Genomic DNA, 57,671 nt, shown 5'->3' with positions numbered 1-57,671 from the left:
AGAATTAAAAAGAACAGGCGAGTACGATAAGATCATCAAAGAATATGTAGCAGATGGTTCAGAATCTTCTAGTGATTCTTCCGCAGCTGATGAATCGACATTTCTTGGACTTATCCAAAACAACTATCAAGCATTGTTAAAAGGACTTTGGCGAACGATTCTCTTGACTTTGATCTCCTTTGCTTTAGCTATAGTGATCGGTGTGATTTTTGGATTATTCAGTGTAGCACCAATACGCGCGCTTCGCACGGTTGCTAGCATTTATGTCGATATCATCCGTGGGATTCCGATGATGGTTCTTGCATTCTTTATTTTCTTTGGATTGCCTGGTATCGTTGGATTTACGATCCCCGACTTCATCGCTGGTGTTATCACCTTGACTCTTAACGCAAGTGCTTATATCGCAGAGATTGTTCGAGGCGGAATCAATGCCGTTCCTGTCGGACAAATGGAAGCTTCTAGAAGTCTGGGTCTTTCTTATAATCGGACGATGCAAAAAATCATTTTACCACAAGCGATACGCATCATGATTCCATCATTCGTGAATCAGTTCGTTATCTCATTGAAAGATACAACGATCATTTCCGCAATCGGTGTAGTCGAATTGCTACAAACTGGTAAGATCATCGTTGCACGTACGACACAAAGTACGTATGTTTATTTGATCATCGCGATCATGTACTTGATCTTGATCACAGCATTGACAAAATTAGCGAAAGTTTTAGAAAAGAAGGTGAAGTAAGATGGCAGAAAAAATCTTAGTTGAGCATCTAGTCAAAAAATACGGCGATAACACAGTATTAAACGACATCAACGTATCCATCAACGAAGGAGATGTCGTCTGTATCATCGGCCCTTCAGGTTCAGGAAAAAGTACATTCTTGCGTTGCTTGAATCGTTTAGAAGAACCTTCTGACGGTGAAATCATTATTGACGGCGCCCACTTGATGGATAAAAGCACAGATATCAACTTGGTGAGACAACATATCGGAATGGTATTCCAGCACTTTAACCTATTCCCTCATCTTTCTATTTTGGAAAACATCATTTTAGCACCGATGGATCTGAAGAAAGAATCCAGAGAAGAAGCAGAGAAAAAAGCAATCAAATTGCTACAGACAGTTGGTCTAGAAGATAAAAAAGATATGTATCCTGAAATGCTTTCCGGTGGACAAAAACAACGTGTAGCTATCGCTCGTGCTCTAGCGATGAATCCTGACATCATGCTTTTTGATGAGCCTACTTCTGCACTCGACCCTGAAATGGTCGGTGATGTCTTGAACGTCATGAAAAAATTGGCAGAACAAGGTATGACGATGGTTATCGTTACGCACGAAATGGGGTTCGCTAAAGAAGTAGCCAATCGCGTCATGTTCATTGACGACGGAAACTTTTTAGAAGATGGAACGCCTCAACAGATTTTTGAAAATCCGCAAAATGAACGGACAAAAGATTTCTTGAACAAAGTATTAAATATTTAAATTTACTTCTATAGACTGAGACAAAGTCACTGAAAACAGGTATCTCCAAAAGATTGATGTATGAAGTTACAAAGAAATACACCTATCTCTTGGAGACCTATTTACTTGACTTATGTTTCAGCCTTTTTATTTTTCCGTGATAACACTATATTTTTGTTGCACGAATTCCATCAAGTATACATATAGAACAATCATTCCACACAGAATGCACACATGGAACATACCAAACTCAACCCTCGTCCCCGAATTGATCCTAAAAGTTGAAGCATTTGTATTAAAAATTTTAGGATATAGATATAACAAAATATTCTTGAGATCATATTTTCCTAGTGGTGGCAAAAAAAGAAAATAGCTTCCTAAGAGACATAGGCTGAGGAAAGAATTCTTTACGACTGTTGTAAAATAATAACAAACTAAAAAGGAAAGAAATGCGAACCCCAATAGGACACTCAATTGAAGCGGCGCTTTCTCAAGATAAGATATTTGCCTAATTAACGCTTCATCGATTTGTGTCGATTTGTCAGCCTGAACAAAAAATCTTGAAAAAGACTGCAACATCAAAAATAAACTGAGAGAAGCAAGTATAAAAATAGTTAAACTAAGAAACCCTGCTCCTATCTTATGACGATTGATTTGCCATTGAGAATCCAAACAGCGCCTGATTTTCATTGTATGGTATTTGATATCTGCATTTGCTATTACTATCCCGTATACCCCCGAAAAAAAAGGAAAGAGAACAAAAAACGAAGAAGACAATAATTGATTGATCCCGTTTTGGACATTTAAAGCTGCAAAACTGGAATGATAAGCAACGTAATGATATTTCAACGGATTGTCAACTATTTCAGTATTTTCGTTCATACTGATAGAAAAAGGTTGTTCAAGTATTTCTTGGATCGTTTCACCCCTTGCCAAGGCTTCCTCTACATAATATTGGAAATGACGAAGGTGACTTTGAATGAGCATTATTTGAGAAACGAACATTAAAGTAGAAAGCAACAATATTACTGAAAGAAAAAGGTAAAATATTTTCGAACGTCTTTGATAATAAAATTCAAAAAGCATTTTTACCTCCTTTTTGTTGAAATAAAAAAGCTGCGTAGATCCTCGGACGTGATAGGTTCTATTTTTCCGTTTTTTACATTTAATAACTCATCAGCCATTTCCAAGTAATATTCTTCATGACCACTTAAGATGACTGTAGCTTCTTTTTTCAGCTGAACTAAGCAATAAAGTAGCACTTTTCGATTCTTTTGATCTAATCCATTCAACACTTCATCTAATAAAACAACTCGGGGCGCAAGCAACAATAGCAATAGCAGCGAAAGTATCTTTTTTTCTCCCAGAGAATAGTTCTTAACTTTCACATACGATAAAAATGAAAGGGGTAAAAAATCGATTTTTTGTTTAGAGATTAGTTCTTTTATTTGCCGATTTCTTGTCAGTAAAATCAGATTATCTAATCCAGTTAGATTCAAGTAAAACGGGGTGGAGTCAAAAACACAAAAACAACTACCTGTTTTTTCAATCGTTCCAGAGTAGCTATCAATACCGACAATGCAGCGAAATAAAGTGGTTTTGCCAATGCCATTATCCCCATAAAGATAATAGATTTTATTTTGATCAAATGTGAATGACAGATGATCAAATAAGATTTTTTGCCCAAATCGTTTAGAAAAATCAATAAGTTTCATAGACAAACTCCTGAATAGATTAGTACCATGTAGAACCACCATTACCATGTACTCCATAATAATCAGTATAATCATGGTTATATATAACTATATCCCCCCATGGAGTAACACTTCCTGCTCCAATTGTTTTTGTTCCTCGCCAAAGATGTGTTGTTGCTGCTGTACTCGTACGAACAATACCTCGTGTTCTAACAATGTTAGGAAAAATCCAACCTGCTTCTTGAAATCCAGAACTACTTGTCACCCTTCCTCCACTTATATTAAAATTTATATTATCACGCGACCACATCATAAAAGTCCCACGATAGAATGATGCACGTCTACCTGAGCGAAGTACATCAGTTTGTTCCATTACTTTGTTATTTGTGAAATTATCAATAAGCTGTTCAGGTTTGATTTGGGAGTTAGTAAACACTTCTTGAACAGTTTCGTCTACTTCAATATTATTTAACGTTGTCGTCGCGTGCACCGAGCTAGAAAACAATAACAATGCTTTAGTCGTTAATAGAATTATCAATACTCTTTTTGCAACTTCCATAATGATTCCCTCCATATTTTTTACTTTTTTAAATTAAAATTTCTAATAGATTCTCCTTTCACAATATTTTTCAAACAAATATATTTTTATACATATTTGAAATTCAAACAAATTTATTCAATCAATCGACTTTTTTATTTATTCATATTTTACCAAAGTATAGTAATGGCTCATTAACAACTTTTTATCAATATAGAAAGTAATAGCCATCCCCTTGTTTCATTTCCTATATTCCTTTCCCCCCCTAATAAACGCTATTGAAAACTAGGATTACTAAGTGTTAATACATAAAAAAATAAAAGACTTACCAATTTTTTCTAGAAATAGAAAATTTTGGTAAGTCTTTTTGACACTTGTGTTTTTTACTAGAAAAGCTACTTCCGCTTTTTCCCGCCAAAAGCATCTTTGAATTTATCGAAGAAACCATCTTCTTGTTGTTCTTCTACTTTGATGCCGCCAGCTTCAGCGAATGCACGTAACGCTTCTCTTTGTTGTTCATTTAGATTTTTCGGCGTGATCAGTTTTACTTTGACATGTTGGTCGCCTGTTGCACCACCACGTAACTTCGGAGCGCCTTTTCCACGTAAACGGAAGTTCGTACCTGTCTGTGTACCAGCAGGAATTTTCAGTTTCACATCTCCATGGACAGTTGGTACTTGGACTTCATCGCCCAAAGCTGCTTGTACAAAACTTAAAGGCAATTCATAGTAAATTTCAGAGCCTTCACGGTCAAAGATATCACTTTCTTCTACACGGAAGACCACATACAAATCACCAAATGGTCCGCCGTTTTCTCCGGCTTCTCCTTGACCAGCTAAACGCATTTGTTGTCCTTCTTCTACCCCAGCTGGTACATTCACTTTGACTGAGTGAGCTTTCTTCTCATGACCTGAGCCATGACAGGTTGGACAAGGTTCTTTGATTTCTTTTCCTGTACCATGACAAACATCACAAGTTTGACGGCTCATCACTCGTCCAAGAGGTGTTTGGCGTTCTACATTGATCGTACCTGCACCATGGCATTTATGACAAGTAGTTGGTTGCGTACCTGGTTTTGCCCCATTTCCGCCACAAGTATGACAGATCTCTTCCCGATTGTACTTGATTTCTTTCTCTACGCCAAAAATTGCTTCTTCAAAAGATAAGTCGATCGTATATTGCAAATCAGCACCTTGACGAGGCGCATTGGGATCGACTGAACGACCTCCCCCTCCAAAGAACGAGTCGAAGATATCTTCAAAACCACCGAAGCCGCCGCCAGAGAAGCCGCCGAATCCACCAAATCCGCCACCAGCTCCACCAGCACCGTAATTTGGATCTGTACCTGCATGCCCGTATTGGTCATATGCAGCGCGTTTTTGCGGATCACTTAAAATTTCATAAGCTTCTGATACTTCTTTGAATTTTTCTTCCGCATCAGGTTCTTTATTGATATCAGGATGGTATTTTTTTGAAAGCTTACGATAAGCTTTCTTTATTTCATCTTCTGATGCTCCTTTTGAGAGCCCTAAGACTTCATAATAATCACGTTTTGTTGCCATAGGCTTTCCTCCTATTGGTTCTCATCATTTTCACGTCGCTTGTTATCATATCATATTTTGTTTGAAACAAAAACCGATACTTCAAACTATTTTTCAAAAGAAAAAGCCAAAGTAGCAACTTTGGCCTTCTCTCGAAATTCAGTGAACTGATTATTTATCGTCGCCATCGACTTCTTCAAAATCAGCATCAACGACATCATCTGCTCCGCCTTGAGCTGCTTCTGGGTTTTCTTGAGCTTGTTGTTGTGCCGCTTGTTCGTATAGTTTAACAGTCAAGTTTTGAACGATTTCGTTCAATGCATCGCGTTTAGTTTTCATTTCTTCGATGTTGTTTGCTTCAACAGCGGCTTTCAATTCATCGCGAGCTGTTTCTGCTTTTTTCACTTCTTCTTCGTCCACTTTGCCTTCTAATTCTTTCAATGTTTTGTCCACAGAGAATAGCAATGCGTCTACATCATTACGTAGGTCAACTTCCTCTTTACGAGCTTTATCTGCTTCAGCGTTTGCTTCTGCATCTTTTACCATACGTTCGATTTCTTCGTCTGTTAGACCTGAAGAAGATTTAATCGTGATTTTTTGTTCTTTTTGTGTACCTAGATCTTTCGCAGATACATTTACAATCCCGTTTTTATCAATATCGAATGTTACTTCGATTTGTGGGATACCACGAGGAGCTGCTGGAATATCTGTCAATTGGAATCTTCCTAGTGTTTTGTTGTCAGCAGCCATTGGGCGTTCACCTTGTAATACATGGATGTCTACTGCTGGTTGATTATCTGCCGCAGTTGAGAACACTTGTGATTTACTTGTTGGGATCGTTGTATTGCGGTCAATCAATTTAGTGAATACACCACCCATTGTTTCGATACCTAATGACAATGGCGTAACATCAAGTAAAACAACATCTTTTACATCACCAGTGATTACGCCACCTTGGATAGCGGCACCCATCGCAACTACTTCATCAGGGTTAACTGATTTGTTTGGTTCTTTTCCTGTTTCTTTACGTACTGCTTCTACAACTGCAGGGATACGAGTAGATCCACCGACCAAAATAACTTCGTCGATTTCTGATTGTGATAGACCTGCATCTTTTAGTGCTTGACGTACTGGTACTTTCGTACGTTCTACTAAGTCAGCTGTTAATTCATCAAATTTTGCACGTGTCAATGTCATTTCCAAGTGCAATGGTCCAGATTCACCAGCTGTGATAAATGGTAAGCTGATTTGTGTGCTTGATACGCCAGATAAATCTTTTTTCGCTTTTTCAGCGGCATCTTTCAAGCGTTGTAACGCCATTTTATCTTGAGACAAGTCAATGCTGTTTTCTTTTTTGAATTCTGCTACCATGTAGTCGATGATTTTGTTATCAAAGTCATCCCCACCTAGATGGTTGTCACCAGCTGTTGACAATACATCAAAGACACCGTCTCCTAATTCAAGGATTGATACGTCAAAAGTACCACCACCAAGGTCGAATACTAAGATTTTTTCGTCACGATCTGTTTTATCCAAACCATAAGCAAGAGCAGCTGCAGTTGGTTCATTGACGATACGTTCTACTTCTAAACCAGCGATTTTACCAGCATCTTTTGTTGCTTGACGTTGTGCATCGTTAAAGTAAGCTGGTACAGTAATAACTGCTTTTTCGACTTTTTCACCTAAGTAATCTTCTGCAAATCCTTTGATATATTGAAGAATCATTGCTGAGATTTCTTGAGGTGTGTATGATTTGCCTTCTACATCTACTTTGTAACCAGCTTCACCGATATGGCGTTTGATTGATGAAATCGTATTTGGGTTTGTCACAGCTTGACGTTTTGCCACTTCCCCTACTTGGATTTCTCCATTTTTGAATGATACAACAGAAGGTGTTGTACGGTTTCCTTCTGGGTTAGCGATGATTTTTGCTTCGTTTCCTTCTAGTACTGCTACTGCAGAGTTAGTCGTACCTAAGTCAATACCGATAATTTTACTCATAATTAACGTCTCCTTCTTTAATTGAAAGTGTAAGTTTTATATCCGCACAATTATTGTGCAACAATGACCATAGTTGGTCTTAACACGCGATCATGTAATTTATAGCCTTCTTGTAGTACTTCTACAATCGTATCGGCTGGTGTATCTTCAGTCGCTGGAACAGTTTGTACTGCTTGATGAAGATTAGGATCAAAGGATTCTCCTTTAGCAGGGATTTTCTCGATTCCTTCTTCTTCCAGTGCGTTACGTAAACTTTCCAAGACCATTTCCACGCCTTTTTTCAAGCTTGCTCCTTGATCATCTGACACTTCTGTGGCTAATGCACGTTCCAGATTGTCAATTGATGGAAGCAATTTTTTGGCTAAATCTTGTGAACGGTATTTTTGTAATTGCTCACGTTCATTTTTTCCTCGATTTGCCATATTTGCGATTTCCGCACGAGCTCGCAAATATTTATCTTCCATTTCTTCTAATTCAGCTTTTAATTTTGCTGATTCGAATTCTTCCGCTTCAACTTCTGAAATGCCTGAATCTTCTGCAGCTTCGACATCGATTTCCGGTTCTGGTTGAGCATCTGTCATTTCTTTATCTAGTTCTTCTTGATTTTCTTTCACGATACAGTCTTCCTTTCATTATTCAGTCAGCTGTTTGATTGCTCTTATTAAGAAAGAGAGAACGATCAGCTGCAAATAGCTTCGTTATTCACATTACGAGTTTGACAAGTCAAGTGATCGATAGTAATCAGCAAGCTTAGCTGCTAGTTCTCTTCGATAAACATCCACTAGACCAAACATCCGAGAATAAGGCATACTAGTCGGCCCCAACAAGGCTATTGTACCTCTTCCATGACCATCTATCTCGTAACTTGCTTGAATCATGCTCATATTCTGCAATAAATCATTACCTAATTCAGCACCGATCTTGATATGAATATTACTATCCATCGGAGTGATCATTTGTGTAAGTCCATCGGAGTCTTTCATAAAAGAAAACATCGATTTAAACTGATCAAGATCTTGACGGGGCTCATAATCCAAGAGATTCATTTGTCCACTGACATAAACTTTTTCTTCAAATACATGACCAAGAACGGTGTCAAACAACTGGGACATCCCTTCTGTCGTCTGGAAATATTTATGAAGAATCATCGGAATCTCTGTACGTAGTTTATGGTACACCGTCATCAGAGGATCCCCGACTAGACGGTCGTTTACAATTTGCACCATTTTTTCTAGTTCCTGACTTCCCATGTATTCGGGAAGAGTGAACACTTGGCTTTCTACATTTCCCATATCTGTCACGACAATCGCAATGATCTGTCGATTATTCAAGGGTACGATACGAAAGCCTGTTAATCGGCGGTCTTTTATTTCAGGTCCCAACGAAAAAGTCGTATAACTTGTCAGCTCAGATAAGATCTCAGCAGATTGCTTAATGATCTCATTGATCTCGTGAAATTCTCTACCTAAAGACTGACGTATCAGCAGCAGATCATCTTCTGCTACGCTAGCAGGTTTTAACAAATGATCCACATAATAACGATAGCCTAAAGCAGATGGAATCCGCCCAGAAGAAGAGTGAGTCTTCAACAGCAACCCTTCATCTTCTAATGCCTTCATATCATTGCGAATCGTTGCTGAACTGGCCTTGACTCCCTCAGACATCAATGTTTTGGAACCAACGGGCACGCCACTACTCGTATAGTGTTGGATGATCAGACGTAAAATGTCGTTTTGTCGCTTTGTTAACATCTTCCTCACCTCTCATTAGCACTCATAGATTCTAAGTGCTAATCCACTTATAAATATAGCAAGAAGCCCTTCTCCTGTCAAGAGAAAGACTTCATTTTTTAGCACTCTATCGTTCAGAGTGCTAACTCTGAGCAATCGCTATAAATCCAGTTATATCAACGTTTCAATAGTTCTTTATTGTATTTTTGAACTTTTTTATTTAAATTCCGATAAAAAACAAATATTCTTTAAACTATTTTTCAAACAAAAAACGCTCAAACACATTGTTTCCCAAAAAAGTTCCTCTAGGTGTCAAATAAATACGGTCTTCTTCATTAACAAGTAACCCTTCTTCCTCTAACTTCATCAACACATCTCCGTATACCGATTCAATCGTTTGTTGATAGCGATCATAGAAGTGTTTTTTAGCAATCCCAGTTTTTTTTCTTAGACCCAAGAACATTTCTTCTTCTATTTGATTTTTTCGTGTCAATTTTTCTTCTTCCAATACCGGGCGTTCATTGACTCGTAATGGACGTAAATAGTGTTGGATTGGTCCTTTGTTGCGGTAACGAATATTTCCAAGATAACCGCTAGCTCCTGCTCCAAACCCAAAATAATGGTCATTGTTCCAATACATCAAGTTATGCTGCGACTCGTGTCCGGAAAGCCCAAAGTTACTTATTTCATATTGGTGACGTCCATGTTTTTCCATTGCTTCAATGGTCTCTTCAAACATTTTAGTTTCCGTTTCCTGATCAGGCAGTTCGAGTCTTCCTTGTCGTACCCAGTTCATGAACATTGTTTTGTTTTCTAGGATCAATGAGTACAAAGAATAGTGAGGCAGATCCAAAGCCAAAGCTTTTTCCAAAGTATCCCGATACCCTTCTAGTGTTTGTCCCGGTAATGCATAAATCAAATCGATGCTTACATTGGTAAAATTTTCTGCTTCTAAAAATTGCATCGTTTGATACACATCTTCTGCGGTGTGTTTACGTCCAATTTTTTTCAATAAGCGATTGTCAAATGTCTGAACTCCCATGGATAAACGATTGACGCCATAGTTTTTCATCACTTGAAGCTTTTCACGGGTTAAATCGCCAGGATTCGCTTCTACAGTAAACTCTTTACCATCCTGAAAAGGCAAGATCTCTCTAGCTCCTGATAACAATCGATCAAGCTGTTTAGCAGATAAAGAGGTTGGTGTTCCGCCCCCTACATAAAGTGTTTCCAAATTCGCTGTCGGATGACTTTCCAGCATTAATCTCATTTCATTCAGCAGCATTTCCACATACTCATCTACCGGTTGCCCTTCTAAAAAAACTTTATTAAAGTCACAGTAATAGCAGATATGCTCGCAAAATGGGATATGAATGTACGCAGAAACCTTGTTTTCTGCGGGATTTATTGTTTCTATCATTGAACTTCTTTCTCCTTACGTCGAAAAGTCGTACCGATTTTCGACCACTCTTATATACGCATACTAAACGTATTTGGCAAACAAATCCACTAAAAAATCCAAGAATCGACTTCTTGGATGATTTTTTCTTTCATTGAACTGGTTACCTGGTTATATACCTCTAGGGTTGTTTTCATGTCTGAGTGACCAACACGATCCATGATGGCTTTTATAGGTAATCCAGCTTCTGCTAATAAAGAGATATGGGTGTAGCGGAATGTATGTGTGCTGACCTTCTTTTGGAATTCCGGGTATTTTTCTTTCAGGATATCTTGCACACTACGAACGGTTTTTTTATTGTTGCCACGACCATTCAGAAATTCATTTAGCGAATGGTAAACAACTGGCGTACCATTTTGCGTTTGGAAGATCGTTTCAGAAAAAATGAATTTTTTCGAAGTAGCTATCCTTCTATTATAAGATGCTTTTTCTGTTCGTTTGTATGTTTGATAAAAATTGCCTTCTTCTCGTTGTTTCATTTCTACTTGGCGTGCTTGATTGATCCTGATCCTATTTTGAATAATTTCGACAGAGCGTGTATCTAAAGCAATTTCTCTAATGGAAGCAATTGTTTTTGGTGGACTGCGTACATACTCTTTTACGGATCGTCCTGCCGCCACTACTCCTTCGTTAATTAAAAGCTTTTTCGCAGAAAAATCGACTTTCTCAATCGTCAAAGCACTTACTTCTCCAATACGCAGACCATTTCGAATCATAAATTCAACTAAATCAAGATAAAGCTTCCCCATTTTGTTGATTTCTTTATTAGTTTCATATTTTTCATGGATCGCTGCTAATAAAATGCGTACTTCCTTTTTTTCTAGAAATTTCTTTTTCCTACGCTGAATCGCTCGAATTTTTCGATCATTGGGAATTTTTAATACAATCTTATTCAAATCGAATATGATTAAATCATGACGATAACCATAGGAAAGGATTTGTTTGAGTAAAGAACGGATCTTTTCTAACGTTGCTTTTTCTAAAAGGGTTTTGGTTTGTTTCGAGCGAACCATCAGAATATCCGCACAAGCCCCTTCAACAAATAAAGGAGTCAGCTGTTTCAGTCGCAGATTATCTACGAAATGCGGTTGGAGGTATCGGTGAAGAATTTCTTTCTGATAATGTACAGTTGTTTGACGAACCGTTGGCGACCACGCCTTCAGCCAAAGAGCCGTCAATTCACCAAACGTCTCACATTGATTTACATCAGAAAACATTGTATATTTGTTGAACTCTTTTTCAATCTGTTCTTTCAGATAGCGTAGTGCTTGTTTTTCACTCTTGAAACCTTTTGCTTTCCAATTGACACTTTTCTTTCTCGTCTTTCCTTTGACCGGATCATAATAAGCCTGGAACGTACGCAAATAATTCTTTTTATCGATTGTTGTATACGAACTTCGCAAATACTGTTTCCATTCTGACGACCGCAGCAACTCCTCCTCCTTTCGTAAAAATAAGGAGCACAAAAGTGAAATATTTTCTTCACTATTGTACTCCTTATACGGTTACATTCACTTTTTATAACTGGATATAATTGCGCTCAAATTATTCAACATAGGTTGAAAGTTTTCAAAGTTGATTATTTTATAGTTTTTCATTATATAATTTGAAAAAATTTCTTTTCCGTAATGCTCATCAGATTTAAAACTCTTATTTCTACAAAAAGTTTTATTATTGATTTTATGTTCTAGTGTTTCTGGGAGAAAAAGATCTTCAATCTCGCATTCTTTTTTATTGTCTACGAGTGGATTAACTAACAGATATGCACTTTCATTCAAATTAACATATTCTTCTTTTTCTAACTCTGTACATTTATTCTCAGCTAATGAAATATGATTAACAAATTTTCTAACAGGCTTATTTCCTTCTGCCAACTCATTATCAAATATAAATATAGTTGGATTACTTGGCAATTTTTTACTGAGACCTTTAAAATATTTCATATAATTAGTAATGTTACTATTTTTATAATCATAAAAATAATGATATAAATTTTGCATAGCATCTGCGCCATCTTTATTAAGACCAAAAAAATAATTTAATCTTTTAGTACGCTTCAAAAACATAATTTTATACTCAAACTTATGATCATCATTTCTAACAATAAGTTCAGGGTAATTTAAATAATATTTTTTTAATGCTGCTTGTATATATTTAATATCAGTTTTTCCTTCAGTTATTACGATTGGCTTATCATTTATAAAGAAGTACTTATAAAATAGAAAAGCTTGATATTGTTTTTCTCTTGCACTTAAATTTCTAAAGTCATGTTTATTCGAGTCTCTATGGTTATTATGTCGATCAATTTGGTTGATAAAGGATAGTCTACCTTCAATTTGCTTTATAGTTCCCGTGTTACCTTCGATTTCAAAAGTATCAGTTTTATACAAACTATTTTTGCCAATCATAATCGCTGCCGATCGATTGAGCATACATAAATCCTGAACCCATCATCTGTGGTCCACCTAGTTTTCGAACATAATAAGCCGTGAGCCCATAACATTGACCACCATTGATCGTTTGCCCCATGACAGATTCTAAAATATCGATTTTGCCTCCACCAATATTAGCGGAGCCTCCTCCTAAAGAACCTTCGAATAATCGTTTATACCAATTTACGGCACTTGTCTTTCGCTTATTTTGTTCGACTGGATCATCTTTTGTTCCGGCACGTTCCCAATATTTCAATATATCGACTGCCAACTTTTCAATTTCTGTTCCATTAGACATATTCTTCAATAAGTCACTATCCGATCCGTCATGATACCAGGCAAAATCCATTTGAAAAGCCACAGTCTTCCAATCTTCATTTTGCTCTCTGGCAAGGTTCAACATGTTCACACGGCGACTACTATCCCACTGCGCTAATCCCATCGCATAGCCACCAATTTCAGGATTATATGCCCATACTGGATTAAAGGCCAAATCACTTTGGATGCGGGAAGGGATCAATCCACTCTCATGTTCCATGTTACCGATCCATGCTGCTGCAAATTCCTTTGTTCCTCCTTTTTGTTGCACATATTGAGCCACTTCTAAAGCAACTTGTTCTTGAGGTGTACCTGGTTCAAATTCTGACGTACTTCCATTTTGATTGGCGGAAAATATACCTATAAATAAAAGAAACGGTAACAAAAAGGCAAAACAAGTTCCTAAAATGATATACGCAATTTTTTTCATTTTTCACCTCACTTTATAAAAAACTTTGTTTATCTACAAAAAAGAAGACTGATCAATTACCAGTCTTCCATTGGTTCCTGTTGTTCTTCTTCCCATGCATCAAAAAATGTTTCTTCGGACTCCAAACTTTTGAAATTCTCCTCTATTTGATGAATCGGTTCTACTTCCGACGAATAGTTGGCAATCAACTCTGGATCATATGCATGATCAAAATAGGCTTGTTCCTCTTGTGCTAATTGTAGTTCGTCAAAATTATCGACTGTCACATTCATTTTTTCAGATAAAACCGTTGGATCAATTGGTTTTTCATTCTCACTCATTGCTACCTCATCCTGTTCAAACAACGCTTCTGGGTCATTCGTCAAATCAGAATCAGATAAATCAGACATAAGAACATCATCCGAAACCAACGCATCTGATTCACTTAAGGATTGATCAAAAGTCGGATCTGCTTCATTGATTTCTGCTAATACATCTTCTAATGCTTTGTCATCTACTTCTTCATCAACTAGCACTTCATCTTCTACTTGCTGATCTACTTGATCCATTTCCATTTTATCTTCTTCAGGGATAGACAATTCTGTATCATCATAATCAGACGGACGGAATAGGGATCCCAATCCTTGCTTGACACCAGTAAATTGATTTTCTTCATCCAAAAAGTGTTCTTTCCCAAGAGTCATTGCTTTATCCGGTAGTATTTTTGATAACCCATTTAAGGCTATGTTCGGATTTCCTGTGTACGCACCAGCAGCTAATTGTGCTGCCCCTATGCTCGCACCACTAATTTGTTCTGCTCCTTCCTTAGTCTTTTCGTTTACTTTCTTTTCGAATATCGGCTGTTGTATCTGACCATCAGCAAAGAATCCTAGTATTCGGTAACGATTTTTCCACACTGTACTTATAAAAACAATTTTTACAAGAACCATGATCAATCTAGTTCCTAATAGAAGAATACTGCCTGATAAGACATTCAATAGATTTTCATTGATTCCTTGAGCAGCATGTAAAAATACTTGATCGATTAGTTGATTGACCCAAAAAAGAACTGAAATAAAAACACCATAGATCACTGGCATAAATAAAATGCCAATCAGTGTTTTGAAAAATTTAAACATGAGCATTTGACATCTAGGAAAAAAAGAGGCTAATGCAAGGATTGGAAATGCAAGAATCAATAGGTTCACTAAAATCTGAATGATAGTTAACATCATATTAATGTATAAAACTGGTAAGGCTAGGATAAACAAATTCGCAACGCCTACCCAAATCGCAAAGCTTTTTTCCATTGTCTTTGACCCATCTTGAGCAAAATAAGGATTTTCATTTTCAAGTGAATCGATATATTGTTCTCTATCTTTTTTGAAAGTCTCTTTTTCTTCTTTGGACAAATTCGGTACTTGTAATAGTTTTGCCTCGTCCAATTTCTCTCCATTCTCCATCGTTCCATCCAATGAACCACTATTCACCAAATAAAATGTCTGTTTGACTGTTGCATCAAACATCGGGCTTTGATCTGAATCTGAACCATAATTCGTGCCAGAAATAAACTGATTTTGAACTGTCTTTACTATACTGTTGACAGATTGGATAAAGAAACTAGACATATTGTATGTTCCTTGCCTAGTGGTTATTTGTCCAAACCAACCAAAAAACAACAAAAGGACCACGACATAGTGCAATAAAGATTGAGAAAAATTATGTCGATTGGAAAAGAAATGATACAGCAAGTAGTAAGCACTTAACATAATTGCTAACCCCATCAACGTGCCTCTACCAAATCCTGTGCCACCAAAATTCCTTAAAATTTGTACAGACATATCAAACATCTCTGCTTGTTTAGCGATAAAATAATCTGACTGATTCAATACACTTTCACAGAACAAAAAGAAGGACACACATAGTTTCAGAAAAAAGAAAGGCAAGCCTACAAAGAACCAATTAACAACTTGCCACCCTTTATCTAATAATCCACCACCGACCATATAAGCATCATAGCTATCGATCAAAAACTTCATTGCAGTCCTCCTTTCTAAACAGCAAAGTGATTTTCCATTACTGAGGCATCTGAATCGTCTACAGTCTTGAAGAGCTCCAGCCATTCTTCAAAAAGGACATGGACAACTACACGATTGACCTGGTTAAACATGTCTTTCAATAAGCATTGACCTTGCACCATATTCGAGACCCACTTCATATTTTGTTCGTTTATCGGCAAATTCAAATACTGCAGGATTCCCTCTCGATTCTGCACTTCATCAAAGCAAATAACCGTACCAAATCCTGTGCCATCTTCTTTATCATCCAGATCATTGACCGATTGCGTGATTAACACTAAGAAGTTATTGAAGGAACGACCGATCCGTTTCATAGATTTCAAAATTGCTTTTCCTTCTGGCGATGATTGAAAGATCCAACTTTCATCAAAGAAAGTCACTGTTTCTTGTTTTGGATTGCGTGAACCGAATTTCGAACAAAAGGTGCCCAGTGCAAACATCAAGGTTACAGACAAGCGCTTGTTTTCGTCCATATGTTCATTTTTATCTGTTGGCAGATCCAAATCTTCAATTTCTAAAATCGTCACTTTCTTTTCAAAGGATAGACCTGGAACTTCTCCATGAGAAAATGCCAACTCTAAAATCGATCCTTTAATTGTCGAAATCAAAAATCTGCCCATGTCTTGTACATCTGGAATACTACTAGAAGCTAACCTTTCAACAACCTGCCAAAAGCCTATTTTTTTGCCGGATTTACGTTCTTTTACAACTGTTGCAATGGTTTCATTGATCTCCGTTTTCTGCTTTAAGTTCCAAATTCCTTCGTAGATATTGGTCAGCATGGCTTTGGCTGTCGCAATGGCTTCTGTTTCATCAAATAGAACGATTGGGTCAAGTACGCCTAGGTTCTTTTTATCTCGTATATCTAAAGTCACAAAATTAAAGGAACGGACAAAAGCTGTATCTAAAGGATATTTTTTCTGATACATTGGATCGTTGATCGTTCGCATGAATTGTCGTCGCATTTCTTTTTTCGGATCGATATATAGTACTCGATCTTTCAATGTAGCACATTCCATGAACAATTTTTTAGCAGTCACTGATTTTCCATTTCCAGTATCCCCCGTTAATGCCCAATGCGGATTATTGGTTTTCTTACCAACAATATCTTGTTTATTCGCTAAAAAGAGATTCATATAGATCAGATTCTTAGAATTCAATAAAATACTTTTTCGGTCTTCTTTTTCTTCCAACGTCGTATCGACACGACCAAAATAATAGCCTAAGTTTGTTCCAGCTTTAAGCGAAGTGAAGAAATTCAACTCTGCAAAAGATTCAATGGTACTCGTATGTTGCCATTTTTTGTCTTTCATTCGCAGGAAGTTCCCAAATAAAGTGGATTGGAAAAGATACGGATCATCGAATGTTGCTTTTAATAATGGGATACCTAATCCATCAAATCGATTGATCAAATATTTCTTCCGTGCTTGCAGTTGTTTTTTAGTGTTACCACTAACAACTAAGACAACTTTCCAATCAAGAATATCCACACCATCATCGATTTTCTGATCTAGATCGTCTAAAGAAAGCTGTCCTTCTACGATTTTTCGTTTCTGCTTTGATCCGGCTAAATGCGCTTCTTGCATGATATTTTTCGTTCGAGTACGTGCACGAGCGGAACGACCAGATAATGCTAATTGCCCTTTACTTTCCGCAAAAGAAGCTTGGATTTTCACTTCTACTGGAAAAGGCATTTTTTGCACGATTTCCAGCAAATGATTTCCATCTAAAAACACGCCGATATCTCCGACTGGCAAATAGGAAACATAGCTTTCGCCATAATCGCACTGAAAGTGTAAGCCACCAGAAAAAATAGGTTGGATCTTTGTTTCCATCAAATTTTCAAATGTTTGGCTCGCTAAGACATCTTGACGTTCATGAGGAATATTCTTCAGAAATTGGTAGGCTTGATAATAATACAGTTCGTCTTCTGTCAAACGTTCGATCAATAGTTCGGATAAATTCTGATAGATTTCTTGCTCCTGTTCCTGGTAATCTTTCGCCCACTCTTTTTCCAATGCCACATCAAATCCTAGCCCTTTCACAATTGTTTCTGTTACATGGTTGACTGCTTTGGAAATATTTTCTTTTAGATCGATAGCAATCTCTTTTTTCACCAATGGCACCCCAATGATCCAGGCATATTCATAGACCATGCCCATTTCATTTTCTAAAATCTGTGCTGTTTTCATCAATTTATCAACACCTACTGCGTGATTTTCAGGATCGATCAATGAACGCATGGCACCCATCTTCCTTCGAATATCTGCATTTACAGGTAATAGATTGATTTCAAAGCCGCCGCTGCCTTTTAACCGTTTCAGCGCACGGGCAACTTTTTTCTTCGTTTTTTGTTTCTTTTCAAAATCCGTCAACATCACCGTTTCAGAACGAATCCTGTAATAAGCAATCGCAGTTTTCTCTTGCGTCAGAAGCATATTTTCATGCATATATTCTGACAAAGGGTATTCTAATTGCATCTCATTCTCCTTTTCTTTTTTATCGTTTGAATGAAAATTCTTCTAGTTGATCCACTCGTTCAAAAGCTATGATTGGACGTCGATCTAAAGCAAAGTTCTTTAGATAAATGATAAAATCTTTTAAAAATAAATTGGTCGATTTCCCGTCTAATTCTGCCTCGGAGTACCATCTCGCTACTTTATGGGGAACAGAAAGCATCAGCAATAAATTCAGGTTGATTCCAGCTATATTAGGAATCCTTACTTTATACCAAAAGACCCCTGTGACAAAAAGCAAAAAGAATAACATCAATAGATAAGACATATTCAATGGCTGAGCGAAGACCCACAGCGCCTTCCCTTTTGGTGACGAGATCACCTGGATCGAGTATGGGGCTTTCAGTCCTCTGGAGTAATCGTAATGTTTCATTGTCCCACCTCACATAGTAATTCCAAATAGACCAAGGAACCATTTCACTAAATTGAAAATGTTCCTTCCTTGATTTGTAGCAAAATCATTTAAAATCAATGCAATCAAAATGACCGAACCAATCTTAAGCCATTCTGCTCCTCGCCAATGTTTAAAGATCAGCAAAATGACTGCAAAACTTAAAAGCGTGATAAAACCTGTTCGCATAAAATTGTCTAAATTACTCACATTCATAAATTAATTTCCTTCCTTTTCCGTAAAGTAATGTTTGAGGGTACGCACAAAATAAGAATTTTCTGTTTGAGTAAGCCACAACGAAAAATCTTCTGTGTGGGTCATTCCTGTTTGTTTATCGACAAAAGTGACTGAAACTTGTATCCCATTGACTTCTTTTTGCTTAGTTTCAAAGTATTTGATTTCATTCTCATTTAACGAAATAAACTCTGTGACGCCAGAAGTTTGAACGGGTTCTTTCATCAATAACATCAACTCTTGCTTCTCACCGTTTGCATATTTCTCAAAAAATAGGGTCAAGAATTTTTCGACAGCCTCTTTTTCTTGCTGAGGTACGTCTAAACTCGCTTCTGCTTGTTTTAGTTCTGTTGTTTTACCTTGTGGCAAGGTGGTAGCTAAGAAATAAGGGCGCCCCACGATAGAGAACAACTGATTTTTTGTTTGGATTGGCAACACCATTTCTTGTGTCAGTGTCTTTTTCTCCTCTTCCTTTTCCGTTTCATAAACGACGTTCAAATAAACCAATAAGCACTCTGCTTCCTCTTTGACTCGAACGAGTGAAGCACTCTTCAATCTTCGAACAAAATCCTCTTGGTTCTTACTCGTCTCATCCACTACGTCGACATCGACTGATAAATACTTCTCTAAGCGATCGAGTCGCTCTTTTTTCTCTTCTTCATTCGCTGAAGCATCGTAATTTAGATATTCTTCTGCAAAACTAGTCGCATAAAAAGAGAGCGCTGAATAATCAAATACTTCTTTTTGTATCGACTTTTCATTTTTAGATTTAGCTAACTGATCTACTTTATCTGTTAGATTATCAAAATTTGTAGCTACGACATTGGCTCGAATGACACCTACTGCAGAAGCGATCATTAGTAGACTCATACCTGTAAACACAATTTTATTTGCTCGTTTTTGTGATAATTTTTTGACTTTTGGTTTCTTTTCTTTTTTCTCTTTCTTTTTGATGGTTTTTAGTTTCATGAGTCCTCCTATTTCTTTTTTTTAGGCAAAAAAATAGACCTAGTTAAACTTGATTTTTCAAGGAAATAACTAGATCTATATGCTATAAATGACAAAAAATAGCCGTTAATTTAGCTAAGACTACTTTTTGGCTCTGCTTAGCCACACGAATATAACTAATGTAACCAGCAAGCCCCCTAGTACTACCCCAAGAATCGTGTGGACACTTCCCGTTTTCGGCAAGGTCGTTTGTTTTTTGGTCGTCTCTGACTTGTTTTCTTTTGGCTGTTCAGGTGTTTTGAAGTTGACAGTTTGTTCTTTGTTGGTGAGATCATCTTCTCGAGCAACTTCATTGAGTTGATCTTCTTCGTAATAGAGAACGTGTGTAGCGGTCAGCTGATCCCCGTCTTTCACTGTGTTGCCTTTGAGATCTAAAAAGACGTCGAACTCATCTTCTTTGCTTTTTGCCGTATACGTCGAGGTAGCTTCACTGACCACTTCTCCTGTTGTAGTGTTCTTATATTGCGTGAAGACAGTGTAGGTATGCCCGATCTCGATGGCTGCTCCTTTGACCCATACCGTGTCCTTCAAACGATGATCAACCGTTGGATCAAGTTCTTTCTTCCCATCCATATCCGTAAATAAAGACATCAATTCCAACTGTTCTCGTTCATTAAACGCTTCTAGTACGATCAATTCCCCATCCTTTTCAACCGTAACTGAAAAATCGATTGATTCTTCTAATGGTAAGTAACCTTCCAGCGGTTCGCCTTCCACAAACTTATATTCTCCATAAGGCAATCCTTCGATATTGATTTCGCCTGCCTCGTCTGTCAAATATTCATCGAGCAACACTTCTGTCGATTCCCCTGCTTCGTCTGTTTCCAGTTTGAACAAGTTGAATGGCACGTTGGCTAATGGTTGTTCATTCAAACGATCTCGTTTGATTAATTGGATATTTTGTCGGGCTAAGCGATTTGGTACTTCCAGACGGATCAATGCGCCGGCATCTTCTTCCGTCACACTGAAAACAAGTGGTTCTTCTAATGGCACATATCCTTCTGGTGCTTTGATCTCATGGAGTTCATATCGATCGATTCCCCAAGCCAGACTTTCAGTGGTGACGATTTCGCCTTTTTCATTAGTTTCAAAAATATCGGTGCTTTCGGTATCATTCGGACGTTGCATGGAGACAAAATCGCCTTCACCCTCATTTGCCCAGGTGTCGAAGATTTTGAATTGAGCGCCGGCGTACGGAATGTTTTCGCCTGTCTCCTCATCCACTTTGACGATATGCAAACGAGATTCAATGATTTTGTCTTCCAACAAGAAGAAATGCGTATACCCTTCTTCGGTAATCGTTACGACAAAAGGTTCAATCAACAAGTAACCATCGACGCCTTTCGTTTCTTCAATCGTATAGGTGTCGTACGGTAAATTTTCAAATTTGAAGTACCCATTTTTGCCAGTCACTTGTACATATTCTTGTCCTGTGGTATGAGAGGTGGCAGTTAACTCAACGCCTTCTAATGGCGGTTTGATATCTTGATTTTTATTGCCAATTTGGTTCAAGATTTCGGTGATCGTTTGTGGTATCAATGGACGAGAGCCAAATTTATAACCTTCAACATGGCCTTTGATGACACGATCAGTCACCGTGCGACTATGAATAGCAACAGTCTCATTCTGTCCAGCATACGTTAACTGAACGGTATATTTGGTTGGATCTAGATTGTATCCTTCAGGTGGTTCGATCTCCTGTAAATAGTAAGTTCCTAATTTTAAGCCTTTCAATTCTGCTTGCGCTACGCCATTTACATCTTCCATCGTCAATTGACCAACAGTGGCCCCATTCCCATCTGTCAGTTCATAAACAGCCCCGATTAGTTGTGCCGCTCCTTGTGGTGTATTGCCTGTTTCTTCATCTTCTTTGATTACCGTTAGATTCGCCAATTGTTCTTTATTATCCATCGTTACGGTCGTAGTCTCATTGGCACGAATCGTGATAGTTTGTGGCGTTGAATTCAAGATATAGCCATTTGGTGCTTTGATTTCTTGAATGGTAACACGTGTATCCACGAGCAAATCATTCCAGGTCGCATAGCCATCTGATCCAGTGGTGATTTCTCTAGATTGACCATCAGACGTAGTAAACCGAAAAACGGCTCCTGCCAACGGTTGTTTGGTCGTTTCGTCAATCTTACGAATACGGGCATTGCCGTTTTTTAAGACGTTGATATTAACAGTTGTTCTCGTAGGGTCACTCGCTCGTCCCAAGACTACATTTTGTGTAAAAGGATTAGTATAAACAACAGGAACTCCTTGATAATTCGCTGGTATAGCATACGCAAAACCAACGCTTCCTTTTTCATTAGAATTTCTATTAGCGGTTATCGTAAGAGAGTTATTCTCTTTTCTCACACTTACTCCCGCTGAATTACCGAATGGCATACTTTCATAATTACTAAATGCACCAGTTGTATCCGTTAAAGTAATACTTTCCCCAACTTTTAAAGTAATTGTTCGTCCATCAAATGAAGGTTTTGTATAAAATTTATTGACATTCGTCATTACATTTGTCTTGAAAACTTGATAGTCTGCCATAGAAAAGATACCAGAAATACTAGTAGGATAGATTCCTTGTTGTTCATAAGCTAGTATCTGAGTCATGATTTCTCTTTGTAGCGTATGCCCCGGTAAGATTATACCGTAATACTTGATCAATGAAATTCTTTTCATCAGTTCTGTATCCTGTAAAACCGCTGTATATCCTCCATTTGAGCCTACATTAAGCGCTACACCTTGTTCGATACAAAGGGCAATTTGACCGTTTACACGTTTTCCATACCACCCATATTCCCGGCTTCCATTCGATAAGTGAATATCAATATTTGCCACATTCGTAGATGGATCTACGTAAACTACTTGATTCGCTGCTTTCGTCAATCGATCTCCCGATAAGATATCATGGATCGATTCATTGACATAGGTTGAAGGAGTCGTGGTATACAGCTTTCCGTTCTCTCCTCGAATCAAATTGTCTTTTTGAAGAAACTGTTCAACTATGTTTGGTACGTTTTCTTGTTCATTTTGGACACTTTCAGTTTTTTCCGATTGTCCTTGATTATTAGTAATGGCTAAAGCTGTCATGGGCTGACTCAAAAATGAGCCAAATAGAATGCCGAGCATCAACCAGATTCTCAGCTTGATTTGATATTTTTTCATATATTCCTCCAGTTTTTAGTTGATTGCACGAGAAAAAGCCCTTCAACAAGAAGGACTTCGACAATAGTTACTCAATTTAATAGTTCACCTCACAAAAAAAGAAGACGAAAACTCATCTTCTCATTAATAAAACTCTAAATAATATTTTTCTGTGCCATCTGACCAATATTGCGTAATGATATTATATCCTCTAATATTTGAATTTATGTCTCGTAATTTCTCTTCTCCTGCATAAGAAGCTGCTGCAAAGGTTGAATATTGTGTACCGTTACCGGTATAAGGTACTAGTGGGTACGGTGCTTCTGGCATAGGTATCGGTGTCGTGCTTCCTCCTATTGAACCACTGGAGTTTCCACCTGCAGATCCACCACTCGTGTTGCCTCCTGGAGTGCTTGTGGCTCCTCCTGTATTTGAACCACTTCCTGGATTCGCTGGCGGTGCCACGGGTGTTGTGGGTTGTACTGTAATATTTTCAGTTACATTTTGAACTGGTGTATTCGGTGTTGCAGGAGAAGCTACAGAATCAATTGCTTCAGATTGGGTTTCAGGTACTTCCGTTTGTTTCATTGCTTGATTCGCAACTGCTTGTTCTTCTTGACGTTTGGCTTCTTCAGCAGCCACTCGCTCAGCCTCGGCTTTTTCGTCTGTTGTTATTTTTTCTTCAATAGCTTTTAACGGTTCATTAAACGACTTTCTCGCTTTTTCATTTTTGATCAGTTCCACTTCTTTTTTCGCAGATTCCAATGTTTCTCTGGTTACTTTATCTGTTGGCTTGCCATCTTTGTAAAGTTCTTCGACTACTTTTCGAGCTCTTTCAATTTGGGACAGTTGATTTCCAGCAGCTTCCATTGCTTGGGTAACAATTGAAGTAAACTCATTTTCTTCTAGATTTTCAAGTACAATTTTTTCTTTCTGTTCTTCAATCATTTCACTGTTTAAGTCATCGATAATGATTGCTTCTTCATTGATCTCAGCATTTTCGATATAAGGTGTTGAAAATAAACTGTTTACTGCTTGTGTTTGATCAAAAATTACTTGAACTTCGTTGATTTTCTCGTCTAGCTTCGTAATATCTGCTAGTTCTTTTTGACAAGTTTCTTGGTCTTGTTTTCTTAACGTCTCTACTTTCTTAGCATGGGATTCAGCTTCTGATTTGTATTTTTCAGTCGTCTTCTTCAATGAATCAATCTTCGCTTGAGTTACATCACTGGATAGAAACTGTTTATGCTCATCGGCATATAGACCAGCCATTTCCGTCTCGATTCTTAGCAATTGTTTTTTGTGTGTACTCAATTCACTAGTCACAGCTTCTACTTGTCTACTATAATTTTGCTCATTGATCGTAAAAACAGCCATTCCTCCAGCCACAATAAGTGTGGCACCAACAACACCCCAATGTAATTTTTTCTTCATCTCTTCTCCTTTTTCAGTATATATTTACCTCATTTTCAGTGAGATTTGGTATCATTCAAATTAACATAGCTCTAAAACTTCAAATTCTTTTTACTCACATGGAACTCCTCTCGTTCTTAAAAACAGCATCAGACAACATTCTTTTAGAAATCGTTTTCTATATAGTAGCATGTTCAAGCTTATTCTTTCTTTACAGTTATTTTAAAATACATTCATTTTTTAAAAAGTTAAAACGTTGGAGCGCTCGTAGGACATGTTTTCTATTGGATTGCTCGCAATACATGTTTATTTTTTGTGCCCGATCCCCATAAAAATAAGTTGCTTTATAAAAGCAATACTCCTGTCGAAGGACAACGCCATGTTTATTTCTTACACAAAGTCCTTCAATAATTAAATACGTATATTTCGATATTCTTCTTTCATAGCAAACGTCTAATACGGGGCGAAAAGGCAGATCAGGTCGCTTCAGACGTTCCCGAACTTCCTCATATACTTCATAATCTTTTTGAATCGGACTGGCCGTCAACATCGTAAATCCATAATCACGTCTTAAAATCACCGACAATGGTTCCGAAAACGACACTGCTTCTCTCACCTCTTTTCTGTTTTTCTTAATGATTGGATCAATGAGTCTTCTAAAAATTCTTTTTTCAACTTTTTGTACGCTAGCTGCTGAATGTGTTTGTTGACTGAAATGCGATCCTGTTCGTAACCTGGAAGATATTCATCTTGCATCTCAAAGTATTTCTCTGCCCGATTACGTTCATATTTTTCGACAAAAAAAAGATCCTGTTCTTCAAAAACAAGACCTGACAGCAGCTTTTCAATTTTCAGTAATTCAATATATTTATGAATGAAATTATCAACGGAAAGAATTTCTTCTGGCTGAAACAATTCTAACCGATGTACTCCAAATTCGGTAATTTTCCTCTGCAAAAAAGCATAATCAGGCTCTCTACGATTTTGGTCATAAAAGATATAAAAAGAAGTTTCTGCTTTACGCATTTCTGCTCTTAATAAAGCTTTTATTTTTTCTGCATCAAAATCTACAAAAGACAATTCACTTAACACATGCCGAATCATTTCTTCGTAACGATCCATATATTCGCCAAATCTGATTGGTTCTCCAAGTTGTTCAAAGTTCATCATTATCGTTACTCATCAATAGTTAAACGCCACGCATATTCTTCCCACACTTCTCGCAAAAGCTCTTCATATCGAAGTTCTCTGATTTGATGAAATCTTTTCACCATAATCTGACGGCTATCTCGCAAAGTCATTAAACCATGTATTATTGCTGCATCATCTTCATGGAAACTAGTTTTCCTCGCTTCCCAAAAGTCTTTTAATTGTGAATAAAACAAACAATAATGCTCTTCGTAAACCATTTGATGATCAAATATTTCACCTGTCAGACCTTTTTTCTCTAAGTCAGTCCAAAAATTTTTTTCAAAATCTTCCATTTCCAACTCAAAAATCTCATCAGCCATCAAACTAATTCTTTCTCGTACGTCTCGCATTTTCTCACTCCTGTTCTATTTTATATTTTCATTTATCCTGAAAAAACTTTTTTAACTTATTAATAGCTATTCAAATAAACACCGAAAAAAGCAAGAACTAACATTCTCACTCTGATAAAGATTATTCTCATTGTTCGTTCTCTCTTTTGTTTTTTGAATTAAAAAGAGAATTAGTTCTTTCAATAAAAACTACTAAAAAAGAGATACCCAAAACTGTTTGAAAAATATCTAATAAATAATAGGGTAAGGCTAAAAATATGATTAAACAAGAAAATCCTAGACTATAGACAGTAACTTTAAAATTTGAAAATCTAAACTCAATTTCCTGATCAGTAACCTTATTTTTCCGTATCTGCTAAATATAATAACAGCCATGAAAAAAAGTTAAAGAGAATAAATTTAACATGATCAACATGGCACCTAATAACATAGTCATACTACCAATTATTTGATATATTTTTGCATGTTCAAAATTTAAATCACTTTGCTGAGGAAAATGGAAATTTAAAATAATCAAAACTGTATTTCCCAGTAATACTAAAAAAGCAATTGAAGTCACTGGGGATAAAAATCTCCAGATCCAAACATCATCCGGCTTTAACTTTATCTTAACTTTCATGATTACTGCTACTAAATTAATTAAACTGATACAAAAGCAAAAAATCAACCAAGACCAAACCTCACTACTCATCCCATCATCTCCAATAAAATTTATTATTACTGTCATTTTATCAGAGAATATTAACCATTTTTCACTATGTTTTTATTTAATTATAAATATATGATTCGTTATTTTTCAGACTATTTCATTGTCTTTTATTTCCCATTCAAACCATTCTGCAAAATCTTGTTTGAATCCATCTACTCTATGCTTATTCTGTAAATATGCTTCTTTCTCATTTGTCGGATCTAGATATGTCGGTTTATCTTCTGGACGAGCGTATACCCCAATCCAAGTGACATAATCTCCTTCAAAGTAACCATCCACGATATAGCCCATTTTATTCAAAATAGTGATTACTTTCTGTTTCAACCCTTCACTGTTTGGCGGTGTATAATATTTATACTGCTCTACAAAATTTTTAAAATCTTCAACGACCAGATGAAATTTCTTTCTTAGTTTCATATAGTCAGACCAGACAATTGTATCCCGCCAATTATCTTCTTGTTTCCCTAGAAAAGTTAAAGAGTTGATTCGTTTTATTTCATTGTTGCATGCATCTATTTCAGAAGCTCTTTTCTCAATTATTTTTTTCAAGTATGGCAGGGTCAATTCTTGCGATTCATCTAACGCCTTCACTTTGTTCATCGTGTTTAATAAACGAGTAATGACCTTTTCCAATGTTTCTTTCATCCTAAAACTTTCCCATGTGATTCTTTCAATAAATTTGTGTTCTACCACCTATTTTACCTCCTTTTTTAGAGCTGATATTCTTCTTCCAAGTCAAATTCTTGTTTCATGTAGTTACGAACTTTGCTTTGTGTTTCATTGGTAAATAATAAGTCTTTTGCACTCACACATACCTGTTCAATCATTTCTTCGTGTTTTTCTTTCAATTCAGCAAAATCGATCCGTTCCATCAATTCATTGGTTCCTAAACGAAGATCAATCAGTTTGAGCATTTTTAGCGAAGGCGCAAGATAATTGGAGACCCAGCGCAACGTTTTATCGACGGATGGTTTTTCTCCCTGGACGGACAATTTCAGACCTTTCATTTTGTCTATTACGTCATACCAGGATTTACAGTAAACTTGCATCCCATCTTCTATTTCAAAAACTGTTAATGATTGATTGACTATTTCCTTGACCAACCAATCTAATGTTTCACCACTGGATAAAAAATATTCGACAAATAAAAAAGCTTTCTCGTCAGAAAGCCGAATTTCATATCGATTCTTGATTTCATATTTTTTCCGTGCTTCTTCTACGGAAAGACTTTCTTTTCGTGCTAGTTCAAAATCTTTTTGATAGAAGTTGAAGTATAGCGGAGATTGTCGACTGCCAAAATATAGAGACAAGCCTTTATTGACCATTTGTCCTTTTTCATACGAAAAGCCACCACTAAAATCAAAATTTTTGAATGTGGTATGGACTAATCCTTGCTCCATTTTTTCTTTCAGACTGTAAAGATCAAAATTTTCTTTTCCTTCAACAATCAATTCATCCAGAGCAATATCGATCCGAGTGATTTTTGTATCCACGATAAGATTTTTTCCAAAGATATCATCCTCATACAGCGAACGAAAAAATTCTGTCCAACTTCGGTCATTATCCTCTTCAAAAATTTCTTCCAACTGACGACAGCCTTCACCAGACAGATCCAGCATGATTCCCATATTTATATCTTCTGGATTTCGAAACAATCGAATGGCTCCATAAGAAAAGGTTTCTGTATAATGATAAAATCCACGAGACTCATGTGTGAACCAAGCTTGATCCATATGCAGCAGCTTTTCGATAATCGTTTGAACATCTAAGGTTTTGAATCGAATTCTTAAAAAATCGATCTTGGCTTCTACTGTAGCTTTTCCACCATCTAAATGGAGAACATCAATGATTTTTGCCTCTAACTCTTTGGAAATTAGACGTTTGCCAGATTCGATTTTAGAGATCAAACTACGTTCGATTTCTAGTTTAACTGCTAATTCTTTTTGTTTTAAACCTAATTCTTTTCTAAATCTCTTTAAATCAACACCTCTCACTGTTTTAAACCCTACTTCCAAAAATGTGACAAGATTCCTTAAAAAATGTGACAAAAACCAAAACGCGCAATCCCTTGTGGGACAAGGCTTAAACGTGACTCTTTATAGCGGTAATTAAAATTCTACCCCCATGTTATAAAAAGGGGGGTAGATTGTGTGTGGTGGGACAAGCCCACCACACACAAACCTTGCAGTACTTGGGATATTTGTTACTACTTACGGCTACAAAGAATAGAGGGCGAGCGCTCAGGCGCTGCCCTCTATTCTTTGACCGAAGGACGCAACAATCCCTGGCGACTGCTCGTTTAGCTAAACTTTTTGACATTTGTTAATGACCTATTCATATCCATCCACCTGATACATAGCCAATTTGCCGTTCTATTAATAACCAAATAAAATAGCTCCAAACAACCAGACAATTGTAAAAACAATCCAACTGATACTTCCCACATAAAAGATTTTGTTTTCATCTTCAAACGATTTTGGTATAATTCTATCCAAGATCGTTTTTTGTATTTGAAATAATTTTTTTATAAAAAAGACATGCAAAAAAACCCATATAAAGAATGCAATGATCGGCACTAATCTTATTATTTCTTCAATCATTTAAGAGTTTATCCTCCAATTTTAGTAGCCTTTCTCGGAACTTTGTATTTTCATGTAAGAGATTTTTGGTCAATGTGATTAATTCTTTCATATCTCTTTTATTCTCTTCGTATTCCAATTTTGAAAGTAAAATCTCTTCCCGTTTCTTCTTCTCACGTTCAGACATAAATACTTTTTTCATAGCTTCTTCTAAAGGGATGTTTTCTTCTCTCAATAAAATGAGCTGCTGAAAATCTTCTAGATCAGTTTCTGTAAATACTTTGTAGCTATACACATTTCCAGCAGTATTTTTGGCAGAATCTCGTTTAAACTTTCGATCAGTTACCTTTTCAATTTTGTTTGCCCAATTTTTCATGGAAAATTATTGATGCAGACAGATATTTCACTTGTTTCTTAAACGATTAAAAGTGCTAGAATTTCCAATGGTGTTGGAAATTCTAGCACTTTTTATAAGTATTCTTTTGCTCTCTTTATCCTCAAATAAAGACCGTGACCATACTTCCTACTACGATCAGCAACAAGCCGATAATCGTTAATTTTTTTTCTTTTGGTGTCTTATTTTCATGCAGGATGTACATACCGCCTAATGTAGAGATAACTACGTTTAGCTGTGTAATGATATATGCAGTAGCAACCCCATTTTCATTCGCTGAAAAAATATAAGCCAACGCTGACACACTGAAGATGGCTCCAACTATTGTTGCTTTCCAACTCTTATCTTCAGAAAATGCAGTTGGTTTTCGGAAAATCACATAAATAACTGCCCCTAAAAAGACACCGATCATTTGCGGAAAGAAAATGGAAAGTCCGCTTGCATCAACTAGTTTGGGCAATGCACTGTAAACCCAATAACCAATACTTGTTGATGCTAATAGACTGATTCCTTTTGTGATACCGCCTTTTTTTCCAGGATCATCACTGATTGCCGTTAAAGCAGAACCAAATACAAGAAGAATGATCGCTGCTGCACCAATGATTTTCCCCATACTTCCAGACCATTCTCCAAAAGCGAAGACACCAATCAACGAGGTTCCGACTAACTGTAATGCAGTCGAGATAGGCATCGTTTTAGAAACACCAATCAAGTTGAAAGATGTATACTGTCCTGTTTGTCCAATAACCCAAAATGCACCAGAAAGTAAACTAATCAAAAATGTAGTCACTGAAATACCAGCTGGAGAAGCGAATAATTGAACGAGTAAGCCAACGAGCACCGCTCCAATACCAGTTCCTAATATCTCATTTGTTGGTCTGCCGCCAATCTTTTTCAAAATCAGTGGCTGGATCCCCCACCCAACTGCCGGGATCAATGCAATCAATAAACCCATTTTTATTCACCCTTATCCTTTTCCACCTTGGAAAGAAGGATATAAAGTCATCCCACCATCTGCAAATAGTGTAATACCTGTAACATAACTGGATTCGTCTGAAGCCAACCATGCAGCTGCCGCTGCTATTTCTTTTGGTTCACCTACGCGTCCTAGTGGGATCATACTTTCCAAGAGTTCTTTTTGTTCAGGATCATCAAATTTTGCCGCATTAATAGGTGTACGGATAGCGCCAGGTCCTATACTATTGATTCTGATTCCCTTAGGTGCGTACTCCATTGCTACCGTTTCGGTAAATAATTTTACTCCGCCTTTTGAAGCAGCGTAATGAGCAAATGTTGGCCATGGGATTTGTTCATGAACAGAAGACATATTGATGATATTTCCTTTTTTATCATTCTCTGTAAAATAATTCAAAGCTGCTTTCGTTCCGATAAAAACGCCAGTCAAATTGACTTTTAATACTCTTTCCCAATCTTCAAGGCTAAGTTCATGGGTCGGATGCTGATTTTCCATCCCAGCATTATTAACCCAAATGTTCAGTGTCCCAAAATTTTCTAAAGCCGTATCAAGTAAACGCTGTATTCCTTCTTCAGAACTGACATCTGCTTGTACAGAGACTGCTTTTCCGCCTGCTTCTTCGATTGCTTTGACTGCTTTTTCTGCCCCTTCTTTATCCGAATTATAGTTGACGACTACATTCATTTTTTCTTTCCCGAATCGTTGAGCAATCGCTGTTCCAATCCCTTTTGAGCCGCCAGTTACTACTGCGACTTTGTTTTCTAATTCCTTATACATAGTACCCACTCCTTTTTTATACCTAAACCTGTTATTACGGATAACTTTTATTTCCGCCTTAAAGTGAGTGTACACCAATATATATAGTCTAAAGCAAATGATACGCTCTAGTAATCGTTTTCATCAATTGGCAGCATCCTTCTATTTTTATAAAGAAAGAGGTTGTGACAGAAGTGGTCAGCTTCAAGAAATAAGAAGGAATTTACGAAAATTGCTTCTCAAATTTTTGTGAAATTTCGGCTTATTTCCGAAGAAGCTACTTCTGGAACATCGTTTATTCGGAAAAAGGGCTATGACAAGACTTTTGCCACAGCCCTTTCATGCACTTATTTATCAACCATTTCGTTGTAATTGCTAGTTATGCATAAAGATTAGCTCTCACGGACATTATTTTATTGCTGAGAAAAATATTCAGCTGTTGCTTGTTCATCCTCCTTGAGTTGTTCGATCAATTCCTCTGCACTTGAAAATTTCACTTGATCTCTTAAAAATTGATTCCAACGGACTTTGACGTGCTCGCCATAGATATCTTGATTAAAGTCCAAAATATACAGCTCTACAGTCAGCTCCCGTCCTTCACCGAATGTATCGTTATGTCCAATTGAACCCATGGCTGGATACCAAGTTTCCCCAATTTTTATTTCCGATACATAAACACCTTCTTTAGGTAAATGGACTGTGCTCTTTACTTTGACATTTGCTGTAGGGAATCCTAATAATCTGCCTCGTGCATCGCCATGAACAACTACCCCTTCCACCTCGTATATGCAACCTAATAGTTTTGCCGCTTCTTTTACTTGACCGCTGTCTAGCAATCCTCGAATACGTGTAGAGCTGATTTTTTCGCCTTGTTCTTCTTCTTTAGAGACTGTGACGATTTTGAATCTTCCCTTAGCATATTCAGGAAAATGAGCGACATCTGCAATGTCTTTTGGTCCATAGGTGTAATCAAAACCGGAAACAGCATATTTCGCATGTAATCCTACGATATATTGATCAACAAACTCTTGTGGCGCTAAATGAGCAAAAGAAGAAGTAAAATCGACTTCATATAAATAATCGATACCCAAAGCTGCCATTTTTTCTTCTTTTTGCTTCAGGCTAGTCAAATACTTCACACTGCTAGGATCGATCTTCTTAAAAACAATCGATGGATGTTGATTGAAAGTCATCAATGCTAATTTCAATCCTTCTTTTTGTGCAATTTCCATACCTGTCTTTATGACTTTCTGGTGTCCGATATGCACGCCGTCGAAAAATCCCAGTACTAAAACGACATCGTCTTCTGGAATTTGTTCTGGTTGGTAAGGATGTCTGATCTTGATGATATTCATTCGTTATTCCTCATTTCTCAATACTTTACTAGGTTTTAGTTTATTTTTTTCTTTCGGGTTTGGCTGGTAGATACTTACGACTTTTTCTTTATAAAACAAGGCAATTTCCTCTGAAGGCATTTCTGGGAGCGCAAATACAGTATAATAAAGTCTCATACCGTTTTTTACTTTCTGCCATACCTCATCAGTAATATCTACTCGTTTGAATCGTTCCACTCCTTTTTCAATTGGCAGCAAATACTCATCGATTGTACCGTTTTCTACAGCTTGAGCTACTTCTTCTAATGTTAACGCTTCTTTTTGGGTCATACCGGCACTTGCTGTTCGAGTGAGATCAGACATGTGTGCAGGGTAACCAAGTTTCTTTCCTGTATCCACAGCTAATGTACGGACATAGGTTCCTTTCCCGCATTCTACTTCGAAACGCCAAGAAATGGTTCCTGCCACTTCGTCTCTTGTCAGTTCACTTGTTCGGATAAAACGGTAAATTTGAGCCTTTCTAACAGGCCGCTCCACTGGTTCATTATTCCGTGCATATTCATATAACCGTTTACCGTTTACTTTTACCGCTGAGTACATTGGCGGTATCTGGGTGATCTCACCAATAAATGAAGCCATCACTTCATCTATTTTTTCTTCAGATAAAGACATATCCACTGGTTTTGTTTCTACTCGTTCTCCGGATCGATCTTCCGTCGTTGTACTGAAACCTAGAGTCATCTCGCCCACATAGATTTTCCCAGAATCAGTCAAATATTCGATAACTTTTGTGGCTTTTCCGATACAAATAGGCAATACACCGTCTACATCCGGGTCAAGCGTACCCCCATGTCCGATTTTTTTCGTATGTAAGATTTTTCTTAATTTGAATACGCAATCATGACTTGTCATTCCGCGTTCTTTCCATAAAGGTAATAACCCGTCCATGTCTTTTCTCCATTTCATTTTTGATTTAACTGAATTATTATAACACATTGCATCTATTACTGACGAATTTGACATCATAATGAACGGTTTTTATTTTTCGGCAATAAAAACGTAACAAAATTCATGCTCATGTAAATAGAAACCATGTTATGCTTTTTTTAAAGGAGGGAATAGAATGGAAGATTTTTTCTTTGCACCATTTGATTGGATTTATGGGTGGCTTACAGGTAAATAGATTGGTTCTCACTTCCCAAAAACGAAAAAAAGACTGGTCATTCTTCCAGTCTTTTTTCCGTTTTTTTTATTTATTTTTTCAGTTTCTTGATCAATGTAAAAAAATCTGTTTTTCGGGGTTGATTTTATCACTTTATTGGTCAAGATTTTTCCATTTCCAATCCAATACTTCTGGCAGATCAATACCATTTTCACGAATATAGTTTTGATGTTCTTGTAATTTCTGATCCATTTTTTTTGCAAAATCTTCTGCTTGACTTCCTTTGATTTTTAAAGCTGCATCTTTTGCCAAATGATAACGGTCAAGTTCATTTACCACACGCATGTCAAATGGTGTCGTGATATCTCCGTTTTCTTTGTAGCCATGAATCATTAAATGATGGTTATGACGATCAAAGAAAATCGTGCGGACCAATGTTTCATAACCGTGGAAAGCAAATAAGATCGGTTTGTCTTTTGTAAAATATTGGTCAAATTCTTCATCGCTCAACCCACGCGGATCTTGACTTGGATGACGTAATTTCAATAAATCTACAACATTGATGAACCGGATTTTTAGTTTTGGGAATTCTTCCAGCAGCAAAGTCACAGCTGCTAATGCTTCTAAGTTAGATTCCGTTCCTGCAGCAGCAATGACCAATTCAGGTTCCTCCTCTTTTGCTGTCGAAGCCCAATCAATGATTTTCAAGCCTTCATTCACTAAGACGGCTGCTTCTTCTGCTGAGTAAAATTGAGCACGCGGATGTTTGGAAGAGATGATCAAATTGATTTTTTCTGACGAGCGGAATGCTTTATCCATGACTGCGAGCAATGTATTTGCATCCGCAGGCAGATATTCACGGATGAACTCCGCCTTCTTTTCTGCCAAATGTGTCAATATTCCTGGATCTTGGTGGCTATATCCATTGTGATCTTGCTGGAAGACTGTTGAGCTTGCAATGAGATTCAGCGAAGGATAATCATTTCGCCAAGAAAGGTCATGTGATTTCCGCATCCATTTGAAGTGCTGAGTCAACATAGATTCAACCACTCGCAAGAATGATTCGTAACTTGCAAAAAAACCATGCCGTCCAGTCAGAACGTACCCTTCTAAGAACCCTTCATCTTGGTGTTCCGATAATTGACTGTCGATGACGCGACCAGATGGCGAAAGCCATTCATCATTTTCTGGTTCGATTTTTTCCATCCATTGGCGATTTGTCGTTTTGAAAACTTGATTCAATCGGTTCGATTTTGTTTCATCTGGACCAAATATACGGAAATTTTCTGGATTTTTCTCAATGATCTCGCGAACGAATTTACCAAGTTCGGTCATATCTTCTGCTTTAACGGAGCCCGGTTGTTCAAATTGCAAAGTATATTTTTTCCAATCTGGCATAATAAGCGGTTTTGGATCGATTCCGCCATTGGTGATAGAATTTTTTGCCATTCTTTGGTCACCAGTGGGCGCAATTTCTCTGATTTCTTCTAAAATACGTCCTTGTGCATCAAATAATTTTTCTGGTTCATAGGATTTCAACCAACGGAGTAAAGCATCTGCATGATCCATATGTTCTTGATCTACAGGAATCGGTACTTGGTGTGCTCGGAAGGTTCCTTCAATTGGCTCCCCGTCCCATTCTTCTGGACCGGTCCATCCTTTTGGTGTGCGTACGATCAATACTGGCCATTTTGGCATCACGACGTCTGTCGCTGTCTTCAGGCGAGCTTCTTTTTGGATGGATTTGATTTTCTCGATTGCTTGATCCATTTTTTCAGCCATAACAGGATTTAATTTTTCTGGATCATTTCCTTCAATAAAGAAAGGTTCCCAGCCAAGTCCGTTAAAGTAATTTGCTAATTCTTCATCTGATTTACGTGCCAAGATCGTTGGGTTGGCTATTTTAGCACCATTTAAATGAAGGATTGGTAAAACAGCTCCATCTATCACCGGATTGATAAAGACATTTGAGAACCAGCTTCCAGCTAAAGGACCGGTTTCTGCTTCACCATCACCAATCACGACAGCAGAGATTACTTCAGGATTGTCTAATACAGCTCCGACTCCATGTGAAAGAGAGTATCCAAGCTCTCCCCCTTCATGGATAGAACCTGGTGTTTCTGGTGCTGCATGAGAAGCAATGCCTCCAGGAAATGAAAATCGCTTGAATAATTTTTGCATTCCTGTCTCATCTTCCGTTACTTCTGGATAGATCTCTGTGTAACTTCCATCTAAATAAGCATTCGATACCATGACTTGTCCGCCGTGTCCTGGCCCTTCGATATAAAACATGTTCAAATCATATTTATTGATGACTCGGTTCAAATGGACATAAATAAAATTTTGGCCAGGAATCGTTCCCCAATGACCGATTGGATGTTTTTTGACATCTTCTGGTTTCAATGTACGTCTCAGTAAGGGATTATCTTTAAGATAAATTTGCCCGACAGAAAGATAATTGGCAGCACGCCACCAAGCCGTCATTTTATCAAAGTATTCTTTACTAGAATAATCCATACGTAACACTCCTTTTCATTATTACTCTTATTCTAGCGCAGATACTCCTAATTGAAACCTAATAAGCACTTCTGTTCATTTGCTTGGATTTTATATCTTGTCAATAACTCCAACGTGATTTTTCTTTTAACTGGTGGCAGACCGACAAATTCAAACTTTTATGGTGCAGGTTCCACTGATCTTCTAGTTACTTGGCTATATAACCTGACTGTCACTACAATGGATTACAATCTAGCTTCCGTCATCGGTATCTTGATCTTTATCTATATGCAAAAATTTATATACTATAGAAAAAAGAAAGTCGAATTTTTTACTTTTCTTTTTCTCTTTTTTGGTTAACTGACACGCCGCAAGACTAAAGTCATGGAACTCTTAAGTAATACGTCTTAATGAAAACAAAAAAATCCCGCAACCCCTGATTTCACAGGATTTGCAGGATTTTTTGATTAGTCTTTGTTCAAGTCACGAAGTAATTCATCGATATGGTTGCCATAGACAACTGATTCATCTAATTCAAAGGACAACTCAGGTGTTTTGTAAATACTTAGATTGTGCCCTAGCTCTCGACGAATCAATCCTGATGCTTTATCCAATCCTTCTTGTGCTTTTTTCTTTTCAGATGCTAAATCAGAAAGGATGCTGTAATAGATTGTTGCTTGTTGAAGATCGCCTGTTACGTGTACATCAGTGATCGTTACATCTTGCACACGAGGATCTCTTACTTTTTTACGTAGGATCGCATTGACTTCTTTTAAGATTTCTTGACCGACTCGGCGGTCACGATAGTTAGCCATAATGATTGGCCTCCTTTTATCAGTTTTTAGTCATTTTTGACTTCTTCCATGATAAATCCTTCAATTACGTCATCTACTTTGATGTCATTGAATTTTTCAATCATAGCACCGCATTCATAGCCCATTTTGACTTCTTTTACGTCATCTTTGAAACGTTTCAAACTTGCCAATTGGCCTTCGTAGATAACGATACCGTCACGAATCACACGGACACCGCTGTCTCTGCGGATATAGCCTTCTGTTACATAAGCACCAGCGATCGTGCCGACTTTGGATACTTTGAATGTTTCACGTACAATCATTTGACCAGTGATTTTTTCTTCAAATTCAGGATCTAGCATTCCTTTCATCGCTGTTTCGATTTCATCAATAGCTTTGTAAATGATACGGTGTAAACGAATGTCTACTTCTTCAGCTTCTGCTTGCGCTTTTGCTTGAGGTGTAGGACGGACGTTAAATCCAATGATGATTGCATTACTTGCTGCTGCAAGTGTTACGTCACTTTCATTGATTGCACCTACCGCTGAATGGACGATTTTCACACGTACGCCTTCAACTTCGATTTTTTTCAGCGAGGCAGCTAATGCTTCTGCTGAACCTTGAACGTCGGCTTTGATAATGACGTTAACTTCTTTCAACTCGCCTTCTTTCAAGCTTTCAAACAAGTTGTCCAAGGTTACACGGCTGCTTGCAGCACGGTTTTCCAATAATGCACGTTTTGCGCGTTCTTCACCCGCTGCACGTGCTGTCTTTTCGTCTTCGAAGACTACGAAACGGTCACCTGCTTGAGGTACATCATTCAAGCCAGTGATTTCTACTGGCGTTGCAGGTCCTGCTTCTTTATCGCGACGGCCAAGATCGTTTGTCATTACACGGACACGTCCGTAAGTATTACCGACAACGATTGGGTCACCCACATGAAGTGTTCCTTCTTGGACAAGTAAGGTTGACACAGGACCTTTACCTTTATCAAGACGTGCTTCGATCACTGTTCCGATTGCGCGTTGTGTTGGATCTGCTTTTAAATCTTCTACTTCTGCGACTAACAGGATCATTTCCAGCAATTCTTCGATGTTTTGGCCGAATTTCGCTGAGATCTCAACAAAGATCGTTTCGCCACCCCATGCTTCAGGAATTAACTCATACTCACTTAATTCTTGCATAACATGTTGAGGGTTTGCACCTGGTTTATCAATTTTGTTTACAGCGACGATAATTGGAACGCCTGCTGCTTTGGCATGGTTGATTGCTTCAACGGTTTGCGGCATGACACCGTCATCTGCAGCGACAACTAAAATCGTGATATCTGTGATACTTGCTCCACGTGCACGCATACTTGTAAAGGCCGCATGTCCTGGTGTATCCAAGAAAGTGATTGGTTTGCCATCAATATCAATCTGATAGGCACCGATATGCTGTGTGATTCCGCCGGCTTCGCCGCTTGTTACACGTGAATGGCGCAATGTATCCAATAAGGTTGTTTTCCCGTGGTCTACGTGTCCCATAATCGTTACTACTGGCGGACGTGAGACTAATTTGTCTGGATCAACTTCTTCTGACTCGAAGAATTTATCGATATCTGCAATATCAACTTGGACTTTTTCTTGTGGTTCCATACCATAGTCCGTGGCTAACAGTTCAATCGTATCTTTATCCAGTGCTTGGTTTTGATTGACCATGACGCCAAGCATAAATAATTTTTTAATGATTTCTGCTGGCTCACGATGAATTTTTTTCGCGATGTCTGCTACGTTCATGCCTTCAGTATACTCTAATACATCTGGCAATTCACGGAATTTGCGTGGTGGTACAGCTGGCTTAGTTGATTGTTGCTGTTTGCCTTTTTTACCCTTTTTATTATAACGATTACGGTTGTTATTATTAAATTTGCCGCGATTGTTATTGTTTGGTTTGTTGTTGGTACGGTTTTGATTGCCGCCTTGGCTCGTTCCTGGACGATTTTGACTGCTAGTATTCCCCGTATTATTTTGGTTTGTTGTTGGTTTTTTTCCTTGATTCACTTGACCGCTCCCTTGACCGCGATCTTGATAACTGCGGTTATTTTTATTTTTTTGTTGATTATTTATTGCTTCTTTTTTACGTTGATCGTTCGGCTGTTGATTGGCTGGTTTTCTGCTTGCTTGTTGTGCAGCTTGTTGTTTCGTGCTTGGGTTTTTGAACGCTTGTTGCAATTTCTTCTCATCACTGCTAGTAATCGCACCCATATGGTTTTTCACATCGATGCCAAGTTGTTGTGCTTTTTCCACGACATCTTTACTAGATTTTTTGAGTTCTTTTGCTAATTCATAGATTCTTTTATTGCCCATGCAATCACCTTCCTAACCTTCAATTAGCTCCTTGGTCTTCTTCGCAAATCCGGCATCCATTATTCCGAATACCTTGCGAGGTTTTCCGATCATCTGCGTGATTTCTGCTTCAGAAAATAGCTCAAAGCAAGGAACTTCATAGTATGAACTCTTATCTTTTATCTTTTTTCTTGTATTCTCACTTGCATCTGTTGCCACAAACACCAATTTTGCTTTTTGTTTGCGGATTTCAGCAATGGTCAGTTCTTCGCCCGTGATCAGTTTTCCCGCGCGCATCGCCAGACCCATGAGATTCATGGCTTTTTGCCGATTGACTGTGTTCATTTTCCAAATAACTCTTTACGTGCTTTTTGGTGAGTGACATAGTCAAGTAGTTCTTGATAAAACTCATCTGTTAAAGTTGTTTCGAGTACTCGATCGAGAATTTTTTTATCCCAAGCTTGTTGTACTTCTTCCGGCTCAAGTGAGACATACGCTCCTCGTCCAGGCATTTTTCCAGTTGGATCGATCGATACTTCCCCTTCTTTTGAACGGGTGATTCGGACCATCTCTTTTTTAGGTTTCATTTCACCTGAAACCACAGATTTGCGTAAAGGAATTTTCCTTTGTTTCATCTCTTTGCCTCCTTACTAAAGTTAAGCTTCTGGTTTTTCTTCGACCGTTTCATTATTGAACGCAATTGCTTCATACTCATCGTCTGTCAAATCTGACTGAACGATTGCTTCGTCATGCAATTCTTCTGTTTCGTTTTGTTGTTCTTGTTTTTCATAAAATTCCGCCATATCAGATTCTGATTTGATATCGATTTTATGGTTAGTCAATTTAGCAGCTAAACGTGCGTTTTGTCCACGTTTACCGATTGCTAACGATAATTGATAGTCTGGAACGACAACTGTGCAAGCTTTAGGATTGGTTTCATCAAAAATCACATCCATGACTTGTGCAGGATTCAATGCATTTGCAATGAATACAGCTGGATCTTCATTCCATTCAACGATATCCATGTTTTCACCTTTTAATTCATTGACGATTGCTTGGACACGTTGTCCTTTTGGTCCAACACATGTACCGACTGCGTCAATGTTCTGATCGTTTGAACGGACAGCTACTTTTGATCGATCGCCGGCTTCACGAGCAATGCTGACGATTTCAACGATTCCATCATAAACTTCTGGGACTTCTTGCTCAAATAAGCGACGCAATAGATCCGGATGGCTGCGGCTAACAAATACTTGCGGACCTTTAGACGTATTTTCTACTCGAGAAACATAGACTTTGATACGATCGTGAGGTTGGTAAAATTCGTTTGGCATTTGATCTTGTTTAGAAAGAACTGCTTCTATTTTGCCAAGGTTGACATAAATATAACGTTTATCCTGACGTTCAACGATTCCTTGCATGATGTCTTTTTCATAAGCACTGAATTCGTTATAAATGATCGTTCTTTCTGCTTCACGTACACGCTGCAAGATAACTTGTTTAGCTGTTTGCGCAGCGATCCGCCCAAAATCTTTTGGTGTGACTTCAAAACGGATCGTATCACCGATCTCATATGCTGGATTAATCAAAAGTGCATCTTTCAATGAGACTTCCAACTGTGAATCCATCACTTCTTCCGTTACTTCTTTTACTGCATAGACATGGATCTTTCCTTTTATCTGATCAAATTCCACTTCGACATTTTGTGCTTGGCCATAGTGGCGTTTGTATGCAGAAACCAATGCTGCTTCTAAAGCATCGATCACGATTTCTTTTGAGATCCCTTTTTCAGCTTCTAAAGCGTCTAACGCATTTAACATTTCTTTACTCATTTTTTCTGATTCCTCTCCGTGATTAAAATTGGATAGCTAAGCGAGCTTTTGCAATATTTTTTCGGTCAAAAGTCAATTCTTTTTCTCGTGTTTTTATGCGTATTTTCAATGTAAGCTGTTCAGCATCAAATGATTGAAGAAATCCTTCGTATTGTTTTTCGCCATCTACTGGTTGGTATAAGGATACATGGACATAATCGCCAAGTGCCTTTTCATAGTCGCTTTCTTTTTTCAATGGCCGCTCTGCTCCAGGGGAGGATACCTCCAGGAAATAAGCTTGAGGAATCGGATCTGGATCTGCTGCATCAAGTTTTTCGCTCAGTTTCTCACTGACAAAGGCACATTCTTCGATATCGATTCCGCCTTCTTTGTCAATAAATACTCGTAAGAACCAGCTTTTTCCTTCTTTTACAAATTCGACTTCGACAAGTTCAAAATGTTGTTCATCTAAAATCGGTGTCACCATTTCCGTGACTGTTTCAACGACGCTACTCAAAAGTTTCGCCTCCTTAAAAATTAAGTGCGTAATTCCATTAAAAAGAGTGAGCGAAAAATCCGCTCACTCACAGTTAGTATCATTACCTATAAAAACTATACCATACTCTGCTTAAAATTACAAGCAGACAAGATAACAGATGCTTATAACATATCGAATAACGATAATTGGTTTTCGTCTGGTAAATCCTTCAATACACCATTATCGTTCATATATTCGATCAATGTTTTTGAAACTTTCCCGCGAGTAGCAAGATCTTCTTTAGATAAAAATGGACCATCTTTTCTTGCCTCAACGATTTGTTTTGCTACATTGGTTCCCAAACTAGGGACAGCTCTAAATGGCGCAATCAACGTATCTCCTTCGATAACAAAATTAACTGCATCCGATTTGTACAGATCGATCATCCCAAATTTGTATCCTCGTTCTAACATTTCATTGGCTAACTCTAGCACGGTCAGCTGATTTTTTTCTTTTACGGAAGCATCTAGCCCTTTGTCCGTGATTTCTTTCATTGCTTGCTTCACAGCATCTTTTCCTTTGCACATGGAGACTAGATCAAAATCATCTGCACGTACAGAAAAGTATGCACAGTAATACAAAATAGGGAAATATACTTTGAAATAAGCAACACGAAGAGCCATCAATACATAAGCTGCAGCATGGGCTTTCGGAAACATATACTTGATCTTCGAACAAGAGTCGATATACCAATCAGGCACATTATTTTCTTTCATCGCGGATAGATAGGTTTCTCTCAATTCATCAGGAATCTTGTTCCATTGTCCTTTACGAACAGTTTCCATGATCTTAAATGCCATCCCGCTGTCTAATCCAGCATGAATCAAATAAACCATGATATCATCACGACAGCCGATTACTTCCGCCAATGTCGCATCCCCACGTCGAATCAATTCTTCGGCATTTCCTAACCATACATCTGTACCATGAGATAGTCCGGATATTTGAAGTAGTTCTGCAAAAGTTGTAGGATGTGTTTCTTCTAACATTCCTCGAACAAAACGAGTGCCGAATTCTGGAATACCTAATGTTCCTGTTTTAGAATAAATCTGTTCCTGGGTTACCCCTAGTACTTCAGGGCCAGCAAATATCCGCATCACTTCCGGGTCATCTGTGGGAATCGTTTGTGGATCAATCCCTGATAAATCTTGAAGCATCCGTATAACAGTTGGGTCATCGTGTCCTAGAATATCCAATTTCAATACATTATCGTGAATTGAGTGGAAATCAAAATGGGTCGTTTTCCATTCCGAATTTTGATCGTCTGCTGGATATTGGATCGGCGTAAAATCGTAGACATCCATATAATCTGGAATAACGATGATCCCCCCAGGATGCTGACCAGTTGTCCGTTTGACTCCTGTTGCACCCTTTGCCAATCTGTCGACTTCTGCACTTCGAAACTGCAGATTATTGTCCCTTTCATAACCTTTTACATACCCATATGCTGTTTTATCGGCGACTGTACCAATCGTTCCGGCACGGTAAACATAGTCTTCACCAAACAATACTTTCGTATAGTTATGTGCTTCTGCTTGATAATCACCTGAGAAGTTCAAATCAATATCGGGCACTTTGTCTCCATGGAATCCTAAAAATGTCTCAAATGGGATATCATGACCATCTTTATTTAAGCGTGCACCACATTTTGGACATTGTTTTTCTGGCATATCAAATCCAGAACCGTATGTGCCATCTTCAAAGAACTCGGAATATTGGCACTCTGGACAGTAATAATGGGGAGCTAAAGGATTCACTTCAGTGATCCCAGTCATCGTTGCAACAAAGCTAGAGCCAACAGAGCCACGTGAACCTACTAGATAGCCATCTTCATTACTTTTATGCACAAGTTTTTGGGCGATCAGATAAATAACCGAGAAGCCATTACCATTAATAGAATTCAACTCTTTTTCTAATCGTTTTTGAATAATTTCAGGTAACGGATCTCCGTACATTTGTTTTGCTTTTGTGTAACTCAATTCTGATATCTCATCTTCTGAACCTGGAATCTTCGGTGTATAAAGCTCATCTTTGACTGGAATCACTTCTTCGCAGATATCTGCGATTTTATTCGTATTATCCACTACGATCTCTTTTGCTGTTTCTTCCCCCAAAAAGTGAAAAGCGGTGAGCATCTCATCGGTTGTTCGGAAATGGACATCTGGCAAACTATGACGATTCAACGGATTCGCTCCGCCCATAGAATTGATCAAAATTTTTCGGTAAATGGCATCTTCTTCGTTGAGATAATGAACGTTGCCTGTTGCAACAACGATTTTATCCAAACTTTTTCCGATTTCTACTAAGTTTTGGATAATTTCTTCCAAATCATGTTCATTTTTTACCAATTCTTGCTCGATCAAAGGTGCATAGACTGCTTTTGGCATAACTTCAATATAATCGTAGAATTTTGCTCTGTTTCTTGCCTCTTCTACCCCTTTTTGCATCATGGCTTCGAAGATTTCTCCCTTATCACAAGCTGAGCCGATCAATAGATTTTCCCGCATCTTTTTCAATTGGGAGCGTGGTATTCGCGGGACACGTTCGAAGTATTCGACATTCGACATTGAAATCAGTTTGAACAAATCTTTCAGTCCTGCCTGATTCTTTGCTAAAATCGTTACATGGAAAGGTCGGGCTCGTTTGTAAGAATCTCCTTCTCCGATATGCTCATTTAGCTGATCATGATAAAGCATGTGATGATTGTCCATTGCCTCTTTCACAAAGATCCAAGCTAAATGACCTGTTGCTTCAGCATCATAGATTGCTCGGTGATGCTGTTCCAAGCTGACACCAAATTTTTTGGATAACACACCTAATCCGAAACGTTTGAATTGCGGATATAGATATCTGGCTAATTCTAAGGTATCAATAACTGGATTGGCTGCTTCAGGAATGCCATATCTTGCGTAGCTAGTATTCAAGAATCCCATATCAAAAGCCGCGTTGTGGGCTACCAGAATTGTACCTTTTGAAAATTCAAGGAACATCCGCAAGACTTCTTCTTCTGACTTCGATCCTCGAACCATTTCATCTGTAATACCTGTCAAATCCACCGTTGTTCGGGATAAAGGATGTCCTGGATCGATAAATTCATCAAAGCTTTCGATCACATTTCCTTTGTACATTTTGACTGCAGCGAGCTCGATAATGGTATCGTATACCGCAGACAATCCTGTCGTTTCCACGTCAAATACGACATATGTGGCTTCGTTCAATGCTTCATGCGCATCATTATAAGCAATAGGTACACCATCATCTACGACATTCGCTTCCACACCGTATAAGATTTTCACGCCTGCTTTTTTCCCGGCACTATGAGCTTCTGGAAAGGCTTGTGCGCCACCATGGTCTGTAATGGCGATGGCACGGTGTCCCCATTTTCCTGCTTGTGCCACCAGATCAGAAATGCTATTCGTTGCATCCATCGTACTCATATTGCTGTGAACATGAAGTTCTACCCGTTTTTCCCCTTCAGGAGCATAATCTTTACGAGGGGTATGTTTGACTTCAACGATATCTTGGGCATTCATGACCAAATCACGGACAAACGTATCTTCTTGGATACTTCCACGTACCTTTAGCCAACTGCCGACACTGATCGCATCAAATATCTGTTCATCTTTTTCGCCATTTGAGAATTTTTTGACGATAAATGATGAAGTATAATCTGTGATTTTCAAAGTCAAGATCTTGCGTTTTGAGCGTAGTTCTCTGACTTCTTTATCGAACACATACCCTTCAAGAGTGACTCGCCGTTCTTCTTCGACGATATTGATCATTGGTGTTGTGGGCTCATCTGCTGGAATATTTCGTCCTAGCTGGATGGGTCCTTCAAGAGCTGGTGACTGTTCTTTTCTTTCTTTTTTCTTTTGCTCATGAACAACTAGACTTTCAGCTGCTTGCTTCATAAAGGCTTCTGCCTGTTCTTGTTTACGTTCTTCAAAAAGTTTCAATACACGTTCCGCTTGCTGCTCATCCACTTCTGGTTCGATACGAAATTTCGGGAATCCGTAACTGACGAACAACTCTTCTACTAACGGTAAGTATTGCTGTTTCAAATATGAAATAGCCCCTGTACTGTCGATTGGCAAGATGACTTTACGATCTTTTATCACAGGTACTTGCGTTTTCAATACTTGCTGTGCTAGTGGTGTATCGCATTGCTGATTTTCCAAAGCTTGGGCCCAGTAATCTTGCAAGAGCTGTTCATCGAATGTCTGGTCATCTGCTAAGATGTTCAATTTGACTTGTGCAATCTCTTTAAAAGCGACAGTCAGATGCTGAGCCAATGACCGATACAGCATAATAGGCAAAATTTTAGAAAAATGCAGCGTAAATTCCCATAAACGCGATTTACGATGGACCACTACACTATCCATTTCACCAGCAGTAAGCAGTGGATGATTTTTTTCTGCTTCCTCTAGTTGGATTTGTTCCAACAGTTTTTCAAATAAATCTCGTTTTTCTGACAAAGATATACGCCCTTTCTGATGAGAAACTATGCAATTGATTACATCGTATCCTCTTCTTTTTCAGTACCTTTTAGTATACTCGTTTTTTCTGAGTTTTACATTAAAAAATTGGAACTGTGATTCACATCACAGTTCCAATTTTAAAAGCGAAACATCAGGTTGTCAAAAACAGCTGATCCAGCTATTTTACTTTTCTGTGTTTTAACGCTTATTATTCGCCTTGGTTCAAGAGGATTGGTAAAGTATTCGCCAATTCTTCTTTACGTACTTCAACCATTTCGCCAGTTTTCTTGATTTTCACTTCTACGATTCCATCCACTGCTTTTTTACCGACAGTAATTCTGATTGGACAGCCAATCAAATCAGAATCCGCGAATTTCACTCCTGCGCGTTCATTTCTGTCATCAACCAGTACTTCATAGCCAGCTTTTGTCATCGCTTCTTCTAGTTCATTCGTCAAGTTTGTTTGGTATTCGTCTTTTAGATTCATTTGGACGATATGCAGATCAAATGGCGCAATTCCTTTTGGCCAATTGATTCCTTGTTCATCTGAATGTTGTTCTACGATTGCTGATAATAAACGGCTCACACCGATACCATAACAGCCCATAATCACAAATTTTTCCCGTCCGTTTTCGTCTAGAACGGTTGCTCCCATAGATTCACTGTAACGAGTGCCAATTTTGAAGATATGTCCGATTTCGATTCCTCGTGTAAAGGCAAGAACACCGTTGTTGTCTGGTGAAGGATCGCCTTCTTGTACAAAACGAAGATCTTCATAAGAAAGCACAGTGAAATCGCGTTCTGGATTCACATTTTTATAGTGGAATCCTGTTTCGTTCGCTCCAGTAATGGCATTCGCTAAATCTTGGACATAACGGTCTGCGTATACTTTTACGTCATCTGAAACACCGATTGGTCCGACAGAACCAAACTCAGCACCTAGATATTTTTGTGCTTCTTCTTCCGTCGCTTCTTCTAAAAAGTCAGCAGATAGATAGTTTTTCAGTTTTACGTCATTGACTTCATGGTCTCCGCGTACCAAAACAAGGACAGGTTGTTCATCCGCAATGAACAATACAGACTTGATAATTTTTTGAGGTTCAACAGAAAAGAAATCTGCTACTTCATCAATTGATTTTACGTTAGGTGTAGCTACTTTCTCTAATTCAAGCTGTGTTTCATGCGATTTTTTTGATACATAGTAGCTTGTAGCCATCTCCAAGTTTGCAGCATAATCACTTTCAGTCGAATAACAGATCGTATCCTCCCCAATCTCTGAGATCGCCATGAATTCCTTTGAGTCTTTTCCGCCCATTGCGCCACCGTCTCCGATGATCGAACGAAATTCCAAACCGCAACGCTTGAAGACTTCGGTATAGGCTTTTTCATAATCTTTATATGTTTCGTCTAAACTTTCTTCTGTTGCATGGAAAGAATACGCATCTTTCATGATAAACTCACGTCCGCGAAGCAAACCAAAACGAGGACGTTTTTCGTCACGATACTTAGGTTGGATTTGATAAAGATTCAAAGGTAATTTCTTATACGAATTGATTTCATTACGCATCAAATCAGTGAAAGTTTCTTCGTGAGTTGGTCCAAGAATCATTTTTCGATCATTACGGTCCTTGAAACGATACAAGTTTGGGCCATATGTTTCATAACGTCCTGACTCTTCCCAAAGTTCTGCTGGTAAGATGGCAGGCATCAGCATCTCTACCGCACCGATTTTTTCAAATTCTTCCCGCATGATACGTTTCAGCTTTTCTAACACACGATTTGCTAATGGCAGATAAGAATAGATACCCGCTGATACTTGACGGATATATCCAGCTCTTAGCAAGATTTGATGACTTAATACTTCTGCATCATTTGGAACTTCACGTAATGTTGGAATCAACATTTTTGATTGTCTCATTCTATATACTCCTTTATTTCCTCAAAATAGTTATCGTTTGTTATTATACCCTATTTGTCAACTTTTTCTAGAAAAAGAATCGTTGAATATCGTTCCATGTAACTAGCACCATCAACAACATTAAAAATCCAAAGCCAGCTAATGTCAATATTCCTTCTTTTTCTTGACTTAATGGTTTCCCACGAATCCCTTCAAAAATATTCAACACTAATTTCCCACCATCTAAGGCAGGGATTGGAAGCAGATTGACGATTCCCAGGTTCATTGAAAGAAGCGCCATCAAACCAATAACAGTTGTTACACCTTGGTTTGCTGCTTCTGAAGACAATTGGTACATCATAACAGGTCCGCCTAATTTATCTAAACTAAAACCTGTAAACAGTGATCCTAAGGCTTTGAAAATTTCCAATGAACCGCTAAAAGCTTGACGTGTTCCGCCGATGATCTTATCCATAAAACCTGTATTCATTGGGGCTTGTATGCCAAGTTGGCCAACTTTTTCGCCATTTGACTCTACAGATTTCGGTGTCACTTCGACAGATTGCATCTTACCTTCTCGTTCGATCTCAAAATCTAATGTTTTACCTGGATTTTTCGTGATGACTGTTGTCAAATCGTTCCAAGAGTGGATTTCTTTACCGTCCACACTAACTACCTTATCATTTTCTTTTAAGCCTGCTTCTGCCGCAGCACCATTAGGGATAATCTCTCCTACACGATTAGTATTTGTCACTTGAACACCGCCTTGCATGAATGCAAGAATAATGAATAACACGATTGCCAAGATAAAGTTATTCATCGGACCGGCAAAATTGGTCAGCATACGCTGCCACAGTTTAGCCGATTGGAACTGTACATCTTTTGGTGCAATTCTGATTTCTGTTCCGTCGGTTTCAATAATCGTCGCATCGTGATCGACAGGATAGGTCACTACTTCTGTTTCATCCCCATTCACATAACCAGTGATAGTCAGCTCATCTTCTAAATCATAACGGCTCAATTCCATCGGGATAGCATTTGTCAATTGGATTTTCTTACTTAAATTTATCTTCTCTACGATGCCGTCAGAATTTAGTAAAAGAGAAAGAGGCATACCTGGTGCCATTTCTGTTTCATCATCCCCATTGCCTGCCATTCGAACATAACCGCCAATAGGTAATAGGCGAAGCGTATATGTTGTCCCGTCTTTTGCTTGATGCCCATAAATTTTCGGACCCATACCGATAGCAAATTCGCGAACGAGGATTCCTGATCGTTTCGCAAAGAAGAAATGACCAAACTCATGAACAATCACTAATATACCAAAAACAATGATAAATGTTAGTATCGTTTTCATAGCTTTTTTCTCCTTTACTTGTTTTTTGTGTGTTTTTTTAAACAACGTTAAAACACTATAATTTTACCATAGTATACCTAAGACACCAATAGTATCAATAAAATGAGAAACAAAAACCTGCGTCTTTTATGAAAATCACAAAGAAACGCAGGTATACTTACTAAATAATGCCAAATAAATGCATGATAGGGAATACAAACAGCAAGCTATCGAAACGGTCTAAGATTCCTCCGTGGCCCGGTAAGATATTTCCTGAGTCTTTCACATCATAATGGCGTTTGATTGCTGATTCGACCAAATCGCCAAATTGTCCGACTGCCGAAAAAATAATCGTCATCAGAAGCATGACAAACATACCATGATTGAATAGTTCTTTTGCTGGGTATAGCAATAAATAAAGAAATGCGACTACAACAGCACTTCCGATCCCGCCTAGCGCACCTTCAATCGTTTTGTTCGGTGAAATATCCGGACTTAACTTGTGTTGTCCATAACGACGGCCAACCATATAAGCACCAATATCAGTTGCCCAAACAATAAACAGACCAAAAATCAAAACAGCTAAACTTTCTGTTCGTGCATTGACGAAATTCTGGAAGCCTATTCCTACATACAAACTGACAAGTACTGGGAAACCTGCTTCATCAATCGTATACGTATTTTTAGAAATAACTGACGTCCCTAAAAGGATCATAACGATAAGATAAAATAGCATAAATGTACTGACGTTCTCTGGAAGAAAGAAGAACCATCTTTCTTTTGGCAAGACAAGGAGCACTGCACCAATAGCGGATAAAACTCCTTCAAAACTTAGGAGAGTCAATCCTTTCATCCGGAAAAGCTCATAAACTCCTACCACAGCTAAGACTGCTGCGGTAAGCTCAACCGCTATGCCCCCAATCCATATAATCGGAATAAACAAGACAAGCGCCACGGCTGCTGTGATTACGCGTTGTTTCATGACTGATCCCCTTTCTCATTTTCTGTTTTTTTTACACCGCCGAATCGACGATCTCGATTTTGATAAGAGGCAATTGCTTCTTCAAGATGCGCACCGTCAAAATCAGGCCAAAGTGCTTTTGTAAAATACAATTCACTATATGCAATCTGCCATAACAGAAAATTACTGATCCGCTCTTCTCCGCTTGTACGGATCATCAACTCAGGATCTTGTAATTCTTTGGGCAAGAAACCTGTCATTAGATGGTTGGCAATCACTTCATCATCGATTTCTTCTGCCTGTATTTCTCCCTTTGCTACTTCTTCAGCAATGTTTTGGACTGCAGTCACGATTTCTGCTCTACTTCCGTAATTCAAAGCAAAGTTTAACACCATTCCGGTATTGTCTTTTGTTTGCTCAATTGCACGTTTTACAGCGTCTTGCGTATGTTCTGGTAACACGTTCTCATACCCCATGACATGGACTTTGACGTTTTCTTTGATCAATTCTGGTACGAACGTATCAAAAAAGTCGACAGGTAGTTGCATGAGAAAACTTACTTCATCTTTTGGTCGCTTCCAGTTTTCAGTCGAAAAAGCATAAAGCGTCAATACTTTCACTCCAAGCCTTGATGCTTTCTTTGTAACTTTCTTTACTGTTTCCATACCTTCTTTATGACCAGCGACTCTTGGCAAACGCCGGTTTTGCGCCCAACGACCATTGCCGTCCATGATGATGGCAACGTGTTGAGGAATTGGTCCATCGGCATTAAATTGAAATTCGCTTTTTTCTTGAATATATTTGTTTTTTTGCGGAAAAAAACGTAACATTCTTTTTCCTCCTATACTTAAAAGATTCCCACTATCTTAAGTATTATAGCAATATCTAAACGTTTTTCCTATGAAATCATTGTTTTTTTATTTAAAAACTGAATAATTTTTTCTTTTTTTAATCTTTAAATAAAAGAAACATAAATAAAAACAGAGGAAACGGAATGATCCGCCCCTCTGTTTTTATGGTTTTATTAAACTTCCAATAATTCTTTTTCTTTATCAGCAGCGATCTTATCTACTTCTTTAATGCTGTTATCTGTCAATGTTTGTACGTCTTTTTCTAGTCCGCGCAAATCATCTTCGGTAATGTCACCATTTTTTTGTTGTTTTTTATATTCGTCGATCGCATCACGACGGATGTTACGAATCGCGATTTTTGCATTTTCTGCTTCTTTTTTCACATCTTTAGCTAATTCTTTTCTGCGTTCTTCTGTCAGTTGCGGGATAACCAAACGAATAACATTTCCATCATTGGTAGGACTGATTCCGATATCACTTGCCATAATAGCTTTTTCAACATCTTGAAGAATGCTCTTGTCAAAAGGCGTGATCATTAAAACACGTGCTTCTGGGATTTGGATTGACGCCATTTGGTTCAATGGAGTTGGTGCACCGTAATAATTCACAGTGATTCGATCCAAAAGGCTAGCATTCGCGCGGCCTGCGCGGATTTGCCCAAGTTCACGTTGAAGATTTTGTGCTGCTTTTTTCATTTTTTCTTTTGCTTCTGTCATAATTGCATCTGCCATTTTTATTTCCCCCTTACAGTCGTTCCGATATTTTCGCCTAAGATTGCCCGGCGAATATTTCCGTGTTCATTTAAATTGAAGACAAGCAATGGAATGTCATTATCCATGCTTAGTGAACTTGCAGTTGAATCCATGACTTGTAATCCTTTAGCAATCACTTCCAGATGAGTCAGTTCTTCAAATTTCACTGCATTTGCATCTACTTTCGGATCAGCAGAATAAACACCGTCTACATTGTTTTTAGCCATCAGGATAACATCTGCGCCGATTTCTGCTGCGCGTAATGCTGCCGTTGTATCTGTCGAGAAGTACGGGTTGCCGGTACCGCCCGCAAAAATAACAATCCGTCCTTTTTCTAAATGACGTTCTGCTTTACGGCGAATGTATGGCTCTGCGATTTGACGCATTTCAATCGAAGTTTGCACGCGTGTCGGTACACCCACGTTTTCCAACGTATCCTGTAAAGCTAAGGCATTCATAACTGTAGCTAACATACCCATGTAATCAGCTTGAGCGCGTTCCATACCCATTTGTGCTCCGATTTGTCCGCGCCAGATATTTCCGCCGCCCACAACGATTGCCATTTCAACGCCCAGTTCGTGAACTTCTTTGATTTCTTGGATGATTTCTTTGATTACTGGTGGTTTGATTCCAAATCCTGCATCCCCAGCTAAAGCTTCTCCACTCAATTTTAAGACTACACGCTGATATTTCGGTGTGACCATGTTCATTCCTCCAATATTTTCTATTGCCATTTTACCATACTTAGATGATTTCGACACGCTAAGCCTGGTTTTTCTTGTTTTGCTTAAAAAAAGGGAGCGCACAAAGCGTGCGTTCCCGTCTGTCATTCAACAGAATTATTTTTTCACTTGGCTCATAACTTCTTCTACAAAGTTATCTTCGCGTTTTTCGATACCTTCGCCAACTTCGAAACGTACGAATGTTTTAACAGTTGCGCCTTTTGAAGCAACGTATTTTTCAACAGTCATATCAGGATCTTTAACGAATGGTTGGTCAACCAAAGCGATTTCTGCTTTGAATTTCTTCAAGCGTCCTTCTACCATTTTTTCAACGATATTCGCTGGTTTGCCTTCATTCAATGCTTGTTCTGTAAGAACAGTTTTTTCATGTTCTAATTCAGCTTCTGGAATTTGTGATTCGTTTACATAGCGAGGATTGATAGCTGCTACGTGCATAGCTACGTCTCTTGCAACTGTTTCATCTGTTGTTCCGTCTAGAACAGTCAATACAGCAATACGTCCACCCATATGCAAGTATCCGCCAAATGCAGCATTGTCGTCTTTTTCTACAACTTCAAAGCGACGGAAGCTGATTTTTTCTCCGATAACTTGAGTTGCTTCGATCAAGTCAGATTCAATCGTTCCTTTATCTGTTTTGATTTTCATTGCAGCTTCCATGTCTGCTGGTTTATTTTCAGCAACAAGTTCTGCGATTTCTTTTACTAAGTCTTGGAACATTTCATTTTTAGATACAAAGTCTGTTTCTGAGTTTACTTCAACGATTGCTGCAGTGTTACCTTTCACAGCAACTGAAGCTAATCCTTCAGCGGCAATGCGGTCATTTTTCTTTGCAGCCTTTGCCATTCCTTTTTCACGTAAAAGATCAACTGCTTTTTCCATATCGCCTTCTACTTCAACTAATGCTTTTTTCGCATCCATCATTCCTACGCCAGTCATTTCGCGTAGTTCTTTTACCATTTTAGCTGTAACGTCTGCCATGTTTAACTCCTCCTGTGTGTGTTCTTTTTAAAAAAAGCTGCTTCAAAGGAGAGTGAGGCTTGTCGCCCAGCCTTTGAAACAGCTCCATCATTCAAAATTATTCTGCTGAAGAATTGTCGCCTTCAACAACATCTACGATTTCTTCGATTGATGTTGCTGTGTTTTCTTCTGTGAAATCTTCTTCAACTACTTGATCTTCACCTTGGTTTCCTTCGATGAAAGCATCAGCCATTTTTGAAGTAATCAATTTAACAGCACGAATTGCATCGTCGTTTGAAGGGATTACTACGTCGATTTCATCTGGATCGCAGTTTGTATCAACCATAGCTACGATTGGGATATTTAATTTGTGTGCTTCTTGAACAGCAATACGTTCTTTACGTGGGTCAACGATGTACATTACATCTGGGATTCTTGGCATATCAGCGATACCGCCTAAGAATTTTTCAAGACGTTCGCGTTCTTTGTTCAAACCAGCAACTTCTTTTTTAGGTAGAACTTCAAAAGTTCCATCTTCTTCCATTGCATTGATTTGTTTCAAACGGCTGATACGTTTTTGGATAGTATCCCAGTTTGTCAATGTTCCGCCTAACCAACGATGGTTAACGAAGTATTGTCCTGCACGAGTTGCTTCTTCTTTGATTGCTTCTTGTGCTTGTTTTTTTGTACCTACGAATAATGCTACGCCGCCTTCTTCAGCAACGCTCTTCATGTAATCATAAGCTGCATCTACTAATTTAACTGTTTTTTGTAAGTCAATGATGTAGATTCCGTTTCTTTCTGTGAAGATATATTTCTTCATTTTTGGGTTCCAGCGACGAGTTTGGTGACCAAAGTGTACGCCGGCTTCTAGTAATTGTTTCATAGAAATTACTGCCATGTTTGTTTCCTCCGATTTGGTTTTATTTTCCCTCTTCTTATCTTCTACCTTGCCGGCAAACTTTTTCAAGCACCTACCGACAATCCAATAAGAATGTGGATTTGCTGATGCATAAAGCACCCTCAGCTATTATACAGACAAAAGATCCGTATCGCAAGAGCAAATGTACTTTTCTGCTCAACATTCAATAGTTTACCTGAAAGACAAAAAGAATTCAAGAAAAACAGTAGATTTCTCTTTGTTTCTTTATTCTCTTTTTTCCATAAAATAATTTTAGATATAAAAGACGAATATTATTGGGCAATCCTTCTTTTTTTTGTTATGATACATGTGAAATCTTTCGTAAAGGAGAAAGAAAATGCGCAAAGCTCAAAGACATTTGCTGATTAAACAAGTCATTGAAGAATTCCCGATCCGTACGCAAGAAGAACTATTAAACAAACTTGGGCATTATGGCGTTACCGCAACGCAAGCAACGATTTCTCGAGATATACGTGATCTGAAAATCGTGAAAGCACCTGATGAAAACGGTATTTCCCGCTTTGTGTTGTTTCGCGAAAAAGGTACTCCTGATACTAAGACTGAAGAAGAGGATCGGCTGATTCAAATGATTGAAGACATTGTGTTGAAAGTCGAACGAGTCCACTTTTTGACAATCGTTAATACCTTGCCAGACAATGCTCATTTATTTGCATCTGTTTTAGATGAGATCAAGCCTCCTCCTATCGTCAGTACGATTGCTGGATTTGATACGATCATGATCATCTCAGAAAATGAGGAGGATGCAAAACGAGTAGAAGAATTTCTTCACCATCCGACTGAAGTATCACTTTTTTAATCAGAACACGTGTTCCTAATAAGGAATGCGTGTTTTTTTATTTTCAATATTTTCCTTGTTAAATAAACCTTTACACTCTTTACAAAAATACATCAGTTTTTATTTAAACTTTTCATAACTTTGATTAAATCACAATACTCATCATTTATATTGGATGTTAGCAAGAGCAGAGTCTTGCTCTTTGTGTATGTCAATAAAAAAGAAATGAAAGGAAATCGCATGTATAAATTATTAACGCCTGGACCATTAACGACTTCTGAAACAGTGAAAAAAGCGATGCTGACCGATCATTGTACCTGGGATCAAGAATACAAAGAGATGACACAATGGATAAGAAAAAAATTGCTGGAGCTTGCTCAAGTACCGGAAGAACTATACACAACGGTCTTGATGCAAGGCAGCGGCTCCTTTGGGGTAGAATCTGTTTTAAGTTCTGTGATCAGACCAGAAGATACTTTACTGATTTGTTCAAATGGCGCATACGGTCAACGAATGATTGCCATGTGCAAATGTCTGCAACTAAACTATGCAGTTTATGAAGTACCTGAACACCAAATCCCCCAAGCATATATGATTACACAGTTGATTGAAGAGAATCCGTCTATCTCCGCACTTGCAATGGTCCATAGCGAGACTACTTCCGGTATTTTAAATGATTTGGAAGAAATTGCTGCTGTCACACAGGAAAGAGATCTTTTGTTCATAGTAGATGCGATGTCTAGCTTTGGTGGGATACCGATTCATGTAGCGGAACTAGGGATCGATTTTTTGATTTCTAGCTCAAATAAATGTATTCAAGGTGTTCCAGGTTTTTCTTTTGTACTTGCTAATAAAGTGGAACTAGAAAAGCGAAAAAATGCGAGTCGAAGTTTGTCACTTGATTTGTATGACCAGTACCGCGTGATGGAAAACGAGAATGGCAAATGGCGTTTCACTTCCCCTACTCATACGGTTTTGGCTTTTCAACAGGCATTAAAGGAACTAGAGCTAGAAGGAGGGATTGAAACTCGATATTCACGTTATCTCGCCAATAATCATGTGCTACGACAAAAAATGACAGAGATGGGGTTCCAGCCTTTCATCCAAGAGTATCAGGGGCCATTCATTACCTCTTTTCTTTACCCTAAAGACTGGCGATTTGATTTCAATCATTTCTATCAGCATTTAAAACAAAACGGATTTGTGATCTATCCTGGGAAAATCAGCGATCATGAATGTTTTCGTATCGGTAATATTGGCGAGATTTATCCAGAAGACATTTTAGAACTGACAGCAATTATCAAAGACTATAAGGAGAACATTAATGATTAAAACTGTAATTTTTGATTGGGCAGGAACAACTGTGGACTTTGGCTGTATGGCTCCTGTCCACGCTTTTAGAAATGCTTTTCTAGAAAAAGGGATCCAACTGACTGACAAAGAGATCCGCGAACCGATGGGAAAATTAAAATGGGATCATATCCAACAGCTTCTTTCCCTCCCTTCTGTCAAAGAACAATGGATAGCGATTCAAGGACAACTACCTCAGGAAAAAGAGGTGGAGGAATTGTATCAGCAATTTGAACATTATCTGTTTAAAGATTTGGCCCAACATTCTACCTTGAAACCCGACACATTGGAAACGATCGAACAGTTGAGAAGCGCTGGGATCAATATTGGTTCCACGACTGGATTTACTGCTCCTATGATGGCAATCGTAGCAGAAACCGCAAAAAAAGAAGGCTATTCACCAGACTTCATGGCAACTTCTGAAGACGTCGAAGGATATGGACGACCATTTCCTTATATGATTCATAAAAATATACAATATTTCAAAAACAAGTCAGTTGATGAAGTAATCAAAGTCGGAGATACGGTCTCAGATATCCAAGAAGGGAAAAATGCTGGGGTGTTTACAGTAGGTGTGATTGAAGGTAGTTCGCTGATGGGACTTTCATATGATGCATACCAACAAATAGAGATGGAGGAAAAAGATCGCTTAAAACAGTCTGTTGCACTTAGATTCCAACAAGCTGGTGCTGATCTTTGCGTAAATAACTTGAAGGAGTTAACAGAGTACATTTTGTGCGCTGACAAGAATCCAGAATGACTTTTATACAAAATAAGAGCTGTGACAAAAATATTGTCACAGCCCTTATTGCGAATAAACGGTGTTCTCCTGCCAACTCCTCGGT

At 38.1% G+C, this 57,671-nt stretch carries 51 protein-coding genes and 1 pseudogene (1 of these 52 only partly in view); 6 read left to right on the top strand and 46 right to left on the bottom strand.

Annotated elements, in window-relative coordinates; translation table 11 throughout:
* Window positions 1–742 carry the final stretch of an amino acid ABC transporter substrate-binding protein/permease gene (locus HMPREF2961_RS13235; protein ID WP_002292110.1) on the top strand. 761 nt of this gene lie to the left of the window's left edge, so the window shows 742 of its 1,503 coding nt (coding positions 762–1,503); its start codon lies beyond the left edge, outside the window; the stop codon is at window positions 740–742.
* A 1-nt stretch (window position 743) separates the two neighbouring features.
* A complete protein-coding gene (locus tag HMPREF2961_RS13230) occupies window positions 744–1,481 on the top strand; it encodes an amino acid ABC transporter ATP-binding protein (RefSeq protein WP_002292113.1) in 738 nt (245 codons plus the stop codon).
* 126 nt (window positions 1,482–1,607) lie between these two features.
* Here the strand turns inward: HMPREF2961_RS13230 and HMPREF2961_RS13225 are convergent, their stop codons facing one another.
* From HMPREF2961_RS13225 to HMPREF2961_RS13075, 31 genes and pseudogenes are all read right to left on the bottom strand, one after another.
* On the bottom strand, window positions 1,608–2,546 hold the full coding sequence (locus tag HMPREF2961_RS13225) for a hypothetical protein (protein WP_070705025.1): 939 nt from the start codon (window positions 2,544–2,546) through the stop codon (window positions 1,608–1,610).
* Window positions 2,547–2,548: 2 nt separating this feature from the next.
* On the bottom strand, window positions 2,549–3,175 hold the full coding sequence (locus tag HMPREF2961_RS13220; protein ID WP_025477231.1) for an ATP-binding cassette domain-containing protein: 627 nt from the start codon (window positions 3,173–3,175) through the stop codon (window positions 2,549–2,551).
* Between the two features lie 19 nt (window positions 3,176–3,194).
* The gene (locus tag HMPREF2961_RS13215) at window positions 3,195–3,713 is read right to left on the bottom strand and encodes a hypothetical protein (RefSeq protein ID WP_070705022.1); all 519 of its coding nucleotides are present in this window, start codon (window positions 3,711–3,713) and stop codon (window positions 3,195–3,197) included.
* Window positions 3,714–4,087: 374 nt separating this feature from the next.
* Entirely contained in the window at window positions 4,088–5,254 is a 1,167-nt protein-coding gene (gene dnaJ / locus HMPREF2961_RS13210; RefSeq protein ID WP_002292130.1) for a molecular chaperone DnaJ, read from the bottom strand.
* Between the two features lie 150 nt (window positions 5,255–5,404).
* On the bottom strand, window positions 5,405–7,234 hold the full coding sequence (gene dnaK / locus HMPREF2961_RS13205) for a molecular chaperone DnaK (RefSeq protein WP_002292134.1): 1,830 nt from the start codon (window positions 7,232–7,234) through the stop codon (window positions 5,405–5,407).
* A 50-nt stretch (window positions 7,235–7,284) separates the two neighbouring features.
* Window positions 7,285–7,848: a nucleotide exchange factor GrpE gene (gene grpE / locus HMPREF2961_RS13200; RefSeq protein ID WP_002292135.1), complete on the bottom strand. Its 564-nt coding sequence runs from the start codon at window positions 7,846–7,848 to the stop codon at window positions 7,285–7,287.
* A 93-nt stretch (window positions 7,849–7,941) separates the two neighbouring features.
* A complete protein-coding gene (hrcA, locus tag HMPREF2961_RS13195; RefSeq protein WP_070705019.1) occupies window positions 7,942–8,985 on the bottom strand; it encodes a heat-inducible transcriptional repressor HrcA in 1,044 nt (347 codons plus the stop codon).
* Window positions 8,986–9,217: 232 nt separating this feature from the next.
* Window positions 9,218–10,384: a radical SAM family heme chaperone HemW gene (hemW, locus tag HMPREF2961_RS13190; protein WP_002314829.1), complete on the bottom strand. Its 1,167-nt coding sequence runs from the start codon at window positions 10,382–10,384 to the stop codon at window positions 9,218–9,220.
* Window positions 10,385–10,473: 89 nt separating this feature from the next.
* Window positions 10,474–11,856, bottom strand: coding sequence for a tyrosine-type recombinase/integrase (locus tag HMPREF2961_RS13185; protein ID WP_070705016.1), 1,383 nt, complete (start codon window positions 11,854–11,856; stop codon window positions 10,474–10,476).
* Between the two features lie 78 nt (window positions 11,857–11,934).
* Window positions 11,935–12,831, bottom strand: coding sequence for a hypothetical protein (locus tag HMPREF2961_RS13180; protein ID WP_025477229.1), 897 nt, complete (start codon window positions 12,829–12,831; stop codon window positions 11,935–11,937).
* Window positions 12,824–13,603 (bottom strand): annotated as a pseudogene (locus HMPREF2961_RS13175) (phage tail tip lysozyme); the annotation flags it as partial. The pseudogene HMPREF2961_RS13175 and the gene HMPREF2961_RS13180, both read right to left, overlap by 8 nt.
* A gap of 56 nt (window positions 13,604–13,659) precedes the next feature.
* Window positions 13,660–15,621, bottom strand: coding sequence for a hypothetical protein (locus HMPREF2961_RS13170; protein ID WP_070705013.1), 1,962 nt, complete (start codon window positions 15,619–15,621; stop codon window positions 13,660–13,662).
* Between the two features lie 14 nt (window positions 15,622–15,635).
* On the bottom strand, window positions 15,636–18,140 hold the full coding sequence (locus HMPREF2961_RS13165; RefSeq protein WP_070705011.1) for an ATP-binding protein: 2,505 nt from the start codon (window positions 18,138–18,140) through the stop codon (window positions 15,636–15,638).
* A gap of 19 nt (window positions 18,141–18,159) precedes the next feature.
* A complete protein-coding gene (locus HMPREF2961_RS13160; protein WP_070705008.1) occupies window positions 18,160–18,549 on the bottom strand; it encodes a TcpE family conjugal transfer membrane protein in 390 nt (129 codons plus the stop codon).
* 9 nt (window positions 18,550–18,558) lie between these two features.
* Window positions 18,559–18,783, bottom strand: coding sequence for a hypothetical protein (locus tag HMPREF2961_RS13155; RefSeq protein ID WP_002308970.1), 225 nt, complete (start codon window positions 18,781–18,783; stop codon window positions 18,559–18,561).
* A 3-nt stretch (window positions 18,784–18,786) separates the two neighbouring features.
* Window positions 18,787–19,770: a conjugal transfer protein gene (locus HMPREF2961_RS13150; protein ID WP_070705005.1), complete on the bottom strand. Its 984-nt coding sequence runs from the start codon at window positions 19,768–19,770 to the stop codon at window positions 18,787–18,789.
* 120 nt (window positions 19,771–19,890) lie between these two features.
* Window positions 19,891–22,974: a SpaA isopeptide-forming pilin-related protein gene (locus HMPREF2961_RS13145; RefSeq protein WP_070705002.1), complete on the bottom strand. Its 3,084-nt coding sequence runs from the start codon at window positions 22,972–22,974 to the stop codon at window positions 19,891–19,893.
* A 123-nt stretch (window positions 22,975–23,097) separates the two neighbouring features.
* A complete protein-coding gene (locus tag HMPREF2961_RS13140; protein WP_070704999.1) occupies window positions 23,098–24,387 on the bottom strand; it encodes a hypothetical protein in 1,290 nt (429 codons plus the stop codon).
* Window positions 24,388–24,583: 196 nt separating this feature from the next.
* On the bottom strand, window positions 24,584–24,946 hold the full coding sequence (locus tag HMPREF2961_RS13135) for a hypothetical protein (protein WP_227326664.1): 363 nt from the start codon (window positions 24,944–24,946) through the stop codon (window positions 24,584–24,586).
* 32 nt (window positions 24,947–24,978) lie between these two features.
* A complete protein-coding gene (locus tag HMPREF2961_RS13130; protein WP_083314233.1) occupies window positions 24,979–25,536 on the bottom strand; it encodes a hypothetical protein in 558 nt (185 codons plus the stop codon).
* Between the two features lie 5 nt (window positions 25,537–25,541).
* Window positions 25,542–25,877 carry a hypothetical protein gene (locus tag HMPREF2961_RS13125; RefSeq protein WP_237539380.1) on the bottom strand — a complete coding sequence of 112 codons (336 nt, stop codon included), beginning with the start codon at window positions 25,875–25,877 and terminating at the stop codon, window positions 25,542–25,544.
* 385 nt (window positions 25,878–26,262) lie between these two features.
* Window positions 26,263–26,634, bottom strand: coding sequence for a hypothetical protein (locus HMPREF2961_RS13120; protein ID WP_002314824.1), 372 nt, complete (start codon window positions 26,632–26,634; stop codon window positions 26,263–26,265).
* 69 nt (window positions 26,635–26,703) lie between these two features.
* On the bottom strand, window positions 26,704–27,309 hold the full coding sequence (locus HMPREF2961_RS13115) for a Phi-29-like late activator (protein ID WP_070704993.1): 606 nt from the start codon (window positions 27,307–27,309) through the stop codon (window positions 26,704–26,706).
* Window positions 27,310–27,326: 17 nt separating this feature from the next.
* On the bottom strand, window positions 27,327–28,610 hold the full coding sequence (locus HMPREF2961_RS13110; protein ID WP_002314822.1) for an XRE family transcriptional regulator: 1,284 nt from the start codon (window positions 28,608–28,610) through the stop codon (window positions 27,327–27,329).
* A 381-nt stretch (window positions 28,611–28,991) separates the two neighbouring features.
* Window positions 28,992–29,216 (bottom strand): hypothetical protein, encoded by a 225-nt coding sequence (locus HMPREF2961_RS13105; RefSeq protein ID WP_002314821.1) that lies wholly within the window; start codon window positions 29,214–29,216, stop codon window positions 28,992–28,994.
* A complete protein-coding gene (locus tag HMPREF2961_RS13100; RefSeq protein ID WP_002314820.1) occupies window positions 29,209–29,571 on the bottom strand; it encodes a hypothetical protein in 363 nt (120 codons plus the stop codon). Before HMPREF2961_RS13100 ends, HMPREF2961_RS13105 begins: the two co-directional genes overlap by 8 nt.
* Before the next feature lie 121 nt (window positions 29,572–29,692).
* Entirely contained in the window at window positions 29,693–30,544 is an 852-nt protein-coding gene (locus tag HMPREF2961_RS13095) for a GRP family sugar transporter (RefSeq protein WP_002288523.1), read from the bottom strand.
* Between the two features lie 12 nt (window positions 30,545–30,556).
* On the bottom strand, window positions 30,557–31,342 hold the full coding sequence (locus HMPREF2961_RS13090; RefSeq protein WP_002314819.1) for a glucose-1-dehydrogenase: 786 nt from the start codon (window positions 31,340–31,342) through the stop codon (window positions 30,557–30,559).
* 392 nt (window positions 31,343–31,734) lie between these two features.
* Window positions 31,735–32,676, bottom strand: a complete 942-nt coding sequence (ribF, locus tag HMPREF2961_RS13085; protein WP_002314817.1) for a riboflavin biosynthesis protein RibF — start codon at window positions 32,674–32,676, stop codon at window positions 31,735–31,737.
* A gap of 3 nt (window positions 32,677–32,679) precedes the next feature.
* Window positions 32,680–33,603 (bottom strand): tRNA pseudouridine(55) synthase TruB, encoded by a 924-nt coding sequence (gene truB / locus HMPREF2961_RS13080; RefSeq protein WP_002314816.1) that lies wholly within the window; start codon window positions 33,601–33,603, stop codon window positions 32,680–32,682.
* 367 nt (window positions 33,604–33,970) lie between these two features.
* Entirely contained in the window at window positions 33,971–36,334 is a 2,364-nt protein-coding gene (locus tag HMPREF2961_RS13075; protein ID WP_070704990.1) for a phosphoketolase family protein, read from the bottom strand.
* Between the two features lie 114 nt (window positions 36,335–36,448).
* Between HMPREF2961_RS13075 and HMPREF2961_RS15950 the strand changes: the two genes are divergently transcribed.
* A complete protein-coding gene (locus tag HMPREF2961_RS15950; RefSeq protein WP_002314814.1) occupies window positions 36,449–36,673 on the top strand; it encodes a hypothetical protein in 225 nt (74 codons plus the stop codon).
* Between the two features lie 107 nt (window positions 36,674–36,780).
* Here HMPREF2961_RS15950 and rbfA read toward each other — a convergent pair whose 3' ends face one another.
* The 15 genes from rbfA to rpsB form a co-directional block, all read right to left on the bottom strand.
* Window positions 36,781–37,128: a 30S ribosome-binding factor RbfA gene (rbfA, locus tag HMPREF2961_RS13070; protein WP_002308906.1), complete on the bottom strand. Its 348-nt coding sequence runs from the start codon at window positions 37,126–37,128 to the stop codon at window positions 36,781–36,783.
* A gap of 26 nt (window positions 37,129–37,154) precedes the next feature.
* On the bottom strand, window positions 37,155–39,455 hold the full coding sequence (gene infB, locus HMPREF2961_RS13065; RefSeq protein ID WP_070704987.1) for a translation initiation factor IF-2: 2,301 nt from the start codon (window positions 39,453–39,455) through the stop codon (window positions 37,155–37,157).
* 12 nt (window positions 39,456–39,467) lie between these two features.
* Window positions 39,468–39,779, bottom strand: a complete 312-nt coding sequence (locus HMPREF2961_RS13060) for a YlxQ-related RNA-binding protein (protein WP_002314812.1) — start codon at window positions 39,777–39,779, stop codon at window positions 39,468–39,470.
* Complete coding sequence (gene rnpM / locus HMPREF2961_RS13055) at window positions 39,776–40,069, bottom strand: RNase P modulator RnpM (protein ID WP_002288501.1); 294 nt, start codon at window positions 40,067–40,069, stop codon at window positions 39,776–39,778. The genes HMPREF2961_RS13060 and rnpM overlap by 4 nt, the downstream gene beginning before the upstream one ends.
* A 21-nt stretch (window positions 40,070–40,090) precedes the next feature.
* Window positions 40,091–41,266 (bottom strand): transcription termination factor NusA, encoded by a 1,176-nt coding sequence (gene nusA / locus HMPREF2961_RS13050; RefSeq protein WP_002314811.1) that lies wholly within the window; start codon window positions 41,264–41,266, stop codon window positions 40,091–40,093.
* A 22-nt stretch (window positions 41,267–41,288) separates the two neighbouring features.
* Window positions 41,289–41,762 (bottom strand): ribosome maturation factor RimP, encoded by a 474-nt coding sequence (gene rimP / locus HMPREF2961_RS13045; protein ID WP_002308902.1) that lies wholly within the window; start codon window positions 41,760–41,762, stop codon window positions 41,289–41,291.
* Window positions 41,763–41,905: 143 nt separating this feature from the next.
* The gene (locus HMPREF2961_RS13040) at window positions 41,906–46,258 is read right to left on the bottom strand and encodes a PolC-type DNA polymerase III (protein WP_002314810.1); all 4,353 of its coding nucleotides are present in this window, start codon (window positions 46,256–46,258) and stop codon (window positions 41,906–41,908) included.
* Between the two features lie 211 nt (window positions 46,259–46,469).
* A complete protein-coding gene (locus HMPREF2961_RS13035) occupies window positions 46,470–48,179 on the bottom strand; it encodes a proline--tRNA ligase (RefSeq protein WP_002314809.1) in 1,710 nt (569 codons plus the stop codon).
* 67 nt (window positions 48,180–48,246) lie between these two features.
* Window positions 48,247–49,515: an RIP metalloprotease RseP gene (gene rseP, locus HMPREF2961_RS13030; protein WP_002314808.1), complete on the bottom strand. Its 1,269-nt coding sequence runs from the start codon at window positions 49,513–49,515 to the stop codon at window positions 48,247–48,249.
* A 160-nt stretch (window positions 49,516–49,675) separates the two neighbouring features.
* Entirely contained in the window at window positions 49,676–50,476 is an 801-nt protein-coding gene (locus HMPREF2961_RS13025; RefSeq protein WP_002308898.1) for a phosphatidate cytidylyltransferase, read from the bottom strand.
* Window positions 50,473–51,285, bottom strand: coding sequence for an isoprenyl transferase (locus HMPREF2961_RS13020; RefSeq protein ID WP_002314807.1), 813 nt, complete (start codon window positions 51,283–51,285; stop codon window positions 50,473–50,475). The genes HMPREF2961_RS13025 and HMPREF2961_RS13020 overlap by 4 nt, the downstream gene beginning before the upstream one ends.
* A 194-nt stretch (window positions 51,286–51,479) precedes the next feature.
* Window positions 51,480–52,037, bottom strand: coding sequence for a ribosome recycling factor (gene frr / locus HMPREF2961_RS13015; RefSeq protein ID WP_002293875.1), 558 nt, complete (start codon window positions 52,035–52,037; stop codon window positions 51,480–51,482).
* A gap of 2 nt (window positions 52,038–52,039) precedes the next feature.
* The gene (pyrH, locus tag HMPREF2961_RS13010; protein WP_002293877.1) at window positions 52,040–52,762 is read right to left on the bottom strand and encodes a UMP kinase; all 723 of its coding nucleotides are present in this window, start codon (window positions 52,760–52,762) and stop codon (window positions 52,040–52,042) included.
* A 135-nt stretch (window positions 52,763–52,897) separates the two neighbouring features.
* Window positions 52,898–53,779: a translation elongation factor Ts gene (gene tsf / locus HMPREF2961_RS13005; RefSeq protein WP_002293878.1), complete on the bottom strand. Its 882-nt coding sequence runs from the start codon at window positions 53,777–53,779 to the stop codon at window positions 52,898–52,900.
* 97 nt (window positions 53,780–53,876) lie between these two features.
* The gene (gene rpsB, locus HMPREF2961_RS13000; RefSeq protein ID WP_002293880.1) at window positions 53,877–54,659 is read right to left on the bottom strand and encodes a 30S ribosomal protein S2; all 783 of its coding nucleotides are present in this window, start codon (window positions 54,657–54,659) and stop codon (window positions 53,877–53,879) included.
* Between the two features lie 358 nt (window positions 54,660–55,017).
* Here rpsB and HMPREF2961_RS12995 point away from each other — a divergent pair, with 358 nt between their 5' ends.
* From HMPREF2961_RS12995 to phnX, 3 genes are all read left to right on the top strand, one after another.
* Window positions 55,018–55,497, top strand: coding sequence for an arginine repressor (locus tag HMPREF2961_RS12995; protein WP_002316352.1), 480 nt, complete (start codon window positions 55,018–55,020; stop codon window positions 55,495–55,497).
* A gap of 219 nt (window positions 55,498–55,716) precedes the next feature.
* Window positions 55,717–56,808, top strand: a complete 1,092-nt coding sequence (gene phnW, locus HMPREF2961_RS12990) for a 2-aminoethylphosphonate--pyruvate transaminase (RefSeq protein ID WP_050397138.1) — start codon at window positions 55,717–55,719, stop codon at window positions 56,806–56,808.
* Window positions 56,801–57,586 (top strand): phosphonoacetaldehyde hydrolase, encoded by a 786-nt coding sequence (gene phnX / locus HMPREF2961_RS12985; RefSeq protein ID WP_070704984.1) that lies wholly within the window; start codon window positions 56,801–56,803, stop codon window positions 57,584–57,586. Before phnW ends, phnX begins: the two co-directional genes overlap by 8 nt.
* The last annotated feature ends 85 nt before the right edge of the window (window positions 57,587–57,671 follow it).

It is taken from the genome of Enterococcus sp. HMSC076E04 (assembly GCF_001814285.1).
Taxonomy (GTDB): domain Bacteria; phylum Bacillota; class Bacilli; order Lactobacillales; family Enterococcaceae; genus Enterococcus_B; species Enterococcus_B lactis.
The sequence above is the reverse complement of the archived record's forward strand: the minus strand, read 5'-3'. Positions and strand labels throughout refer to the sequence as shown.

Coding starts and splice junctions, on each gene's coding strand:
- HMPREF2961_RS13230 (WP_002292113.1), top strand. CDS start 744: ATGGCAGAAAAAATCTTAGTTGAGCATCTAGTCAAAAAATACGGCGAT.
- HMPREF2961_RS13225 (WP_070705025.1), bottom strand. CDS start 2,546: ATGCTTTTTGAATTTTATTATCAAAGACGTTCGAAAATATTTTACCTT.
- HMPREF2961_RS13220 (WP_025477231.1), bottom strand. CDS start 3,175: ATGAAACTTATTGATTTTTCTAAACGATTTGGGCAAAAAATCTTATTT.
- HMPREF2961_RS13215 (WP_070705022.1), bottom strand. CDS start 3,713: ATGGAAGTTGCAAAAAGAGTATTGATAATTCTATTAACGACTAAAGCA.
- dnaJ (WP_002292130.1), bottom strand. CDS start 5,254: ATGGCAACAAAACGTGATTATTATGAAGTCTTAGGGCTCTCAAAAGGA.
- dnaK (WP_002292134.1), bottom strand. CDS start 7,234: ATGAGTAAAATTATCGGTATTGACTTAGGTACGACTAACTCTGCAGTA.
- hrcA (WP_070705019.1), bottom strand. CDS start 8,985: ATGTTAACAAAGCGACAAAACGACATTTTACGTCTGATCATCCAACAC.
- hemW (WP_002314829.1), bottom strand. CDS start 10,384: ATGATAGAAACAATAAATCCCGCAGAAAACAAGGTTTCTGCGTACATT.
- HMPREF2961_RS13180 (WP_025477229.1), bottom strand. CDS start 12,831: ATGATTGGCAAAAATAGTTTGTATAAAACTGATACTTTTGAAATCGAA.
- HMPREF2961_RS13170 (WP_070705013.1), bottom strand. CDS start 15,621: ATGAAGTTTTTGATCGATAGCTATGATGCTTATATGGTCGGTGGTGGA.
- HMPREF2961_RS13165 (WP_070705011.1), bottom strand. CDS start 18,140: ATGCAATTAGAATACCCTTTGTCAGAATATATGCATGAAAATATGCTT.
- HMPREF2961_RS13160 (WP_070705008.1), bottom strand. CDS start 18,549: ATGAAACATTACGATTACTCCAGAGGACTGAAAGCCCCATACTCGATC.
- HMPREF2961_RS13155 (WP_002308970.1), bottom strand. CDS start 18,783: ATGAATGTGAGTAATTTAGACAATTTTATGCGAACAGGTTTTATCACG.
- HMPREF2961_RS13150 (WP_070705005.1), bottom strand. CDS start 19,770: ATGAAACTAAAAACCATCAAAAAGAAAGAGAAAAAAGAAAAGAAACCA.
- HMPREF2961_RS13145 (WP_070705002.1), bottom strand. CDS start 22,974: ATGAAAAAATATCAAATCAAGCTGAGAATCTGGTTGATGCTCGGCATT.
- HMPREF2961_RS13140 (WP_070704999.1), bottom strand. CDS start 24,387: ATGAAGAAAAAATTACATTGGGGTGTTGTTGGTGCCACACTTATTGTG.
- HMPREF2961_RS13130 (WP_083314233.1), bottom strand. CDS start 25,536: ATGATGAACTTTGAACAACTTGGAGAACCAATCAGATTTGGCGAATAT.
- HMPREF2961_RS13125 (WP_237539380.1), bottom strand. CDS start 25,877: ATGGCTGATGAGATTTTTGAGTTGGAAATGGAAGATTTTGAAAAAAAT.
- HMPREF2961_RS13120 (WP_002314824.1), bottom strand. CDS start 26,634: ATGACAGTAATAATAAATTTTATTGGAGATGATGGGATGAGTAGTGAG.
- HMPREF2961_RS13105 (WP_002314821.1), bottom strand. CDS start 29,216: ATGATTGAAGAAATAATAAGATTAGTGCCGATCATTGCATTCTTTATA.
- HMPREF2961_RS13100 (WP_002314820.1), bottom strand. CDS start 29,571: ATGAAAAATTGGGCAAACAAAATTGAAAAGGTAACTGATCGAAAGTTT.
- HMPREF2961_RS13095 (WP_002288523.1), bottom strand. CDS start 30,544: ATGGGTTTATTGATTGCATTGATCCCGGCAGTTGGGTGGGGGATCCAG.
- HMPREF2961_RS13090 (WP_002314819.1), bottom strand. CDS start 31,342: ATGTATAAGGAATTAGAAAACAAAGTCGCAGTAGTAACTGGCGGCTCA.
- ribF (WP_002314817.1), bottom strand. CDS start 32,676: ATGAATATCATCAAGATCAGACATCCTTACCAACCAGAACAAATTCCA.
- truB (WP_002314816.1), bottom strand. CDS start 33,603: ATGGACGGGTTATTACCTTTATGGAAAGAACGCGGAATGACAAGTCAT.
- HMPREF2961_RS13075 (WP_070704990.1), bottom strand. CDS start 36,334: ATGGATTATTCTAGTAAAGAATACTTTGATAAAATGACGGCTTGGTGG.
- rbfA (WP_002308906.1), bottom strand. CDS start 37,128: ATGGCTAACTATCGTGACCGCCGAGTCGGTCAAGAAATCTTAAAAGAA.
- infB (WP_070704987.1), bottom strand. CDS start 39,455: ATGGGCAATAAAAGAATCTATGAATTAGCAAAAGAACTCAAAAAATCT.
- HMPREF2961_RS13060 (WP_002314812.1), bottom strand. CDS start 39,779: ATGAACACAGTCAATCGGCAAAAAGCCATGAATCTCATGGGTCTGGCG.
- rnpM (WP_002288501.1), bottom strand. CDS start 40,069: ATGAAACAAAGGAAAATTCCTTTACGCAAATCTGTGGTTTCAGGTGAA.
- nusA (WP_002314811.1), bottom strand. CDS start 41,266: ATGAGTAAAGAAATGTTAAATGCGTTAGACGCTTTAGAAGCTGAAAAA.
- HMPREF2961_RS13035 (WP_002314809.1), bottom strand. CDS start 48,179: ATGAGACAATCAAAAATGTTGATTCCAACATTACGTGAAGTTCCAAAT.
- rseP (WP_002314808.1), bottom strand. CDS start 49,515: ATGAAAACGATACTAACATTTATCATTGTTTTTGGTATATTAGTGATT.
- HMPREF2961_RS13025 (WP_002308898.1), bottom strand. CDS start 50,476: ATGAAACAACGCGTAATCACAGCAGCCGTGGCGCTTGTCTTGTTTATT.
- HMPREF2961_RS13020 (WP_002314807.1), bottom strand. CDS start 51,285: ATGTTACGTTTTTTTCCGCAAAAAAACAAATATATTCAAGAAAAAAGC.
- frr (WP_002293875.1), bottom strand. CDS start 52,037: ATGGCAGATGCAATTATGACAGAAGCAAAAGAAAAAATGAAAAAAGCA.
- pyrH (WP_002293877.1), bottom strand. CDS start 52,762: ATGGTCACACCGAAATATCAGCGTGTAGTCTTAAAATTGAGTGGAGAA.
- tsf (WP_002293878.1), bottom strand. CDS start 53,779: ATGGCAGACGTTACAGCTAAAATGGTAAAAGAACTACGCGAAATGACT.
- rpsB (WP_002293880.1), bottom strand. CDS start 54,659: ATGGCAGTAATTTCTATGAAACAATTACTAGAAGCCGGCGTACACTTT.
- HMPREF2961_RS12995 (WP_002316352.1), top strand. CDS start 55,018: ATGCGCAAAGCTCAAAGACATTTGCTGATTAAACAAGTCATTGAAGAA.
- phnW (WP_050397138.1), top strand. CDS start 55,717: ATGTATAAATTATTAACGCCTGGACCATTAACGACTTCTGAAACAGTG.
- phnX (WP_070704984.1), top strand. CDS start 56,801: ATGATTAAAACTGTAATTTTTGATTGGGCAGGAACAACTGTGGACTTT.